Source organism: Streptomyces sp. NPDC051207, assembly GCF_040682395.1.
Taxonomy (GTDB): domain Bacteria; phylum Actinomycetota; class Actinomycetes; order Streptomycetales; family Streptomycetaceae; genus Streptomyces.
On sequence record NZ_JBFBAX010000003.1, the window covers coordinates 112,199 to 168,112 of the forward strand.

51 protein-coding genes and 2 pseudogenes (2 of these 53 only partly in view) are annotated in these 55,914 nt (G+C 71.5%); 23 read left to right on the forward strand and 30 right to left on the reverse strand.

The window, feature by feature from the left end; translation table 11 throughout:
- A protein-coding gene (locus tag AB0M97_RS04050) for an MFS transporter (RefSeq protein WP_365959143.1) crosses the window boundary here: on the forward strand, window positions 1-322 show its end. The gene continues 1,241 nt to the left of window position 1, outside the view; the window shows 322 of its 1,563 coding nt (coding positions 1,242-1,563); its start codon lies off the left edge, out of view; the stop codon is at window positions 320-322.
- A gap of 106 nt (window positions 323-428) precedes the next feature.
- Here AB0M97_RS04050 and AB0M97_RS04055 read toward each other — a convergent pair whose 3' ends face one another.
- Together AB0M97_RS04055 and AB0M97_RS04060 are read right to left on the reverse strand one after the other, a co-directional pair.
- Window positions 429-1,592 carry a hypothetical protein gene (locus AB0M97_RS04055; protein ID WP_365959144.1) on the reverse strand — a complete coding sequence of 388 codons (1,164 nt, stop codon included), beginning with the start codon at window positions 1,590-1,592 and terminating at the stop codon, window positions 429-431.
- On the reverse strand, window positions 1,589-2,530 hold the full coding sequence (locus AB0M97_RS04060; protein WP_365959145.1) for a 5-dehydro-4-deoxyglucarate dehydratase: 942 nt from the start codon (window positions 2,528-2,530) through the stop codon (window positions 1,589-1,591). The genes AB0M97_RS04055 and AB0M97_RS04060 overlap by 4 nt, the downstream gene beginning before the upstream one ends.
- A gap of 221 nt (window positions 2,531-2,751) precedes the next feature.
- On the opposite strand from AB0M97_RS04060, the gene AB0M97_RS04065 reads away from it, so the two are divergent.
- From AB0M97_RS04065 to AB0M97_RS04100, 8 genes are all read left to right on the forward strand, one after another.
- On the forward strand, window positions 2,752-3,561 hold the full coding sequence (locus tag AB0M97_RS04065; RefSeq protein ID WP_365959146.1) for an NAD(P)-dependent oxidoreductase: 810 nt from the start codon (window positions 2,752-2,754) through the stop codon (window positions 3,559-3,561).
- A gap of 298 nt (window positions 3,562-3,859) precedes the next feature.
- Entirely contained in the window at window positions 3,860-4,630 is a 771-nt protein-coding gene (locus AB0M97_RS04070) for a DeoR/GlpR family DNA-binding transcription regulator (protein WP_365959147.1), read from the forward strand.
- Window positions 4,631-4,726: 96 nt separating this feature from the next.
- The gene (locus AB0M97_RS04075; RefSeq protein ID WP_365959148.1) at window positions 4,727-6,097 is read left to right on the forward strand and encodes a sugar ABC transporter substrate-binding protein; all 1,371 of its coding nucleotides are present in this window, start codon (window positions 4,727-4,729) and stop codon (window positions 6,095-6,097) included.
- Window positions 6,094-7,035, forward strand: coding sequence for a sugar ABC transporter permease (locus AB0M97_RS04080; RefSeq protein ID WP_365959149.1), 942 nt, complete (start codon window positions 6,094-6,096; stop codon window positions 7,033-7,035). Before AB0M97_RS04075 ends, AB0M97_RS04080 begins: the two co-directional genes overlap by 4 nt.
- Window positions 7,032-7,874: a carbohydrate ABC transporter permease gene (locus tag AB0M97_RS04085; RefSeq protein ID WP_365959150.1), complete on the forward strand. Its 843-nt coding sequence runs from the start codon at window positions 7,032-7,034 to the stop codon at window positions 7,872-7,874. The genes AB0M97_RS04080 and AB0M97_RS04085 overlap by 4 nt, the downstream gene beginning before the upstream one ends.
- On the forward strand, window positions 7,871-8,860 hold the full coding sequence (locus AB0M97_RS04090; protein ID WP_365959151.1) for a zinc-dependent alcohol dehydrogenase family protein: 990 nt from the start codon (window positions 7,871-7,873) through the stop codon (window positions 8,858-8,860). Before AB0M97_RS04085 ends, AB0M97_RS04090 begins: the two co-directional genes overlap by 4 nt.
- Before the next feature lie 122 nt (window positions 8,861-8,982).
- A complete protein-coding gene (locus AB0M97_RS04095) occupies window positions 8,983-10,227 on the forward strand; it encodes an MFS transporter (protein WP_365959152.1) in 1,245 nt (414 codons plus the stop codon).
- Between the two features lie 64 nt (window positions 10,228-10,291).
- Complete coding sequence (locus AB0M97_RS04100) at window positions 10,292-11,491, forward strand: TerD family protein (protein ID WP_365959355.1); 1,200 nt, start codon at window positions 10,292-10,294, stop codon at window positions 11,489-11,491.
- A gap of 73 nt (window positions 11,492-11,564) precedes the next feature.
- On the opposite strand, the gene AB0M97_RS04105 is transcribed toward AB0M97_RS04100, so the two are convergent.
- Window positions 11,565-11,813, reverse strand: coding sequence for a DUF397 domain-containing protein (locus AB0M97_RS04105; protein ID WP_365959153.1), 249 nt, complete (start codon window positions 11,811-11,813; stop codon window positions 11,565-11,567).
- Window positions 11,810-12,616: a helix-turn-helix transcriptional regulator gene (locus AB0M97_RS04110; RefSeq protein WP_365959154.1), complete on the reverse strand. Its 807-nt coding sequence runs from the start codon at window positions 12,614-12,616 to the stop codon at window positions 11,810-11,812. The genes AB0M97_RS04105 and AB0M97_RS04110 overlap by 4 nt, the downstream gene beginning before the upstream one ends.
- Window positions 12,617-12,864: 248 nt before the next feature.
- On the opposite strand from AB0M97_RS04110, the gene AB0M97_RS04115 reads away from it, so the two are divergent.
- On the forward strand, window positions 12,865-14,373 hold the full coding sequence (locus tag AB0M97_RS04115) for a DUF4246 domain-containing protein (protein ID WP_365959155.1): 1,509 nt from the start codon (window positions 12,865-12,867) through the stop codon (window positions 14,371-14,373).
- Window positions 14,374-14,446: 73 nt separating this feature from the next.
- Here AB0M97_RS04115 and AB0M97_RS04120 read toward each other — a convergent pair whose 3' ends face one another.
- The 3 genes from AB0M97_RS04120 to AB0M97_RS04130 form a co-directional block, all read right to left on the reverse strand.
- Window positions 14,447-16,030 (reverse strand): TROVE domain-containing protein, encoded by a 1,584-nt coding sequence (locus tag AB0M97_RS04120; protein WP_365959156.1) that lies wholly within the window; start codon window positions 16,028-16,030, stop codon window positions 14,447-14,449.
- 356 nt (window positions 16,031-16,386) lie between these two features.
- The gene (locus AB0M97_RS04125) at window positions 16,387-17,838 is read right to left on the reverse strand and encodes an alkaline phosphatase PhoX (protein WP_365959157.1); all 1,452 of its coding nucleotides are present in this window, start codon (window positions 17,836-17,838) and stop codon (window positions 16,387-16,389) included.
- A 374-nt stretch (window positions 17,839-18,212) separates the two neighbouring features.
- Window positions 18,213-19,640, reverse strand: coding sequence for a hypothetical protein (locus AB0M97_RS04130; RefSeq protein ID WP_365959159.1), 1,428 nt, complete (start codon window positions 19,638-19,640; stop codon window positions 18,213-18,215).
- A 363-nt stretch (window positions 19,641-20,003) separates the two neighbouring features.
- Here AB0M97_RS04130 and AB0M97_RS04135 point away from each other — a divergent pair, with 363 nt between their 5' ends.
- Window positions 20,004-21,818 carry an endonuclease/exonuclease/phosphatase family protein gene (locus AB0M97_RS04135; RefSeq protein ID WP_365959160.1) on the forward strand — a complete coding sequence of 605 codons (1,815 nt, stop codon included), beginning with the start codon at window positions 20,004-20,006 and terminating at the stop codon, window positions 21,816-21,818.
- A 147-nt stretch (window positions 21,819-21,965) separates the two neighbouring features.
- On the opposite strand, the gene AB0M97_RS04140 is transcribed toward AB0M97_RS04135, so the two are convergent.
- From AB0M97_RS04140 to AB0M97_RS04160, 5 genes and pseudogenes are all read right to left on the reverse strand, one after another.
- Window positions 21,966-22,745, reverse strand: coding sequence for an antibiotic biosynthesis monooxygenase (locus AB0M97_RS04140; RefSeq protein WP_365959161.1), 780 nt, complete (start codon window positions 22,743-22,745; stop codon window positions 21,966-21,968).
- 165 nt (window positions 22,746-22,910) lie between these two features.
- On the reverse strand, window positions 22,911-23,423 hold the full coding sequence (locus tag AB0M97_RS04145; RefSeq protein ID WP_365959162.1) for a DUF3618 domain-containing protein: 513 nt from the start codon (window positions 23,421-23,423) through the stop codon (window positions 22,911-22,913).
- On the reverse strand, window positions 23,420-23,839 hold the full coding sequence (locus tag AB0M97_RS04150; RefSeq protein WP_365959163.1) for a phage holin family protein: 420 nt from the start codon (window positions 23,837-23,839) through the stop codon (window positions 23,420-23,422). Before AB0M97_RS04150 ends, AB0M97_RS04145 begins: the two co-directional genes overlap by 4 nt.
- Before the next feature lie 591 nt (window positions 23,840-24,430).
- A pseudogene (locus AB0M97_RS04155) lies at window positions 24,431-24,952 on the reverse strand (hypothetical protein); the annotation flags it as partial.
- Entirely contained in the window at window positions 24,949-25,116 is a 168-nt protein-coding gene (locus tag AB0M97_RS04160) for a hypothetical protein (protein WP_365959164.1), read from the reverse strand. The gene AB0M97_RS04160 and the pseudogene AB0M97_RS04155, both read right to left, overlap by 4 nt.
- Window positions 25,117-25,270: 154 nt before the next feature.
- On the opposite strand from AB0M97_RS04160, the gene dapA reads away from it, so the two are divergent.
- Window positions 25,271-26,179: a 4-hydroxy-tetrahydrodipicolinate synthase gene (gene dapA, locus AB0M97_RS04165; RefSeq protein ID WP_365959165.1), complete on the forward strand. Its 909-nt coding sequence runs from the start codon at window positions 25,271-25,273 to the stop codon at window positions 26,177-26,179.
- Between the two features lie 251 nt (window positions 26,180-26,430).
- On the opposite strand, the gene AB0M97_RS04170 is transcribed toward dapA, so the two are convergent.
- Window positions 26,431-26,655 carry a hypothetical protein gene (locus AB0M97_RS04170; protein ID WP_365959166.1) on the reverse strand — a complete coding sequence of 75 codons (225 nt, stop codon included), beginning with the start codon at window positions 26,653-26,655 and terminating at the stop codon, window positions 26,431-26,433.
- A 197-nt stretch (window positions 26,656-26,852) separates the two neighbouring features.
- Here AB0M97_RS04170 and AB0M97_RS04175 point away from each other — a divergent pair.
- Together AB0M97_RS04175 and AB0M97_RS04180 are read left to right on the forward strand one after the other, a co-directional pair.
- Window positions 26,853-26,963, forward strand: a pseudogene (locus AB0M97_RS04175) (4a-hydroxytetrahydrobiopterin dehydratase); the annotation flags it as partial.
- Between the two features lie 137 nt (window positions 26,964-27,100).
- Window positions 27,101-27,322: a hypothetical protein gene (locus tag AB0M97_RS04180; RefSeq protein ID WP_365959167.1), complete on the forward strand. Its 222-nt coding sequence runs from the start codon at window positions 27,101-27,103 to the stop codon at window positions 27,320-27,322.
- A gap of 427 nt (window positions 27,323-27,749) precedes the next feature.
- Here the strand turns inward: AB0M97_RS04180 and dapD are convergent, their stop codons facing one another.
- The 9 genes from dapD to AB0M97_RS04225 form a co-directional block, all read right to left on the reverse strand.
- On the reverse strand, window positions 27,750-28,739 hold the full coding sequence (gene dapD, locus AB0M97_RS04185) for a 2,3,4,5-tetrahydropyridine-2,6-dicarboxylate N-succinyltransferase (RefSeq protein WP_365959168.1): 990 nt from the start codon (window positions 28,737-28,739) through the stop codon (window positions 27,750-27,752).
- 342 nt (window positions 28,740-29,081) lie between these two features.
- Entirely contained in the window at window positions 29,082-29,426 is a 345-nt protein-coding gene (locus AB0M97_RS04190) for a metal-sulfur cluster assembly factor (RefSeq protein ID WP_365959169.1), read from the reverse strand.
- Window positions 29,423-29,890: a Fe-S cluster assembly sulfur transfer protein SufU gene (sufU, locus tag AB0M97_RS04195; RefSeq protein ID WP_365959170.1), complete on the reverse strand. Its 468-nt coding sequence runs from the start codon at window positions 29,888-29,890 to the stop codon at window positions 29,423-29,425. The genes AB0M97_RS04190 and sufU overlap by 4 nt, the downstream gene beginning before the upstream one ends.
- A gap of 16 nt (window positions 29,891-29,906) precedes the next feature.
- On the reverse strand, window positions 29,907-31,163 hold the full coding sequence (locus AB0M97_RS04200) for a cysteine desulfurase (protein WP_365959171.1): 1,257 nt from the start codon (window positions 31,161-31,163) through the stop codon (window positions 29,907-29,909).
- On the reverse strand, window positions 31,160-31,945 hold the full coding sequence (gene sufC, locus AB0M97_RS04205; protein ID WP_365959172.1) for a Fe-S cluster assembly ATPase SufC: 786 nt from the start codon (window positions 31,943-31,945) through the stop codon (window positions 31,160-31,162). Before sufC ends, AB0M97_RS04200 begins: the two co-directional genes overlap by 4 nt.
- 7 nt (window positions 31,946-31,952) lie before the next feature.
- On the reverse strand, window positions 31,953-32,270 hold the full coding sequence (locus AB0M97_RS04210) for a non-heme iron oxygenase ferredoxin subunit (RefSeq protein ID WP_365959173.1): 318 nt from the start codon (window positions 32,268-32,270) through the stop codon (window positions 31,953-31,955).
- The gene (gene sufD, locus AB0M97_RS04215) at window positions 32,267-33,451 is read right to left on the reverse strand and encodes a Fe-S cluster assembly protein SufD (protein WP_365959174.1); all 1,185 of its coding nucleotides are present in this window, start codon (window positions 33,449-33,451) and stop codon (window positions 32,267-32,269) included. The genes AB0M97_RS04210 and sufD overlap by 4 nt, the downstream gene beginning before the upstream one ends.
- Before the next feature lie 56 nt (window positions 33,452-33,507).
- Window positions 33,508-34,929, reverse strand: a complete 1,422-nt coding sequence (gene sufB / locus AB0M97_RS04220; RefSeq protein WP_365959175.1) for a Fe-S cluster assembly protein SufB — start codon at window positions 34,927-34,929, stop codon at window positions 33,508-33,510.
- Window positions 34,926-35,660 carry an ArsR family transcriptional regulator gene (locus AB0M97_RS04225; RefSeq protein WP_365959176.1) on the reverse strand — a complete coding sequence of 245 codons (735 nt, stop codon included), beginning with the start codon at window positions 35,658-35,660 and terminating at the stop codon, window positions 34,926-34,928. Before AB0M97_RS04225 ends, sufB begins: the two co-directional genes overlap by 4 nt.
- 236 nt (window positions 35,661-35,896) lie before the next feature.
- On the opposite strand from AB0M97_RS04225, the gene AB0M97_RS04230 reads away from it, so the two are divergent.
- The 3 genes from AB0M97_RS04230 to AB0M97_RS04240 all read left to right on the forward strand — a co-directional run bounded on the left by AB0M97_RS04230 (window position 35,897) and on the right by AB0M97_RS04240 (window position 38,742).
- A complete protein-coding gene (locus AB0M97_RS04230; protein ID WP_365959177.1) occupies window positions 35,897-36,820 on the forward strand; it encodes an ABC transporter ATP-binding protein in 924 nt (307 codons plus the stop codon).
- 142 nt (window positions 36,821-36,962) lie between these two features.
- Window positions 36,963-37,679, forward strand: a complete 717-nt coding sequence (locus tag AB0M97_RS04235) for an ABC transporter permease (RefSeq protein ID WP_365959356.1) — start codon at window positions 36,963-36,965, stop codon at window positions 37,677-37,679.
- Window positions 37,680-37,734: 55 nt separating this feature from the next.
- Window positions 37,735-38,742 (forward strand): COX15/CtaA family protein, encoded by a 1,008-nt coding sequence (locus AB0M97_RS04240; protein WP_365959178.1) that lies wholly within the window; start codon window positions 37,735-37,737, stop codon window positions 38,740-38,742.
- A 93-nt stretch (window positions 38,743-38,835) separates the two neighbouring features.
- Here the strand turns inward: AB0M97_RS04240 and AB0M97_RS04245 are convergent, their stop codons facing one another.
- The 3 genes from AB0M97_RS04245 to AB0M97_RS04255 all read right to left on the reverse strand — a co-directional run bounded on the left by AB0M97_RS04245 (window position 38,836) and on the right by AB0M97_RS04255 (window position 41,414).
- Entirely contained in the window at window positions 38,836-39,942 is a 1,107-nt protein-coding gene (locus tag AB0M97_RS04245) for an amidohydrolase family protein (protein WP_365959179.1), read from the reverse strand.
- 66 nt (window positions 39,943-40,008) lie between these two features.
- Window positions 40,009-40,365 carry a hypothetical protein gene (locus AB0M97_RS04250; RefSeq protein ID WP_365959180.1) on the reverse strand — a complete coding sequence of 119 codons (357 nt, stop codon included), beginning with the start codon at window positions 40,363-40,365 and terminating at the stop codon, window positions 40,009-40,011.
- Window positions 40,366-40,460: 95 nt separating this feature from the next.
- The gene (locus AB0M97_RS04255) at window positions 40,461-41,414 is read right to left on the reverse strand and encodes a heme o synthase (protein WP_365959181.1); all 954 of its coding nucleotides are present in this window, start codon (window positions 41,412-41,414) and stop codon (window positions 40,461-40,463) included.
- 409 nt (window positions 41,415-41,823) lie between these two features.
- Here AB0M97_RS04255 and tkt point away from each other — a divergent pair, with 409 nt between their 5' ends.
- Genes tkt through pgl form a run of 5 tightly spaced genes read left to right on the forward strand, consistent with a single transcriptional unit; the run spans window position 41,824 to window position 48,585 of the window.
- Complete coding sequence (gene tkt / locus AB0M97_RS04260; protein ID WP_365959182.1) at window positions 41,824-43,911, forward strand: transketolase; 2,088 nt, start codon at window positions 41,824-41,826, stop codon at window positions 43,909-43,911.
- A 34-nt stretch (window positions 43,912-43,945) separates the two neighbouring features.
- Window positions 43,946-45,064 carry a transaldolase gene (tal, locus tag AB0M97_RS04265; protein ID WP_365959183.1) on the forward strand — a complete coding sequence of 373 codons (1,119 nt, stop codon included), beginning with the start codon at window positions 43,946-43,948 and terminating at the stop codon, window positions 45,062-45,064.
- Between the two features lie 4 nt (window positions 45,065-45,068).
- The gene (gene zwf, locus AB0M97_RS04270; RefSeq protein WP_365959184.1) at window positions 45,069-46,592 is read left to right on the forward strand and encodes a glucose-6-phosphate dehydrogenase; all 1,524 of its coding nucleotides are present in this window, start codon (window positions 45,069-45,071) and stop codon (window positions 46,590-46,592) included.
- Complete coding sequence (opcA, locus tag AB0M97_RS04275) at window positions 46,589-47,803, forward strand: glucose-6-phosphate dehydrogenase assembly protein OpcA (RefSeq protein ID WP_365959185.1); 1,215 nt, start codon at window positions 46,589-46,591, stop codon at window positions 47,801-47,803. Before zwf ends, opcA begins: the two co-directional genes overlap by 4 nt.
- Window positions 47,800-48,585, forward strand: coding sequence for a 6-phosphogluconolactonase (pgl, locus tag AB0M97_RS04280; protein WP_365959186.1), 786 nt, complete (start codon window positions 47,800-47,802; stop codon window positions 48,583-48,585). Before opcA ends, pgl begins: the two co-directional genes overlap by 4 nt.
- 68 nt (window positions 48,586-48,653) lie before the next feature.
- On the opposite strand, the gene AB0M97_RS04285 is transcribed toward pgl, so the two are convergent.
- The 5 genes from AB0M97_RS04285 to AB0M97_RS04305 all read right to left on the reverse strand — a co-directional run bounded on the left by AB0M97_RS04285 (window position 48,654) and on the right by AB0M97_RS04305 (window position 55,338).
- Complete coding sequence (locus AB0M97_RS04285) at window positions 48,654-49,493, reverse strand: carbohydrate ABC transporter permease (protein ID WP_365959357.1); 840 nt, start codon at window positions 49,491-49,493, stop codon at window positions 48,654-48,656.
- 8 nt (window positions 49,494-49,501) lie between these two features.
- Window positions 49,502-50,863 carry an ABC transporter permease subunit gene (locus tag AB0M97_RS04290; RefSeq protein ID WP_365959187.1) on the reverse strand — a complete coding sequence of 454 codons (1,362 nt, stop codon included), beginning with the start codon at window positions 50,861-50,863 and terminating at the stop codon, window positions 49,502-49,504.
- A gap of 6 nt (window positions 50,864-50,869) precedes the next feature.
- Entirely contained in the window at window positions 50,870-52,195 is a 1,326-nt protein-coding gene (locus AB0M97_RS04295; protein WP_365959188.1) for an ABC transporter substrate-binding protein, read from the reverse strand.
- Window positions 52,196-52,242: 47 nt separating this feature from the next.
- Window positions 52,243-53,862, reverse strand: a complete 1,620-nt coding sequence (locus AB0M97_RS04300; protein WP_365959358.1) for a glycoside hydrolase family 13 protein — start codon at window positions 53,860-53,862, stop codon at window positions 52,243-52,245.
- Window positions 53,863-54,066: 204 nt separating this feature from the next.
- Entirely contained in the window at window positions 54,067-55,338 is a 1,272-nt protein-coding gene (locus AB0M97_RS04305; protein WP_365959189.1) for an ABC transporter substrate-binding protein, read from the reverse strand.
- A gap of 122 nt (window positions 55,339-55,460) precedes the next feature.
- Between AB0M97_RS04305 and AB0M97_RS04310 the strand changes: the two genes are divergently transcribed.
- Window positions 55,461-55,914, forward strand: partial view of a PadR family transcriptional regulator gene (locus AB0M97_RS04310; protein ID WP_365959190.1) — the 5' portion only. The gene runs 62 nt beyond the window's last position; only the first 454 of its 516 coding nucleotides appear in the window; it begins with the start codon at window positions 55,461-55,463; the stop codon falls past the right edge of the window.

The window sequence follows — 55,914 nt, forward strand, 5'->3', positions numbered from 1 at the left end:
GCCGTCCGACGCGGTGGCCGTGGTGTGCAGCGTGGCGATCGGGGCGGGGCTGCCCGCGGTGCTGATCGCCGCGCTGACCGCGGTGCAGCGCGAGACGCCGGGCGCGCTGCTGGGCCGGGTCACGGCCACCGCGAACACCGTGGTGTTCACGCCGAACGTGCTGGGGCTGGCGGCCGGTGCGGCCCTGGTCGAACTGGCCGACCACCGGCTGCTGCTGGCCGCCCTGGGCGCGGCGCTGCTCGTGACGGCAACGGCGCTCCGCCGAAGCCCGGCAGGCACTTCCCGCACCACTGGCCCACCGTCCGACACCGACCGCAGGTGACCCTCACTGCCGACGCCGCCGGCTTCACAGCCCCACCGGCGCCCCCGCCCCGCCCTCCCGCTCAACGCCAACCGCACGCGACCCGCCGCGGCCGACGCCCCCGGCATCACAACCCCGCCAGCACCCCCCGCACCACCCCCAGATCCCGGTCCGACGCCAACCCCGCGTGATACAACCGCAGTTCCGTCGCACCGAGGCGGCGGGCCCGTGCGGCGTCCGCCGCGAGGGTGGTGGGGCTGCCGCCCATGCCGGAGACCACCGTGAAGTTGGCGGCGAGGACCGTGTCCTCGCGCGCCGCGCGGGCGAACGGGGTGAGCGGCGCCGGGCTCCCCGTGCAGGGCACGACCACGCCGTCCGCGACGGACAGGATGTGCGCCGGGTCGACGCCGGCGTTGGCGCCGCAGTGGTACGACACCGGGTCGGCGTGCAGCAGTACCTGGAAACCGTCGGGCGCGGCGGCGCGTACCGCGGCGACCGCCTCCTCCTGGAGCGTGCGGGCCGTCGCGTCGCGCCACGCGCGCGTGACGTTGGCGGGGGTCTCCCCGAGCAGCTTCTCCACCCCGGCCCAGCCCTCGTCCGAGGGCGCCCCCTGCCACACGGGCTCCAGCGCGGTGCGCACGGCGGCGGCCAGTTCGTCGGCGTCCAGGCCGTGCCCGCCGTAGCCGTCCCGGCAGGCGGGGCAGAAGCACAGCGACATCAGGTACTGCCCGGCGTCCCCGAGGCCGACACCGCCGGTCTTGTCGTGGGCGTGCAGGTGCGCGAGGCCGTACCAGCCGAGGGACTCCAGTTCCGTGCCCCGCGCCCCGGGCCGTACCGCCGCCTCGGCGGCCAGGTCGACGAGGTACGCGCGCGTGGCGGGCTGCGCGATGCAGGGCGCCCACGGGTAGCGGTCGCCGTAGGCGTTGACGACGGACGTCTCCGGGTGCTCGGCGCCCAGGCGGGAGTTGTGCGCGAGGACGACCCAGGTGTGCACCTCCAGACCGGCGGACGCGAGCGCGTCGGCGGCTTCGCCGTAGGCGTCGCCGGCCGCCCAGTCGCCGGACGGGTAGGGGCGCAGGACGCGCCCGTGCCATCTGTCGCCCGGCGGGTACAGCACGGCGGCGTGCTCGGCGGTGACGATCCGGTGCCGGGGGTGGCGGGGCGTCAGCGCGCGCGTGGAGTGGTAGGCGGCGGCGAGTGTGGCCTGCCGTACGCCGAGGCCGGCCACGGACTCCGCCGCCCGCGGATCGCCGTTGACGTCCCAGGGGTAGAGGAATGCCGACGCCTTCATTCGCCCTCCTGGAGCAGCGCCTCGCCGCGCTCGATCAGCGCGGCGAGCTGCTTGACATGGTCCTCGCCCGGTTCGTGCAGCGGCGGGCGGACCTCCCCGACGTCGAGGCCGCGCAGCCGCACCCCGGCCTTGACCAGGGAGACGGCATAGCCGCGGCCCTGGGCGCGCAGTTCGACGAGCGGCCGGTAGAAGCCGTCCAGCAGGCGGTGGGCGGTGGTGTCGTCGCCGGTGCGCAGCGCGCGGTGGAAGGCGACGGCGATCTCGGGGGCGAAGCAGAACACCGCGGACGAGTAGAGGGTGATGCCGAGGCCGCGGTAGGCGAGCTGGGTCTGCTCGGCGGTGGGCAGGCCGTTGAAGTAGAGGAAGTCGCCGGGTGCCTCGGCGCGCACGGCGCTGACGATCCGCTGCATGAGGTCGAGGTCGCCGAGCCCGTCCTTGAAGCCGACGATGCCGTCGGTGCGGGCCAGTGCGACGGCCGTCTCCGGGGTGAACACGGCGTTGTCGCGCTGGTAGACGATGACGGGCAGGTCGGTCGCCGCGGCCACTTCCCGGTAGTGCCGCAGGAGTCCTTCCTGGCCGGCGGCCACCAGGTACGGCGGCATGGCGAGCAGCCCGTCGGCCCCGGCCTCGGCGGCCAGGCGGGCGTAGCGGACGGCGAGGGCGGTGCCGTAGCCGGTGCCCGCGACGACGGGTACGCGTCCGGCGGTCTCCTCGACGGCGGCGGCGACGCACGTCTGGAACTCCTCGGGGGTGAGCGCGTGGAACTCGCCGGTGCCGCAGCAGGCGAACACGGCGGCGGCGCCCGCCTCGACGCCGCGTCGTACGTGCGCGCGGAAGGTGCCGGGGTCGACCTGGCCGTCCGGGCCGTACGCCGTGACGGGGAAGAACAGCGGGCCGCTGGGGATGGCGAGCCGAGCGGCGAGGGGGGCTGGCGTCACGGGCACTCCCGGTTCCATATTCATGATCTGCGTCTATATTTCTGAACAGGTTCACGCTAAAGCGCTCCCTGGAGGGCGGTCAAGCGCGCCAAGGGGTGACACGACACCGGATTTCCGGCTTCCACGGCCCACTTGACGCCCCACGTCCGCGCTCCCTAGCGTGTCCACGCATATGAATGGCATGCGTGCATGTGCACGGCCGTGATCCAAGGAGACCGAGGATGCCCGCTCCCCGCACCGTTCTGCTCACCGGCGCCGCCGGCGGCCTCGGCACCCTGATGCGGGACCTGCTCCCCGACTACGGCTACGAGCTGCGCCTGCTCGACGTGCGCCCCGTCGAGGGCGAGCCGGACGCGATCACCGCCGACCTGGCCGACCAGGACGCGGTGCGCGAGGCCGTACGCGGCGTCGATGCGATCATCCACCTCGCGGGCATCTCCCTGGAAGCCCCCTTCGAGAAGATCCTCTCGGCGAACATCCAGGGCACCTACCACCTCTACGAGGCCGCCCGCGAGGAGGGCGTCGGACGCGTCGTCTTCGCCTCCTCCAACCACGCCGTCGGCTACACCCCGCGCCCGCGGGGCGACGACCCGCTCATCCCGGTCGACACCCCGCGCCGCCCGGACACCTTCTACGGCCTGTCCAAGTCCTTCGGCGAGGACCTCGCCCAGCTCTACTGGGACAAGCACGGCCTGGAGACCGTCTCCGTGCGCATCGGCTCCTGCTTCCCGGAGCCCACCAGCGTGCGCATGCTGTCGGTGTGGATGAGCCCCGCCGACTGCGCCCGCCTCTTCCACGCGGCGCTGACCGCCGAGGACGTCGGGCACACCGTCGTGTACGGCTCCTCCGCCAACACCCGCCTGTGGTGGGACCTCGGCACCGCGCGGGCGCTCGGCTACGCACCGCAGGACGACTCCGAGGCGTTCGCCGGGAAGCTGGTCGCCGAGCAGGGCGAGCTGGATCCGGACGATCCGGCGCACGCCTGCCTGGGCGGCCACTTCGTGACCGACCCACCGATCTGGCCGTACTGACCCTCCGGGGCGGGGCACACCGAGGCGCCGGCACGTCTCACAACCATCGGCCGCGACAGCGGGCGGGCACCGAACGGGCCCGCCCGCTGTCGCATTCGGGCATCCGTGCTGCCCGTTTCCCCCGCCCGCCCGGCGCCGCCGCAGGTCCGAGGCGGGCACGCCGCTGCCCGAGCCGGGCGCAAGCGGGCAGCATCGCATCGGCAACAGGCCTGGTCAGGCCCGCACGCCCGCTGTAGAACTTCCCCCATGGGCCCCACCGGGCCCGAACGGGCAACGACGCACGGAGGCGGTGACGGCCGTGGAGGCGAGATCGTCGGAAGAACGCCGGCACGAGATCGTGCGGGTCGCCCGCGCCACCGGCTCGGTCGACGTCACCACGCTCGCCGCCCGGCTGGGCGTGGCCAAGGAGACCGTACGGCGGGACCTGCGGGCCCTGGAGGACCACGGCCTGGTCCGCCGCACCCACGGCGGTGCCTACCCCGTGGAGAGCGCCGGCTTCGAGACGACCCTCGCCTTCCGCGCCACCAGCCACGTGCCCGAGAAACGCCGGATCGCGGCAGCCGCGGCCGACCTGCTCGGGGACGCCGAGACGGTCTTCGTCGACGAGGGCTTCACCCCGCAGCTCATCGCCGAGGCGCTGCCCCGTGACCGGCAGCTGACCGTCGTCACGGCGTCCCTGCCGGTCGCGGGCGCGCTCGCCGGGGCCGACAACGTTTCCGTCCTGCTGCTGGGTGGCCGGGTCCGCTCCGGCACGCTGGCCACCGTCGACCACTGGACGACGAAGATGCTGGCCGGCTTCGTCCTCGACCTGGCGTACATCGGCGCCAACGGCATCTCCCGCGAACACGGCCTGACCACGCCCGACCCGGCGGTCGGCGAGGTCAAGGCGCAGGCGATGCGGGCCGCGCGCCGCACGGTGTTCGCGGGCGTGCACACCAAGTTCGGCGCGGTCAGCTTCTGCCGGTTCGCCGAGGTCGGCGCGCTGGAGGCGGTCGTGACGAGCACCCTGCTGCCCGCGTCCGAGGCCCACCGCTACGCGCTGCTCGGGCCGCAAGTGATCCGCGTCTGAACACCCGCGCACCCCTGCACCCCCTCCCCCCCCGTGGGGCACCCCCTTGCCCACCGGCGCCCCTTGTCCCCCGATATGTACGTCCAGGAGCGATCCATGCGAACCCAGAGCCGACGGAGGCCGCGAGCCACACTCGCCGCGGCCGCCGCAGGGACGCTGCTCGCCCCGCTGCTCTCCGGCTGCTGGGTCGGAGCGGGCGGGGCCGGATCCGGCGGCGATTCCCTCAACGTCCTGATGGTCAACAACCCCCAGATGACCGAGCTGCAGAAGCTGACCGCCGCGCACTTCACCCAGGAGACCGGCATCAAGGTCAACTTCACCGCCCTGCCCGAGAACGACGTCCGCGACAAGATCAGCCAGGACTTCGCCAACCAGGCGGGCCAGTACGACGTCGCCACGCTGTCCAACTACGAGATCCCGATCTACGCCCGCAACGGCTGGCTGCGCGAGATGGACTCCTACGTCGCCAAGGACCCGGCGTACGACGAGCAGGACGTCCTCAAGCCGATGCGCGACTCCCTCACCGGCGACGACGGCAAGCTCTACGGGCAGCCCTTCTACGGCGAGTCGTCCTTCCTGATGTACCGCAAGGACGTCTTCGCCGAGGCGGGCCTGACGATGCCCGAGCGCCCCACCTGGACCCAGGTCGCCGAACTGGCCGCCCGGGCCGACGGGGCCGAGCCGGGCATGAAGGGCATCTGCCTGCGCGGCCTGCCGGGCTGGGGCGAGGTCATGGCGCCGCTGACGACCGTGGTGAACACCTTCGGCGGCACCTGGTTCGACAAGGACTGGCGGGCGCGCCTGGACTCCCCCGAGTTCACGAAGGCGACGAAGTTCTATGTCGACCTGGTGCGCGAGCACGGCGAGTCCGGCGCCTCCCAGGCCGGCTTCGCCGAGTGCCTGAACAACATGACCCAGGGCAAGGTCGCCATGTGGTACGACGCCACCTCCGCGGCCGGTTCCCTGGAGTCCGCGAACTCCCCCGTCAAGGGCAAGGTCGGCTACGCGCCCGCACCGGTCGAGAAGACCGAGTCCTCCGGCTGGCTCTACACCTGGGCCTGGGGCATCCAGAACGCCTCCCGCAACCCCGACAACGCCTGGAAGTTCGTCTCCTGGGCGTCCGGCAAGGAGTACGAGCAGCTGGTCGGCGACGAGATCGGCTGGTCCAGCGTCCCGGCGGGCAAGCGCGCCTCGACGTACGCCCGCCCCGCCTACCGCAAGGAGGCCGCCGCCTTCCAGGAGATGACCAGGAAGGCCATCGAGGGCGCCCGGCCCACCGACCCCGGGGTGCAGCCGCGGCCCGCGCCCGGCATCCAGTTCGTCGGCATCCCCGAGTTCACCGACCTCGGCACCAAGGTCTCCCAGGAGATCAGCGCGGCCATCGCCGGACGCCAGTCCGTCGACGCGGCCCTGAGGAAGGCGCAGGCACTCGCCGAGAAGATCTCCGAGGAGTACGAGGGACGATGACCGCGACCACACCGGCCCCCGTGGCCGCACCCCCGCTCCCCGCCCCCGTGCACCGGCCCTCCCCCCGGCTGCGCGCCTGGGCCACGCGGGCCCCGCTGATGCCCGCCCTGGTCTTCATGATCCTGGTGACCCAGCTGCCGTTCGTGGCGACGCTGGTGATCTCCTTCTTCGACTGGAACGCGCTCTACCCGGACGCCCGGCACTTCACCGGCTTCGACAACTACCGGGAGGTGCTGACCGATCCGGACCTGCGCCACTCGGTGTGGACGACGGTCCTGCTGACCGTGGGCGTCGTGCTCGCCTGCCTGGTGCTGGGCCTGCTGCTCGCCCTGCTGCTGGACCGCAGGTTCCGCGGCCGGGGCCTGGTGCGCACCCTGCTCATCGCCCCGTTCCTGGTGGTCCCGGTGGCGGCGGCCCTGCTGTGGAAGCACGTCCTCTACAACCCGGAGTACGGCCTGCTCAACGGCCTGCTGCACTACGTGGGCGGCCCGCAGCCGGACTGGATCGCCAACACCCCGCTGCTCGCCGTCCAAGTCTCGCTGGTGTGGCAGTGGACGCCGTTCATGATGCTCATCCTGCTGGCGGGCCTGCAGAGCCGCGACCACCAGCAGATCGAGGCAGCCCGCGTCGACGGCGCGAGCGACTGGCAGATCTTCCGCCACCTCACGCTGCCGCACCTGCGCCGCTACCTCGAACTGGGCGCGCTGCTCGGCTCCATCTACATCGTGCAGAACTTCGACGCGGTCTTCACGATCACCTCCGGCGGCCTCGGCACCGCCAACCTGCCCTACACCGTCTACCAGAGCTTCTACCAGGCCCACGAGAACGGCCTCGCCTCGGCCGCGGGCGTCCTGGTCGTCCTCAGCTCGATCGTCATCGCGACCTTCGCGCTGCGCGTGGTGTCGTCCCTGTTCCGCGAGGAGGTGTCCCGCGCATGAGCGCCGTGGCCGTACGAGTGAGCCGCAAGGGAGCGGGTCTTGGCCTGGTGGCCTGGCTGGCCGGGATCGTGTTCTTCCTGCCGATCGCCTGGATGGCGCTCACCTCCTTCCACTCGGAGGAGGACGCGGCGACCAACCCGCCGTCGTTCACCGCCGCCCTCACCCTGGACGGCTACCGCGAGTTCTTCGGCACGGGCGGCGGCGCGAGCCCCTGGCCCGCGCTGGTCAACTCCACGGTGGCGTCGGTCGTCTCCACGCTGTGCGTGCTGCTGCTGGCGCTGCCCGCCGCGTACGCCCTGTCCGTCCGGCCGGTGAAGAAGTGGACGGACGTGCTGTTCTTCTTCCTGTCCACCAAGATGCTGCCGGCCGTGGCGGGCCTGCTGCCGATCTACCTGTTCGCGAAGAACACCGGGATGCTCGACAACATCTGGCTGCTCGTCATCCTCTACACGTCCATGAACCTGCCGATCGCGGTGTGGATGATGCAGTCCTTCCTCGCCGAGATCCCGGTCGCGGTGATCGAGGCGGCGCAGCTCGACGGCGCCCGGCTGCCGACCGTCCTCACGCGCGTGGTCGCCCCGATCGCCCTGCCCGGCATGGCGGCCACGGCCCTGATCTGCTTCATCTTCAGCTGGAACGAGCTGCTGTTCGCCCGGGTCCTGACGGGCGTGGTCGCCGAGACCGCCCCCGTCTTCCTGACCGGCTTCATCACCAGCCAGGGCCTGTTCCTGGCGAAGGTGTGCGCCGCGTCGCTCGTCGTCTCCCTGCCGGTGCTCGCCGCGGGGTTCGCCGCCCAGGACAAACTCGTCCAGGGCCTGTCGTTGGGAGCCGTGAAATGAAGGCCGCCGTCATCGAGTCCGTGGGCCGCGCCGTCGTCTCCGAGGTCCCGGACCCGACGCCCGGGCCGCGCGACGTCGTCGTCGAGGTCGCCGCGTGCGGGCTGTGCGGCACCGACCTGCACATCCTCCAGGGCGAGTTCGCGCCGAAGCTGCCGATCGTGCCGGGCCACGAGTTCGCCGGCGTGGTCGCCGAGGTCGGCTCACAGGTCACCGAGGTGTCGGTCGGCGACCGGGTGGCCGTGGACCCCTCGCTGCACTGCCACGAGTGCCGCTACTGCCGTACCGGCCACAACAACCTGTGCGAGCGGTGGGCCGCGATCGGCGTGACCGTCCCGGGCGGTGCCGCGCAGTACGCGCTGGCGCCCGTGGCGAACTGCGTCAAGCTGCCCGAGCACGTCCGCACCGAGGACGCGGCCCTCATCGAGCCGCTGTCCTGCGCGGTGCGCGGCTACGACGTCCTCAACTCCCGGCTCGGCGCGCACGTGCTGATCTACGGCTCCGGCACGATGGGCCTGATGATGCTGGAACTCGCCAAGCGCACGGGCGCGGCCAGCGTGGACATGGTGGACGTGAACCCGGCGCGCCTGGAGACCGCCCGTCAGCTCGGCGTGTCCGCCGCCGCGGCGGGCGCCGGCGAACTGGACCGTCCGCAGGGCTGGGACGTCGTGATCGACGCGACCGGCAACGCCGCGGCGATCCAGGACGGACTGGACCGGGTCGCCAAGTCCGGCACCTTCCTGCAGTTCGGTGTCGCCGACTACGCGACACGTGTCACGATCGACCCGTACCGGATCTACAACCAGGAGATCACGATCACCGGCTCGATGGCCGTGCTGCACAGCTTCGAGCGGGCGGCCGAACTGTTCGCGAACGGGGTGCTGGACCCGGGCGTGTTCATCAGCGACCGCGTGCCGCTGGAGCGCTACCCGCAGGCGCTGGAGCAGTTCGCGGCGGGCGTCGGCCGGAAGATCGTGGTGGTGCCGTAACGGCACCCTCCCCCAGACCGCGCGGCTCCCGGTGCCTCCCCCGCCCCGGGAGCCGCGCGCTGCCCACCGGAGACCGGCGGTACGTTGTCCGGGCCGGTGGGACGAGGCGGGGGTGGTCGTCGGTGGCGGGCGGGACGTCGCTGGGGCGGGACTTCGGGTGGCTGTGGGCGGCGTACACCGTCAGCACGTTCGGGACGTGGCTCGCCTTCGACGCGTTCCCGCTGATCGCCGTCATGGCGCTCGGCGCCGGCCCGACGGAGGTGTCGCTGCTGGCCGCAGCGGGCCTCGCGGCCGGCGCGCTGGTGGCCGTACCGCTCGGGCCGTGGGTGGAGTTCCGCCGCAAGCGCCCCGTGATGATCGGCACCGACCTGATCCGCTGCGCCGCCCTGCTCACCGTCCCCGCCGCCTACGCGCTCGGCATGCTGACCTTCGCCCAGCTCCTGCTGGTGTCGGTCGTCGTCGCGGCGGCCGGCATCACGTTCACCGCGGCGAGCGGAGCCTGCCTCAAGGCGCTCGTACGGCGGCAGGACCTGCTGGCCGCGAACGGCCGGTTCGAGGCGACGATGTGGACGGCGACCATGCTGGGCCCCCCGCTCGGCGGCGCCGCCGTCGGGCTGCTCGGCCCGGTCACGACCGTGCTGGCCGACGCGGTGAGCTTCCTGCTGTCGGCGCTCGGCATCCGGGCGATGGGCGGCAAGGATCCGCACCCCGCGAAGTCCGCGCCTCCCGACCGGATCCGCCCGCGCGACCTGACGGACGGCTGGCGACACATCCTCGCCCACCCGACGCTGCGCCCGCTCTTTGTGAACACGGCCCTGAACAACGGCCTGATCATGGCGGTGTCCCCGCTGCTCCTGGTCCTCATGGTCGGCGACCTGGGCTTCGCTCCCTGGCAGTACGGCCTGGCCTTCGCGGTGCCGTGCCTGGGCGGACTGATCGGCTCGCGCCTGGCACGCCGGCTGGTGGCGCGGTACGGATCGCACCGGGTGCTGGTCACGGCCGGGACGGTGCGGGCGTGCTGGCCGGTGGGCCTGGCGTTCGTGGGACCGGGCGCGGCGGGCCTGGCCCTCGTGATGTGCGTCGAGTTCGGGCTGATCCTCAGCTCGGCCGTGTTCAACCCGGTGCTGGCGACGGTCCGGCTCGACCACACCGACACCGGCCGGGTCGCCCGCACCCTGTCGGCCTGGTCGGTGACCGGCAAGCTCACGGTGGCGGCCCTGACGGCCCTGTGGGGCCTGCTCGCGGGAGTCGCCGGCGTCCGTACGGCCATCGCGCTGGCCGGCGTACTCCTGCTGGCGACGCCGCTGCTGCTGCCGCGCCGGGAGGAGGCGCGGGCCCCGGCCGAGCGCGCCGGGGACGCGTCCTGACCCATTTGGGCGTCGGGTAAGGGAACGGTAAAACGGGTTCGCTCGTTCATGGGGCATGACAGCTATGACCCCCGGCTCGAACATCCCTCTCTCCGCCGCGCGCGTGACGGTGGACGTCGCCGCCCCGGTGCGGCTCGACGTATCGGGCCTGCTGCTCACCGCCGACGGCAAGGTGCGCTCCGACGACGACTTCATCTTCTACAACCAGCCCACTGGCCCCGGCGTGACCCACCGCTCGGGCGGCGGCACCGCCCCGGACGCGATCACCATCGACACCACCGCGGTGCCGCCGGGCATCGAGAAGATCGTCATCACCGCCAGCCCGGACAGCGAGGGCCAGACCTTCCAGGGCGTCGAACCGACGGCCACCCTCCGCAACGCGGACGACGGCTCCGTACTGGCCACGTTCACGCCGCCGCAGCTCGGCGCGGAGACGGCCCTGGTGGTCGTGGAGGTCTACCTGCGCGGCGGCGCGTGGAAGGCCCGCGCGGTCGGCCAGGGCTACGCGAACGGCCTGGCGGGCATCGCCACGGACTTCGGCGTCTCGGTGGAGGAACCGGCTCCGGCCCCGGCCCCGGTGCACACCCCGGTGACACCGCCCGCCCCGCCGACGCCGGCGCCCCAGGCACCCGCGGCGCCCGCCGCTCCCCCGGCCCCGCCCGCCGCTCCGCCCGCCCCCGGCGCCGGGAAGATCAACCTGGACAAGGGCCGCGTCAGCCTCCAGAAGAACCAGACGGTGTCCCTGGTCAAGGGCGGCCGGCCGCTGCTCAGCCAGGTCAAGATGGGCCTCGGCTGGGAACCGGCGTACCGCGGCAAGGACATCGACCTGGACGCGTCGGTCATCGCCTACGGCCCGCAGCGCAACCACATCGACAGCTGCTACTTCGGCAAGCTCCAGATCCTGCACGGCGCGATCAAGCACTCCGGGGACAACCTCACGGGTGAGGGCGGCGGCGACGACGAGGTGATCGCGGTCGACCTCGGCCGCCTCCCGCAGGAGGTCACGGGCCTGGTCTTCACGGTCAACTCCTTCTCGGGCCAGAAGTTCACGGAGGTCGCCAAGGCCTACTGCCGCCTCATTGACGCCGCGAGCGGCGAGGAGCTGGTCCGCTTCGACCTCACCAGCGCCGAGTCGCAGACGGGCGTGATGATGGCGAAGCTCATCAAGCAGTTCTCGGGCGAGTGGGAGATGACGGCGATGGGCGACTTCGTGAAGTCGCGCACGGTTCGGGGAATGGTGAAGCCGGCGGCGCAGGCGCTGTAGCGGGCCGCGGGGGTTTGGCGGTACGAGGCCGGGGGCGCCCTCTGTCAGGGGGTGCCCCCGGCGCCCTCAGCCGTCAGCCACGAGCGGCGTGCGAGAGGAACCGCGTCCAGGCGTCGGCCCCGAGGGCGAGCCGGGCGCCGTCCTTGTCCTTGGAGTCGCGGACGTGCACGAGGTGGGTACAGGCGGCGACCTCGACGCAGTCGCCCTCACTCCCACTGCTGTGGCTGGACTTGCGCCAGGACAGCGCGACCTCGACGCAGTCGTCACCTTCCGAGCCGCTGTAACTGCTCTTGGACCAGGCCAGATCGGTGGTGGGGGTCATAGGGCTCCTCGCATCCGCTCCAGCAGGCTCCGGGAATCACCGGGGGTGAGAGCCTGCGAACGCAGTTTCGCATACCGCTGCTGGAGGACGCTGATCTCTTTCAGGTCAGCGATGAGCCGCCCATTCTTCTGCCCTTCCGAGTAAGCGAACCACCGATGCTCAGGGGTCTCCAACAGCTGCATGGGCCCGTCGATCGCCGCATGCTGCGGAGCCCGCAGGGGCATGACCTGAAGCACCACATTCCAGTGCCGCGCGGTGACGTCCAGCAGATGATCGAGGAGTTCACGCGTGACGTCCTCCCCGCCGGTGTACCGCTCCAGCACCGCCTGCTCGATGATGAAGCTGAAGTTGCCGGGGGGTTCGCGCCGCGTCGTGAGCATCTCCTGCCGGGCCAGCCGAGCGGCGATCCGCTGCTGCAACTGCTCCTCGCCGGGAACGGGCGGCACACTGAGCGACACGGCACGCGCGTACGACTCGGTCTGCAACAGCCCCGGCACGACCCGGCACTCGTACGTGTACAGGCTGATGGCGAGCCCTTCGAGCCGCGCCCACTGCCGGAACCAGGCGGCGATGCCGGGCTGCCGCGAAAGATAGGGCGCCGAGCGCCGCAGGGCGCCGGTGTTCCCCAGCACCTCGTCGCCCTTGTCGACCATGCTGGGATCGGGCATGCGCCGCCCCAGCTCGACGGAGGCGACGGTGTGCTTGGAGTACCCGACGAGTTCGGCGAACTCCTCCCGGGTCAACCCCGCATGCTCCCGCAACGCCTGCAGGACAGCTCCGAACATCCGCAGACTGTCGGACATCTCGGGCTCTCCCCCTCCGGACTCCACCGACCCATCACCCGCCACAGGGCACCCTCCCGCGCACAGAACGTACTCCCCCATGGTCACGTACGGTAATGAACCGTGTCCAGCTGGTGAGCGCGTACGCTGCGCGGGCGTACGCGGACCGGGCCGGCCGGACGTCACTCGTCTCGCCCGGCTCGCCTGCGGTGTCAGTGTGCTGACATATCCTTCCCGCCACCGCACACCGACTCGGAGGAACAGAAGAGTTGACCGGCCTGGCTGCCTTCCCGCTGCCCTTTCACGCTTCTCGTTCCATATCGTTCGCCACACCCCGAACGCTGCGGGAACTTCAGATGATGCAGTGCAGCGCCCACATCCGGGCGAAGCCCGGGTGGTTCGACAAGATGAACGACCCCGAGATCGTCGCCAGGTGGAGGCAGGAGGCGGTCGCCCAGGGCCTCACCGAGGCTCAGGTGAGTTACGTCCTCGCCGAACTCGCGCATTACGCGGCGCTGCGGGACGAGGAAACCGGCATCGAGGTGTCCGCCGTCGACGGGGTGTGGCAGTCGGACACACTGATCGACGACCGGCTCAGAACCCGGCTGCGCGAAGGGGTCCGGGTCCTGGAAGAGGTCCCCGACGCAGAGAAGGACTGGCACCCCGGATCCGACGGACAGGTACTGGACTTGGTCCATCCCTCACTTTTCTGCCTGGTGAGAGAGGTGAGCGGCGCCCCCGAGTGGGCTTGGCAGAACCCGACGGACCGCTGTTCGACGTACGAGTTCTCGGAGAGATTCCAGTGGCTGCCCACGGACGTCGACGTGAGTGACGACGGTGAGGTCGCCTTCCGCTCGTACATCAACAACGTCCACCCCGAGACTCACCGCGAACTGGCCTCCGTACTGCCGCGCTTGTTCGCACGCATGCGCCCGCTGCTGGAGAACGTACTCACCGACCTGCGCCATCCGCGACCGCTGCGGATCGAGGCGGACCCTTACGGCTGGTACGACTCGGAGCCGGAGTACCCGGACACATCCTCCTACAGCGATGACGAGGCCTACCAGGAAGCCCTCCGCGCATGGGAAATGGCCCAGGACGACTGGTGGGAGAACCGCTGCCCGGTCGTCCCGGACGCCCCGGCCTTCGTCCCGCCCGGGGTGCCCGACGCCTCCGCCCGGGTCGACCTGCGGGGCCGCCGCCTCCAGGTCATCGTCAAGCTCGCCACCATCCATCTCACCCCGGACAAGCCCGAGTACCCCGGCGGTTCCTGGCACGTCGAGGGAATGCTGAACGAGCGGATCGTCTCGACCGGCATCTTCTACTGGGACAGCGACAACGTCACCGAGAGCCGGCTGAGTTTCCGGACGGCACTGGACGACCCGGACTACGAGCAGAACGACGACAACGGCCTGCGCGAGGTCTACGGCCTGGAGGACGAAGACGCCCTGAACCAAACCCTTGGCTCGGCATCGACCCCGGCGGGCCGCTGCCTGGCGTTCCCGAACATCCTGCAGCACCGAGTCGGCCCGTTCCGCCTCACGGACCCGACCCGCCCGGGACACCGCAAAATTCTCGCGTTCTTCCTGGTCGACCCGTCAACAAAGATCGTCTCGACATCCGATGTCCCCCCGCAACAGCCATGGGCAACCACCTCGACCATGACACTTGAGCAGGCCAGGACGTACCGCGAACAACTCATGCGGGAACGCAAGTTCTTCGTCGACGAACACAACGAGCAGCTCTACGAACGGGAATTCTCCCTCTGCGAGCACTGACCCTCTTCCGCCCTGAAGGGACCCGCGTCCCCCGGTGGGCGAATTCCAGGGGCGCGGGCCGCGTTGCCCGGGTTCAGGCCGTCCATGGCCAGTCCGCGTCCCGCGCCGCTTCCAGCAGCGGGACCATGCGGAAGGCCGCGTCCGAGAGGCCGCCGAACGTGTGGCGGTTGCCCGTGCCCGACGGGCCGTGACCCGCCCGGTGGCCCGCCAGGTTCCACGTGTAGACCGGGACGTCGGCCGGGACCTGCTCGGTCGGGTCGCCGAGGCGGTGGTGCGTGTACTGCTCGTCGGTGACGATCAGCACCCGGTGGTGGCGGCGGTAGTGCTTGCGGACCGCCTCCGTCGTGTTCGTGCCGCCGAGGTCGCCGAAGCGGCCGAGGATCTTCAGCACCGACTCGCCCCGCTGGAACCGCACCCGGTTGCTGCGGGTGCCGAACTCCACGAGGTCCGCGTCCGCCGCCCGCAGCGCGAGCGCCGTGCCGAAGATCGCCGCCGCGTCGGCCCGGTTGAGCTGCGAGCGGTCCGACAGCCGCGAGCAGAACATCGAGCCCGAGCGGTCCACCAGCACCAGCGTCCGGCCGGGCAGGGCGGGTACGTTGGCCAGCGAGTGCCCGAGCGCCCGCTCCAGCGCGTACGACCAGCGCAGCGACGGCGCGTGCTGGTACGCGGCGAGGTACCGGAACGGGAACTGCCGCGAGCGTGCGACCTCCACCGGGTCGGCGATCCTCGCCGCGACCTGCTCGGCCACCTCGTCCGAGACGCCCGCCTCGTCGAAGTTCCGCAGGTTGCGGACCAGCGCCATGGTGCCCATGGACGGGATGACGGCCTCCCAGGCCGCCTTGTCCATCGGGCCCTGCAGCCACCCGGCCAGCGCCTCCCACGTCATCCCGGCCGCCGCCAGCCGCTCGGCGCCGCCGGGCGACGTGACGACCGCGCGCCGCTCCCCGGCCGGCAGCGCCATCAGCTCGCGGTGCGCGGTCAGGACCGGGACCGTCGCGGGCGGCACGGCGGTGTCCGGGTGGTGCCGGCGGTCCAGCGCGTACCGGAACAGCTCGCCCTGCCACGGCTTACCAGGGTCCGGCGCCGCGTGCACCAGGTTCAGGATGTCGCCGAAGCGGTAGCCCTTGGACGCCGTGTCGTACTTCAGCAGCGCCCTGCCGTCGTAGAGCCTGCGGACGGCGTCGGCGATGCCGCGCTTGACCGGCTTCGGGACGGCGCGGCCGTACCGGGAGGTCCAGTAGGCGAGCAGTTCGCCGGGCTCGTCGGGGCGGCGCAGCACGGAGTCCACGACCTGCCGGTTCGAGGGGCCGTCGGTGGCGCTCGCGTCGAGGCGCGCCTTCACGTACTCGGCGGCGCCCACGATCGACGCGGTACGCAGGTTGCCCTCGCCGCGCAGCCAGCCGAGCAGGCCCGCGGTCCACGCCGGGTCGGTGACGGCGAGCTCGCGCACGAGCCGCGTGAACCGGTCGTCGCGGTCGGCGCCGCTCTCGTAGAAGGTCTGCTGCGAGACGAAGTGGGAGACGGCGAGCAGGAAGAGCTCGGAGCGGGTGTCGCGCTCCCGGCCCCGGCCGCCCTCGAAGGTGCGCAGGATCCGGCCGGTCGAGGTCACCCGCGACACCGGCTGCGGCCGCGCGGACCGGGTGTTGAATCGCGCCATGCTGAATTCCCCCGAATTCACAGTGGTTTCGGAGAGAGACGCGGCAAAAGGAAGGTGTCCGAGATCGGATGCGGCGACGGGCTTTTAGTCGGATGCTCTACCCGATTGAGCTACACCGACCCGAAGTCGGTGACGGGACTCGAACCCGCAACCCTCTGATCAATGAAGTATCCGCTGCCTGCGCACCGGACACCCGCCTTGAGCTGCGCCTCCCGAGATCAAGTCGGCGGCGGCATGGATTCTGTGGAAGAGAAGTAGCCGCCGCCATCGCACCGGGAGGTGCGTGACGTTCTGATCACCACTGTAGGAGGCGCAGCTCGGGCGGGGCGACACAATTAACGGGCGCCTGCCGGGACTCAGCGCCGCCGCTGCCGCTTCCAGGGGCCCGTGATGGCGAGCAGGATGCCCGGGTCCTGGATGCCGGCGAACAGGGTGCGGCCGTCGGGCGAGAAGGTGACGCCGGCGAATTCGCTGTACTCCGGCTCCTCCTCGGTGCCGACGTTCAGCTCGTTGCGGGCGATGGGGTAGGTGCGGCCACTGTCGGTGGCGCCGAAGAGGTGCGAGACGCCCTCGCCGTCCTCGGCGAGGATCAGTCCGCCGTACGGCGAGACGGTGATGTTGTCCGGGCCGTCGAAGGCGCCGTCGCCCGACGGGTCGGGGTTCACGCCGAGCAGCACCTTGAGGGTGAGCGTGCGGCGCCGGGGGTCGTAGAACCAGACCTGGCCGTCGTGCGCGGTGCCGGGGCTCTCCGCGCGGGCGTAGGAGGACACCATGTAGGCGCCGCCGTCGCCCCACCACATGCCCTCCAGCTTGCGGGCGCGGGTGATCTCACCGGCGGCGAACTGCTTGCGGACGGGGACGGTACGGGCGTCGCGGTCGGGGACGTCCACCCAGTCGACGCCGTACACGGTGCCGATCCGCGTGGCGCGGGACAGGTCGTCCACGAACCGGCCGCCGGAGTCGTAGCACCGGGGGGCCTGGAGGCGGCCGGCGTCGTCGGCGAGTTCGCGGAACCTGCCGGGGCCGTACGCGAAGTCCTCCGGCGGGGTCCAGCGGAAGAAGAGGCCGTTGGGGTTGGAGGCGTCCTCGGTGAGGTAGGCGTGGCCGCGCTTGGGGTCGATGACGACGGCCTCGTGGTCGTAGCGGCCGAAGAACTTCAGCGGCTTGGGGTCGCGGTTGGCGCGCCGGTCCACGGGGTCGACCTCGAAGACGTAGCCGTGGTCCTTGGTCATGCCGTTGACGCCGGCCTTGTCGGAGTTCTCCTCGCAGGTCAGCCAGGTGCCCCAGGGGGTGCTGCCGCCCGCGCAGTTGGTGGAGGTGCCGGCTATGCCGACCCACTCGGCGACGCGTCCGTCGGGGCACACCTCGACCACGGTGCAGCCGCCGGACGCGGCCGGGTCGTAGACGAGGCCCTCGGTGAGCGGCACGGGGTGGTCCCACTTGGCGCGCGGGCCCTTCAGCTCGTGGTTGTTGACGAGGAGCGTCGTGCCGCGCGGTCCGGGGAAGGCGGCGGTGCCGTCGTGGTTGGACGGGGTGAACTCGCCGGACTCCAGCCGGGTGCGACCGCTGTACGTCAGGATGCGGTAGGTGAACCCGGCGGGCAGCGCGAGGATGCCGTCGGGGTCGGGGATCAGCGGCCCGTAGCCGACCCCGCCGTGCGGGTCCGCCGACGCGTGGCCGGCGCTCTCGGTGTCCGTGGCGGCGAGGGCGCCCGGGGCGGAGGCGAGGGCACCGACACTGCCCGCGAGCGCGACACCGGCGCCGGTGATCGCGGAGGATCTGGCGAAGTCCCTGCGGGTGAGCGACATGGAGTCTCCTGTGACAGTGGGTGTACGTGCCCTGGAGGGCGGCGGGCCTCGTTCCGCGCCACGCTCCCGCCCGCCTCTGAACACCGCTTGAACAACGGGGGGCGCCGTCGGGGCCCGTTCGGTGAACCGGGCGGTGGGCGCCGCCACTGGTACCTGATCGGTGAACCGGGCGGTGGGGGCGCCACCGGTACCTGATCGGTGAACCGGACGACGGGGAGCGCCACCGGTACCTGGTCGCTGAACCGGACGACGGGAGGGCGCATCGCCCCCATATCACCGGGGCGGCGCCCCCGGCGAGGGTCACCCGCGCCCCCGGCGGCGATCACCCGCGCCCCCGGCGGCGATCCCCCCGCCGCCGACCCGTCACCCCCCGCTCATCCTCCCTGCTGCGACCGCGCCTTGAAGGCCGCCTTGCGGGCCTCCTTCGCGATGCGCTTGTCGGGGTGGAGGCGGCCCATCGCCTCCAGGACGTCCGCCGTGGCCGGGTGGTCCACCCGCCAGGCCGCCTCGAAGAAGCCGCCGTGCTGCTGGGCGAGCCCCTGGACGAGGTCCCGCAGTTCCTCGGAGTTGCCCTCGGCGGCGAGCTGCGCGGCGATGGTGTCGACGGTCAGCCAGAAGATCATCGCCTCGGACGGCGGCGGCACGTCCGCCGCGCCGTGCTCGGTCAGCCACACCCGGGCGAGCCCGCCCAGCTCGGCGTCGTCGAGGACCTCCCGCAGCGCCGGTTCGGCCGTGCCGCCCACCAGCGACAGCGCCTGCTGGCAGCGCAGCCGGCGCAGCGGCGCCCCGGCGTCCGAGCCGCGCGCCGCCGCCAGCAACTCCCTTGCGGCGGCGAGCGGTTCGCGGCGCGTCAGCCACTGCTCCGTCTCGGCCTGCGCCGCCGTCGGCCCGAACCCCGACGTCCCGTCGAGCAGCGCGTCGGCGCCCTTGTCGGCGAGTTCCCCGACGGCCGGCGCCTCGAAGCCGGCCTCCAGGAGCCGCGCCCGCAGCCCGTACCGCCCGAGTGGCGTGAGGCGCACCATGCCGTATCGGGCGACGTCGGTGTCGTCCAGGGGCGCGGCCGGTTCCTCGTCGGTGTCGGTCATGAGCGCCTCGTCCACCGGCCGGTACTCCACCAGCCCGACCGGCTCCAGCATCCGGAACTGGTCGTCCAGCCGCATCATCGCGTCGGACACCTGCTGCAGCACGTCGTTGGACGGCTCCGTCATGTCGCCGGGCACGATCACCGAGGCGGCCAGCGCGGGCAGCGGCACCGGGGTGTCACCGGGGCCGTCCTCGCTGACGCTCATCAGGTACAGGTTGCCGAGCACCCCGTCGAGGAATTCCGCCTCGGCCTCCGGGTCCCAGCCGAGGGCCGCCAGGTCGGCCTCGCCGCCCCGGCCGACGGCCTCGGCCGGCCCGTCGAGGTCGGGCACGCTCGCGTCGGCGAGCACCGTCTCCAGCGCGCCGAGCCACACCTCGAGCACGTCGTGCGGGGAGCCGTCGGTGAGCAGCGCCAGGTCCTCCCCGGGTCCGGCGGTGCCCTCGTCCCCGTCGGTGATCTCCACCAGCCCGGTGTCCACGGCGATGCGCCACGCCTCGCTCGCGTCGGCCGCCGCGTCGTCCCCGCTCAGCCCGAGCGCCTCGGCCGCCGCCGGAAGCTGCTCGTCCACGAGTCCGCCCCCGGCGTCGACCCGGGTGTCCGGCCCGGCCCAGCGGGCGATCCGTGCCGCCCTCGACAGCAGGGGCGTGGACAGCGCGTCGCGCGCCAGCTCCGCTTCGGGGTGCAGCCGCACCGGCGGGAGGGGGGAACTGTCTGACATCGGCGGATTCTCCTAGACGCATGGAAGGCCGTACGACCCGTGCGGGTGCCGTACGAGACGGGCCCGGGGGCGGTGCCGTACGGCGCGGGTGCCGTACGACGGGCCCGCGGGGGTGTCGTACGGCTCAGCCGCTCAGCCTAGACGGATTTCGACCCATGCCGCCCGGTTCATCTCTTCGTCGGCCGCCGTACATGGCTGAAACCTTGACAAGGTGTGCGAACAGGCTGGAGATTGACGCGCGTAGAAGTCGGGGACGGCTGTTCACTGACCGCTACCCGCGTCGCGCCGCTCCGCCGGTCGCGTCCCCTGCGTTTTCCGTCCGCCCTCGTCCCGGCGCACTGTCACGTCCCCGGAGGGATTCCGTTGCCGAGCAAGTCGTCCGCGCGCCTCGCCGCGCTCACCGTCGCCGCCGTCTGTTCCGCGGCGTCCACCGTCGTCCTGATCTCCCCCGCGCACGCCGACACCGTGCGCGTCCACGACATCCAGGGCAGCACCCGGATATCCGCCTACGCCGGCAAGCAGGTCACCGGCGTGACCGGAATCGTCACCGGCGTACGCACCTACGGCTCGTCCCGGGGCTTTTGGATGCAGGACCCGAACCCGGACGCCGACCCGGCCACCAGTGAGGGTCTGTTCGTCTTCACCAGCTCCGCCCCGAAGGTGGCCGTCGGCGACGCGGTCTCCGTCTCCGGCACCGTCTCGGAGTTCGTCCCGGGCGGCACCTCGTCCGGCAACCAGTCGCTGACGCAGCTCAGCCGCGCCACCGTCACCGTCGTGTCCAGCGGCAACGCGCTGCCCGCCCCGGCTGTCGTGGACGCCGACTCGGTGCCGGACGCGTACGCCCCGCAGCCGAACGGATCGATCAACGCGCTGCCGCTGGAGCCCGGCACGTACGCCCTGGACTACTACGAGTCCCTGGAGGGCATGAACATCCGGGTCTCCGACACCCGCGTGGTGGGCGCCACCGACCCGTACACCGAGCTGTGGGTGACGGTGAAGCCGGAGGAGAACGCCAGCCGTCGCGGCGGCACGGTGTACGGCTCCTACGGCTCCCAGAACACCGGCCGCCTCCAGATCCAGTCCCTCGGCCGCGCCGCCGACTTCCCGGACGCGAACGTGGGCGACACCCTCGCCGGTGCCACCACGGGCCCGCTGGACTACAACCAGTACGGCGGCTACACCCTGGTCGCCAATGAGCTCGGCACCCTCAAGAGCGGTGGCCTGGAGCGCGAGACCACCCGCGAGCAGCGCAACGGCGAGCTGGCGGTGGCGACGTACAACGTCGAGAACCTCGACCCGTCCGACGACACCTTCGACGCCCACGCGTCCGCGATCGTGAACAACCTGGCGTCCCCCGACATCGTGTCCCTGGAGGAGATCCAGGACAACAACGGCGCCACGAACGACGGCACGGTGGCCGCCGACCGTACGGTGACGAAGCTGATCGACGCGATCGTCGCGGCGGGCGGCCCGCGCTACGACTGGCGCGGCATCGACCCGGCCAACGGCACGGACGGCGGCGAGCCGGGCGGCAACATCCGCCAGGTCTTCCTGTTCAACCCGGACCGCGTCTCCTTCAAGGACCGCGCGGGCGGCGACGCCACGACGGCCGTCGGCGTCACCGAGGAGCGCGGTCGGGCGGCCCTGACGGTCTCCCCCGGCCGCATCGCCCCGGCCGACGCCGCCTGGCGGAACAGCCGCAAGCCGCTGGCCGGCGAGTTCGTCTTCCGCGGCCGTACGGTCATCCTGATCGCCAACCACTTCAACTCCAAGGGCGGCGACCAGAGCCTGACCTCGCAGTACCAGCCGCCGGCGCGCAACTCGGAGACCCAGCGCCACCTCCAGGCGGCGGCCGTCAACGCCTTCGTCAAGGACGTCCTGGACGTCCAGAAGAACGCGGCCGTGATCGTCCTCGGCGACATCAACGACTTCGAGTTCTCCGAGACGACGAACATCCTCGAGCGGGACGGCGCGCTGTGGTCGGCGATCAAGTCGCTGCCCCGGAGCGAGCGGTACAGCTACACGTACCAGGGCAACAGCCAGGTGCTCGACCAGATCCTGATCAGCCCGGCGATCCGGCGCGGTTACGACTTCGAGTACGACAGCGTGCACGTCAACGCCGAGTTCCACGACCAGATCAGCGACCACGACCCGCAGGTGCTGCGCTTCCACCCGTGACAGCAGGTGCCCCGGGGCCGCCGCCGGCCCCGGGGCACACCCTTGCCGCGTCCAGCCCTTGCCGGTTTGTGCCGGTCCTTGCCGGGTCGTTGCTGGTCCTTGTCGGCCGTTGTCGGCCGTTGCCGGCCGTTGCCGGCCGTTGCCGGTTCAGTCCGGCACGAGGCCGAGGGCGTGGTCGTACCGCGTGACCGTGCTGCTCCTGAGCCCCGGCCAGTTCTGCACCCGCCGCCACTGCTCGGTCGCGGCACCGATCCCCTCCCCGGGCGCGGCCAGCGCCTCCGCGTGCGCCTCGGCGCTCTCCCACTCGGCGTAGTTGAGGACACGGGTGCCGTCGGTACTGACGTGGAAGTGGGCGGCGATGCCCCCGGGATGCCGGCGGGGCTCGCTGTCCAGCGCTTCCAGGACGGCGTCGACCCAGGCGCGCTGCCGCTCCGGGTCGGGCCCGTCGAACTCGATGTCGACGATCACGACGCAGCCGGGCACGACACGTCCGTCCCGGCCCAGGGCACCGGCACCGGCACCGGCACTGCGGTAGTGCCGGAAGCGGCCGAGGCCCAGGCGTTCGATGCCGGGCACGGCGGTGTCGATCTCGTCGTTGCGTTCCTGTCGGTGGGTCTTCACGAAGCTCTCGTACGCCTGCTCGCTGCGCCACTGCGAGTAGTGCATCAGCGTGGAGCCGTCGTGGCCGGCGTAGAGGTGGTAGCCGAGCAGATCGGCGCTCGGCCAGGGTCGGCGCTCCCAGGTGGCGGCCACCGCCTCGACGGTCTGCCGCTGCCGCTCGGGCGTGCCGAGGCGCCAGGTGCTGAAGAAGGGGGCGCCGACACGGGGGTCGGTGAGGTCGGGGTGCGTGCGGATTCGGCGGGTGCGGGTTCCGTGCGTGTGCGTCCCGTGCGTGCGGGTTCCGTGCGTATGGGTTCGGCGAGTCATGCCAATACGGTCGGTCCTCAAGTGGGGTTGAGGTCAAGCAGCGGGGTGGGGCGGGTCGGTGGCGTGCCCGGACATGAGGGAGCCCCGGCCGAGTGGTCTCGACCGGGGTGTGTGTCGTTCGGCGTCGGGCCCGTCCGGCGGCCGTTGAGACGCCAGTGGGTCCGCTCAGCGGCGACCGTTGGAGCGTCGCATCAGGAATCCGGCCACGATCAGCGCGCCGGCCACCGCCGCCCCGGCCATCAGCATCGACCGGGGGTTGCGCCGCCCGGCGTCCACGACCTGGCGGACGGGACCGGGTGCCTGCTCGGCGGCGTGCTTGGCACGCATGGACCCGCCACGCACCGCGTGCCCGGCCTCCGCGGCCTTGCCCTGCACGGCGTGACCGGCCTTGGCGGCCTTGCCCTGTACCACGTGGCCCGCCCCGGCGACCCGGCCCTGCACGGCGTGACCGGCCTTGGCCGCTTTGCCCTGCACGGCGTGGCCCGCCTGCGCGGCGGAGCTGCGCAGTTGCACGGTCATCGCGCCGGCCTTGTCCCGCAGGTCTGCGGCCCGGGCCCGGGCACGGCCCTTGACGTCCGTCTTGCCCGCCAACTCCTCGATGGTGTTGCCGAGTTGGGTACGCGTACGTTCGATCTGCTGCCTCAGCTCGTCTGGGCCCTTGGCCCCGGCAGGCGTCATCGGTGTGCCCTTTCCCTGATCTCCTCCACGTCGGCCCTGACACTGCCGAGGGCCGCCTCGGGCGTGGGCGGTGTGGCCCGGCGCAACTGGGCTCGGCCCAGCGCGGCCAGGACGCCCGCGATCACGAACAGCACTGCCGTCACGATGAGCGCCGCCGCCCAGACCGGCAGTACCAGCGCGAGCGCGGCGGCGCCCGTCGCGGCGAGACCGAGCAGCCCGGCGTAGGCGAAGGCTCCCGCGCCGCCGAGCATGCCGCCGCCCTTGCCGGCGCGTTTGCCCTTCTCGGCCAGCTCCATCTTGGCGAGGGCCATCTCCTGCCGGACGAGCCGGGAGAGCTGTTCGGTGGCCTGTCCGACGAGTTCGCCCACGGAGTGCTCGTCACGCACGGGGCGTGAGGTGTCCATGGTCCCGGTCACGTTCCGCCTCCTCTCAGTTCCGGACGCCACGGGTACCCCGCCCGGTCCCCGCTACCCCTGCCGCCCGCCACCCGCCCCGTGCCCGCGGCCGAGCCTGGCCAGCTGGGTCTGGAACCAGTCGAGCCGGGCCTGCAGGAGAGCCGCCTCGGCGACCAGTTCCGGCACGCCGAGCCCACCGGCCTCCGCCCCGCCCGACGACACCCCCCCGCCCGCCGGCACCACCCCGTCCGACGGCACCGCCCCGCCCGACGACACCCCCCCGTCCGCCGGCACCACCCCGTCCGACGGCACCGCCCCGTCCGACGGCATGGCGCCGTCCGCCGGACCGCCACCAGCCAGCGGACCACTGCCGGTCAGCGGACCACTGCCGGTGCCACGGCCGGTGCCCGGTCCGCCGCCGGCCACCGAACCGCTGCCGGTAACCGGACCGCCGACGACCGGACCACCGCCAGCCACCGGACCGCCGCCAACGACCGGACCACCACCACCACCCACCACCGGACCGCCGCCGACGACCGGACCACCACCCACCACCGAACGACCGCCGACGACCGGGCCCGCGCCGGCGACCGGGGCAGGCCCGGTGGCCGACACCCGCAACCCCTCCCCCGCCAGCCGCGCGAACACCGCGGGCGTGACGGACGTACGCCCGCGCACGCACCCCGCGCAGGCAGGCGCCAGCACGCGCCACCCGGGTCTCCCCCAGCCGGCGTCGGCGAGCGCGCGGGCGGCGGCGCCGCAGGCACACGGGCCGATCGTCGCCGTCCGCACCCGCTGACGGGCGTAGCGGAAGCCGCGTTCGAAGCGGATGTAGGCGCCGAGGACGGAGACCTCCAGCAGCGCCGCCGCCCGGTGCTCGGCCGTGCACAGCAGCCCCTCGGCCACCGACCGGTCGTGCACGCAGTGGAAGCCGCAGTCACAGCGCCGGTGCGGCGGCCGGTGCCGCAGGCCGTACACGCAGGACGCGTCGGCCAGGACTCCGTACGGCAGCGCGCCGCCGATCGACACACCGGTGAACCCGGCCCGGGTGCCGTCCTGGGACAGCACCGGGTGGGCGATCTTGTATCCGGTCGGCGGCTCCGTCGGGCGTTCCTCCGGAAGCCGCAGCCTCATCGGGCCGCCGGGACCTCTTCGGCCGCGGGCGCCTGGAGGCCCTGGAGTTCTCCGCGGAACTCTTCACGGAGCTCTGGGTGCCGTTCGGGACCGTCCTCGTGGACGACGCGATCCTCCGGCCGCTCCTCCGCGACGCCGGTGGCGAGTGCCTTGCCGAGCTTCATGACGCCTCCCATGACCCGTGGCCGATGTCCCTCCCGCCATGGTGACCCACGAGACCCCGCATTGGACATAGGGCCTCACCCCTAAGAAACCCTGAGAGATACCCCTTAGAAGAATTAAGTAGAGCTTCACCGTTGACGTGCCGAGACTGTCCCCATGACGACCTCACCACCCGCCGCCCCACCCTTCGGCCGCCTCCTGTGCGCCATGATCACGCCGTTCACGGAGTCCGGGGCGCTGGATCTCGACGGCGCCCAGCGGCTCGCCGTACGGCTGGTGGCCGAGGGCTGCGACGGGCTCGTGCTGTCCGGCACGACGGGAGAGTCGCCGACCACGACGGACGCCGAGAAGGCGGCACTGGTCGGGGCGGTCCGCGCCGCGGTGGGCGACCGGGCGCACATCGTCGCGGGCGTGGGCACCGCCGACACCCGGCACACCGTGGAGCTGGCCCGGGACGCCGAGAAGGCGGGCGCGGACGCGGTGCTGGTGGTCACCCCGTACTACAGCCGCCCGCCGCAGGATGCCGTGGAGGCGCATTTCCGGGAGGTCGCGGACGAGTCCGGGCTGCCGCTGATGCTGTACGACATCCCCGGCCGCACCGGCACCCGCATCGAGCCGGAGACGATGATCCGGCTCGCGGACCATCCGCGGATCGTGGCGGTCAAGGACTGCGCGTACGACCTGCTGGGCACGCAGAAGGTGCTGTCCCGCACGGAGTTGGCGTACTACACGGGCTGCGACGAGTACACGCTCGCCCTGTACGCCAACGGCGCCGCGGGCTGCGTCAGTACGGTGGCCAATGTGACGCCACGCCATCTCTGCACCGTCCTCGACGCGTTCGACGCGGGGCGCACGGCCGAGGCGGCCCGGCTCCAGCAGCGGCTCTGCGAGCTCGTGGAGGCGATGATGGCCGGGGGCCTGCCCGGCACGGTCACCGCGAAGGCCCTGCTCACCACGCTGGGCCTGCCGGCCGGCCCGCCCCGCCCGCCGCTCAGACCCGCCGACCGGGAGACGACCGACGGGCTGCGGGCGACGTACGAACGCCTGGTCGAGACCACGGTCTGACGGACAGTCGGCGAGCAACAGACGACCAGGGATCAACGCTCCGCGAACACGGGCTCCCACCCACGCCGGCTCATGTCCTCGTCCTGCTCACGGACCCCGGAATGCGGGTACGCCCGGACCGGGGCTCGCGCACCATGGTCCGGCCGGACGGGGCCCGACCCCGCCCGCCCCGGCGACGCGGAAGACACCGAGCGGGGCGGGGCAGGGCGCGGCACGTCACGTCACATCACGGCGGAGAGGACCCGGGAGGATCAACTCCAGGTGTGATGGCCCCCCACCAGCAGCACGTGCTCCAGCACGTCCTCCATCGGGTCGTCCACCTGCCCGGTGTTGACCAGCCCGAACCGGTGCCCGTTGTGGGACCCGGTGTTGGTCTCGTCGGCATGCGCCGTCCCGCCCGGCAGCCAGCACACCGCCACCAGAGCCAACACCCCGGCCGGCCGCCGCAGCGCGGCCCACGTCCACTCGTTCGTCATCCTTCGACCCCTGTCCCCTCATTCGGGCCCGATTCGACTTCTGATCGGACCAGCGTCACCGTTTTCATCAGCGGAACCCTCCCGGAGGTCACGCGAGGTAACCCATACGTGACCCGGAAACGCTTGCCGACAGGGACATAAGTCGACTCCTGTCACTCGGACCACCTGCGTGTCGCCGACCGGACTGTGTGCCGCCCGGCACCACGACGCACGACGCCGGCCGCAAGCTCACGACCGCCGACTTCGACCTGGCCCAACGCATCGACGCCGTCGCCCGGGCGCACGGGGCGGAACCGCTCGACGGCTGACGCGGGTTGCCGGCCGCCCCGCGAGGAGGCCCGACGGCTCGATGCCCGGCCCGCGAGGCGGTCACCGACCGGTCTGTGGCCAAGCCGACGCCAAACTGCCGCAGCGAATCGGTCGTCCGCGGCGCATACTGGGGGCAATGACTAGGACCGCTGCACCCAAGCGCCATCTGCCCACCAGCCCCTTCAAGGCCCGGGCCACGCCAGCTCCCAAGAACTTCGCCGTCGGTGACCAGGTCACTCACGACATGTACGGCCTCGGCCGGGTGATCGGCGTCGAGGGCGGGATCGCGGTACTCGTGGATTTCGGCTCGGCACAAGAGCGAATCCTGAGCCCGTACGCCAAGATGACCAAGCTGTAGGACCCGTGCCCCATCGCGGCACGCCAGGTCCCTCCGGGGACCCGCAACGAACAGGGAGACCTCTCATCGATCTGACCTCGCCGTTCTCCGCCCCGGAAGGGGCACCCCGCTGCTCCGGCACAGCATCACCGCCTCCGACGACCAACCCCTTCCAGGCCCCGGCCTTCGGGGAGGACGAGGCCGCCGTATGCGAAACAGGCACGGACACGCCTCAGGTGTGAGTGCGGCGTGACCGTTCGGTCAGCCGTGGATGTCAGAAGCCTGCTGATCCGTGGCCCTGGGCCCGGATCGAACGCCTCGTACTGTGCTCACGAATGAACGCCCTTCCGGACCGGCCGTTTCCGGACCGCGGAAGGGCGCTCAGGGCGGTCGGCAGCAACCAGCGCCGACCAGCTCGGCGGCGACCGCACGTCACCGCCCGCGGCGATCAGTTGTGGCTGTGCAGCACCTCGTTCAGCCCGCCCCACACCGCATTGTTCGGCCGGGCCTCCACCGCGCCCGTGACCGAGTTGCGGCGGAAGAGGATGTTGGACGCGCCCGAGAGTTCGCGGGCCTTGACGATCTGGCCGTCGGGCATCGTGACGCGGGTGCCGGCGGTGACGTACAGGCCGGCCTCCACCACGCACTCGTCACCGAGGGCGATGCCGACGCCCGCCTCGGCGCCGATCAGGCAGCGCTCGCCGATCGAGATGATGACGTTGCCGCCGCCGGACAGGGTGCCCATGGTGGAGGCGCCGCCGCCGATGTCCGAGCCGTCGCCGATGACGACGCCCGCGGAGATACGGCCCTCGACCATCGACGTGCCGAGCGTGCCGGCGTTGAAGTTCACGAAGCCCTCGTGCATGACCGTGGTGCCCTCGGCGAGGTGCGCCCCCAGCCGGACCCGGTCGGCGTCGGCGATGCGGACGCCCTTCGGGGCCACGTAGTCCGTCATGCGCGGGAACTTGTCCACCGAGGTCACCTGGAGGTGCAGGCCCTCGGCGCGGGCGTTCAGGCGCACCCGCTCCAGATCGTCCACGGCGACCGGGCCGAGCGAGGTCCAGGCCACGTTGGCGAGGTGGCCGAAGATGCCGTCCAGGCTCAGGCCGTGCGGCTTGACCAGGCGGTGCGACAGCAGGTGCAGCCGCAGGTAGACGTCGTGGGCGTCGACCGGCTTCTCCGCGAGCGAGGAGACGACCGTGCGGACCGCGACCACCTCGACGCCGCGGCGGGCGTCCGGGCCGATCGCCTGGGCGGCGCCGGCGCCGAGCAGTTCCACGGCACGCTCGGCCGACAGCCGCTCGGTGCCGGCCGGACCGGCCTCCTCGGCGAGCTCGGGCGCGGGGAACCAGGTGTCGAGAACGGTGCCGTCGGCGGCGATCGTGGCAAGGCCGGCGGCAACGGCGCCGGTGGTGCGAGGTGCAGTCGTGTCGGTCATGGGGGAAACCTAACGTGACGGCCGTCGGAGGTGCGAACCGGTGCCCCGCCCGTCTCACGCTCCGGTCCACTCCTCAGCCGAGCCCGCGTCCCGTCTCTGCCCGGCTGCCGCACCCCCTGGGCACGGCACCTCTCAGCCCAAGCCACGCCCCACCCCACCACCAGGAGCCGGAAAACACGCGGTGGTGATCGCCGCCGTGCCCACGCCGGCGTAGGCCGTGCCGACGGAGACGCGGGTCCGGCCGGGCGGGTGCGCCGGGCCGCCTCGGAACACAGGGACAGCACGAAAGCCCCGGCTCTCCAGCCGGGGCCTCCTGGCGTACGCCGTATCCGGGCGGAGGGCTCAGACGTTGAACCCCAGCGCCCGCAGCTGGTCGCGGCCCTCGTCCGTGATCTTGTCGGGGCCCCACGGCGGCATCCAGACCCAGTTGATCCGCAGCTCGCCCACCAGGCCCTCGGTGGCCGACTTGGCCTGGTCCTCGATGACGTCCGTCAGCGGGCAGGCCGCCGAGGTCAGGGTCATGTCGATGGTGGCGACATTGGCCTCGGCGTCGATGTGGATGCCGTAGATGAGGCCGAGGTTGACGACGTCGATGCCCAGTTCGGGGTCGACCACGTCCATCAGGGCCTCGCGGAGTTCCTCCTCCGAGACCGGCTTCATCTCCACGGTGTCGGTCGTGTCGCTCATGCCGTCTTCCTTTCGGCGTCGGCTCCGCCCAGCACCTGGGCCGTCGCGTCCTTCCACGCCATCCAGCTCAGGAGGGCGCACTTCACCCGGGCCGGGTACTTGGAGACCCCGGCGAACGCGACCGCGTCCTCCAGGACCTCCTCCATCGCGTCGTCCGGCTCGATCCTGCCCTTGGACTGCATCAGCTCCAGGAAGGTCTCCTGGATCCGCCGGGCGTCGGCCAGGTCCTTGCCGACCAGCAGGTCGTTCAGCACGGACGCGCTCGCCTGGCTGATCGAACAGCCCTGGCCCTCGTACGAGACGTCCTTGACGGTCCTGCCGTCGTACTTCACGCGCAGCGTGATCTCGTCGCCGCACGTCGGGTTGGTGTGATGCACCTCGGCGTCGCCGTCCCGCAAGCCCCGTCCGTGCGGGTTCTTGTAGTGGTCCAGGATGACTTCCTGGTACATCGAATCCAGCTTCACGATTCCAGCCAGCCCCTCAGCCGAAGAAGTTCCGTACGTGCTCCAGCCCGTCGACCAGCGCGTCGATCTCCGCCGGCGTGGAGTACAGATAGAACGACGCTCGCGTGGTCGCAGGAATTCCGTACCGCAGGCAGACGGGGCGGGCGCAGTGGTGGCCGACCCGGACCGCGATGCCCTGCTCGTCCAGGACCTGGCCCACGTCGTGCGGGTGGATGTCGCCGAGCGTGAAGGAGATCGCGGCGCCCCGCTCCTCGGCCGTGGTGGGGCCGATGATGCGCAGGTCGGGAACCTCGGTCAGCCGCTTCACCGCGTACTCGGTGAGCGCCTGCTCGTGGGCGAGGATCTTGTCCATGCCGATCGAGTTGAGGTAGTCGATCGCCGCGCCCAGGCCGACCGCCTGCGCGATCGGCGGGGTGCCCGCCTCGAACTTGTGCGGGGCGGGGGCGTACGTCGAGGAGTGCATCGACACGGTCTCGATCATCTCGCCGCCGCCGAGGAACGGAGGCAGGTCCTCCAGCAGTTCCTGGCGGCCCCACAGCACGCCGATGCCGGTCGGACCGCACATCTTGTGGCCGGTGAAGGCCACGAAGTCGGCCTGGAGGGCCTGGACGTCCAGCGGCATGTGCGGTGCGGCCTGGGAGGCGTCGACGCAGACCAGCGCGCCGACCTCCTGGGCGCGGCGCACGATGGCCTCGACGGGGTTGTGCGTGCCGAGGATGTTGGACACCAGCACGAAGGAGACGATCTTCGTCTTCTCGGTGATGACCTCGTCGATGTTGGACAGGTCGAGCCGGCCGTCGTCGGTGAGTCCGAACCACCGCAGCTTCGCGCCCGTGCGCTGCGCGAGCAGCTGCCACGGCACGATGTTGGAGTGGTGCTCCATCTCGGTGATGACGATCTCGGTCTCGGCGTCCACGCGGTAGGGCTCGTCGGCCCAGCCCAGCATGTTCGCCACGAGGTTGAGGGACTCCGAGGCGTTCTTGGTGAAGATCACCTCGTCGCGGGAGGGCGCGTTGACGAACTCGACGACCTTGTCGCGCGCGCCCTCGTACAGCGCCGTGGCCTCCTCGGCGAGCACATGCACACCGCGGTGGACGTTGGCGTTGTAGCGCTCGTAGTACTCGCTGAGTGCGTCCAGTACCTGCCGCGGCTTCTGGCTGGTCGCCGCGTTGTCCAGGTACACGAGCTTCTGGCCGTCGTGGACCTGGCGGTCCAGGATGGGGAAGTCCTTGCGGATCGCCTCGGTGTCGAGGAGGCCCGGCAGCTGTGTCACGCGGATGCGCCGCCCTTCGTGTCGACTCCGTCGAGCTTCGTGTAGACCTCGTAACCCTCTTCCTCCAGCTTGTCGGCGAGTTCGGCGCCGCCGGACTCGACGATGCGGCCGCCGGAGAAGACGTGCACGTGGTCGGGCTTGATGTAGCGCAGGATGCGCGTGTAGTGCGTGATCAGCAGGGTGCCCACCTCGCCGGTCCCGCGGACGCGGTTGACGCCCTCGGAGACGACGCGCAGGGCGTCGACGTCCAGGCCGGAGTCGGTCTCGTCCAGGATCGCGATCTTCGGCTTGAGCAGCTCCAGCTGGAGGATCTCGTGGCGCTTCTTCTCACCGCCGGAGAAGCCCTCGTTGACGTTGCGCTCGGCGAAGGACGGGTCCATGTTGAGGCGCTCCATGGCCTCCTTGACCTCCTTCACCCAGGTGCGCAGCTTGGGGGCCTCGCCGCGGATGGCGGTGGCGGAGGTGCGCAGGAAGTTGGAGACCGAGACGCCGGGGACCTCGACCGGGTACTGCATGGCGAGGAACAGGCCGGCGCGGGCGCGCTCGTCCACGGACATCTCCAGGACGTCCTCGCCGTCGAGGGTGACGGTGCCGCCGGTGATCGTGTACTTGGGGTGACCCGCGAGCGAGTAGGCGAGGGTCGACTTGCCGGAGCCGTTGGGGCCCATGATGGCGTGCGTCTCGCCCTGCTTCACGGTGAGGTCGACACCCTTGAGGATTTCCTTCGTGCCGTTCTCGACCTCGACGGTGACGTGCAGGTCTCGGATTTCAAGCGTTGCCATGGGTGCCTCAGGACTCCTGGGTGAGGGAGACGAGCACGTCGTCCCCTTCGATCTTTACGGGGTAAACGGGGACGGGGCGCGTCGCCGGAAGGCTGTCGGGCTTGCCGGAGCGCAGGTCGAAGCGCGAGCCGTGCAGCCAGCACTCGATGTGGCAGTCGTCGACCTCGCCCTCGGAGAGCGACACGTTCGCGTGCGAGCAGATGTCGTGGATCGCGAACACCTCGCCCTCGGTCTGCACGATGGACACGGGCGTGCCGTCGAGCTCCACCCGCTTCGGGGTGTCCTCCTCCAGCTCGCCGAGTCCGCAGGCGCGTACGAAGCTCATGCGACGGACGCCTCCAGCTCCTCCTCGATCTTGCCGAGCAGGCGCTCCTCGATGTCCGGGACACCGATCTGCTGGACCAGCTCGGCGAAGAAGCCGCGCACCACCAGTCGGCGGGCGTCGTGCTCCTTGATGCCGCGGGCCATCAGGTAGAACAGCTGCTCGTCGTCGAAGCGGCCGGTCGCGGAGGCGTGTCCGGCGCCGACGATCTCGCCGGTCTCGATCTCCAGGTTGGGCACGGAGTCGACGCGGGCGCCGTCGGTCAGCACGAGGTTGCGGTTCATCTCGTACGTGTCGGTGCCCTCGGCGGCGGCCTCGATGAGGACGTCGCCGATCCACACGGCGTGGGCCTCGTCGCCCTGGAGGGCGCCCTTGTACACGACGTGGGACTTGCAGTGCGGGACGTTGTGGTCGACCAGGAGGCGGTGCTCCTGGTGCTGGCCGCGGTCGGTGAAGTACAGGCCGAACAGCTCGGCCTCGCCGCCGGGGCCGGCGTACGTCACGCGCGGGTGCAGCCGGACCACGTCGCCGCCGAAGGTCACGACGACCGACTTGAAGGTGGCGTCGCGGCCGATCAGGGTGTTGTGCTGGCCCACGTGCACGGCCTTGTCGTCCCAGTCCTGGACGGAGACGACGGTCAGTTTGGCGCCGTCGCCGAGGACGTAGTCGACGTTGGCGGCGAGCACGGCGTCGCCGGTGTGGTCGATGACGACCACGGCCTCGGCGAAGGCGCCCAGCTCGACGACCTGGTGGCCGTAGGCGACGCCGCCCTCGCCGTGCACCGCGATGCGGATCGGCTCGGTGAGGACGGTCTCCTTGGGCACGGTGACGACCGAGGCCTTCTCGAAGGCGGAGTACGCCTGGGCGGCGACGCGGTCCACGGGGGTGCCCGCCCTGCCAAGCCGCGCGTCGTCGCGGCCGACGGTCTCGACGGTGACGCCCTCGGGGGCCTGGATGTCGACCTTCACGCCGGTGCCGGTGGCGACGGCGGTGCCGTCGTGCAGGCCGCGCAGCCGCGCCAGCGGGGTGAACCGCCACTCCTCCTCGCGGCCGTGCGGGACCGGGAAGTCCGCCACGTCGAAGGAGGGGGGCGCGCTCATGCGCGTGGCGACGGTCGACTCGGCGGCCACCGCGATGGATCCGGCGGTGGTGGACCCCACCGGGAGATTCTGAGCCTCAGCCATGGCTGTCGTAGTGCTCGCTTTCCGTTACGTAAGTGGCTTGCGGACGGCGCCGGCGCTCAGCCGACCGCGCCTTCCATCTGCAGCTCGATCAGCCGGTTGAGCTCCAGGGCGTACTCCATGGGCAGTTCCTTGGCGATCGGCTCGACGAAGCCGCGCACGATCATCGCCATCGCCTCGTCCTCGGACAGGCCGCGGCTCATCAGGTAGAACAGCTGGTCCTCGGAGACCTTGGAGACGGTGGCCTCGTGGCCCATGGACACGTCGTCCTCGCGGACGTCCACGTACGGGTACGTGTCGGAGCGGGAGATGGTGTCGACCAGCAGCGCGTCGCACAGCACGTTCGACTTGGAGCCGGGGGCGCCCTCGCCGATCTCGATCAGGCCGCGGTACGAGGTGCGCCCGCCGCCGCGCGCCACGGACTTGGAGACGATGTTGGACGACGTGTTCGGCGCCATGTGGACCATCTTGGCGCCGGCGTCCTGGTGCTGGCCCTCGCCGGCGAAGGCGATGGACAGGGTCTCGCCCTTGGCGTGCTCGCCCATCAGGTAGACGGCCGGGTACTTCATCGTCACCTTGGAGCCGATGTTGCCGTCGATCCACTCCATGGTCGCGCCCTCGTACGCCACGGCGCGCTTGGTGACCAGGTTGTAGACGTTGTTCGACCAGTTCTGGATGGTCGTGTAGCGGCAGCGGGCGTTCTTCTTGACGATGATCTCGACCACGGCGCTGTGCAGCGAGTCCGACTTGTAGATCGGGGCCGTACAGCCTTCGACGTAGTGCACGTAGGCGCCCTCGTCGACGATGATCAGGGTCCGCTCGAACTGGCCCATGTTCTCCGTGTTGATGCGGAAGTAGGCCTGGAGCGGGATCTCCACGTGCACGCCCTTCGGCACGTAGATGAAGGAGCCGCCCGACCACACGGCGGTGTTCAGCGCCGCGAACTTGTTGTCACCGGCGGGGATGACGGTCCCGAAGTACTCCTTGAAGAGCTCCGGGTGCTGCTTCAGCGCGGTGTCGGTGTCCAGGAAGATGACGCCCTGCTCCTCCAGGTCCTCGCGGATCTGGTGGTAGACGACCTCGGACTCGTACTGGGCGGCGACACCGGCGACGAGGCGCTGCTTCTCCGCCTCCGGGATGCCGAGCTTGTCGTACGTGTTCTTGATGTCCTCGGGCAGTTCCTCCCAGGAAGCGGCCTGCTTCTCGGTGGAGCGCACGAAGTACTTGATGTTGTCGAAGTCGATGCCCGACAGGTCGGAGCCCCAGTTCGGCATGGGCTTCTTCTCGAAGAGCTTCAGGCCCTTGAGGCGGAGCTTGGTCATCCACTCCGGTTCGGACTTCTTGCCGGAGATGTCCCGGACCACGTCCTCGTTCAGGCCGCGGCGCGCCGACGCGCCGGCCACGTCCCGGTCGGCCCAGCCGTATTCGTACTTGCCCAGACCTTCGAGCTCGGGGTGGGCAGTCTCCGTGGGGAGAGTCATGCGGGGTTCCTCCCGGCCGTGCTTGCAGATGCGTTAGCGGAAATCTTGGGGATGAACGTCGTGCAGACGCCGTCGCCGTGCGCGATGGTCGCCAGTCGCTGTACGTGTGTACCGAGCAGCTCGGCGAAAAATTCCGTCTCGGCCTCGCACAGCTGCGGGAACTGTTCGGCGACGTGGGCGACCGGGCAGTGGTGCTGGCACAGCTGCTCTCCCACGGGCGCCTTGCGCGCGGTTGCAGCGTACCCGTCGGCACTCAGGGCCTTGGCCAGCGCTTCGGTGCGCTTGTCCGGGTCGGCGTTCTGCACGGCCGCGCGGTAGGCGCTCGCCTGGGCGGCGATCCGGGCCCGGGCGAAGGCGGCGACCGCCTCCTGCCCGCCCTCGCGCTCGGCGATCCAGCGCAGCGCGTCCGCGGCCAGCGTGTCGTACGACTGGTCGAAGGCGTCGCGGCCGCAGTCGGTCAGCGCGAACACCTTGGCCGGCCGGCCGCGCGTGCGCGCCCCGTAGACCCGCTGCTCGCGCGCCTCTACGACGTCGTCGGCGGCCAGCGCGTCCAGATGGCGCCGCACGGCCGCCTGGGTGAGTCCCAGCCGTCCCGCGAGTTCGGCGACGGTGGAGGGGCCGTGGTCCAGGATGGACCGCGCGACGCGGTTGCGCGTCGAGCGCTCCCCGGTCGCGAGTTCCTCCTGCGGGGTCCCCGTGGGGGTCTCCCGAGCCTCACCGACGTTTTTCACAACGCCATTGTTGCGTAATTCAGGAGAACCTGACAAGCCGCGCCCGAACCGGCCGGTGGTGCCCTGCGTCACTTAGGTAAACCTAAGATGACCTGCGGAAAGGATCTTTGATCGATCGGATCCCGGGGGCGGCCCGTCGCCCGCAAGCCGCTGCTCGCGCGTGCGCCGGCCCCGTGAGGAGGAACTCCTCCACCCGCCGCTCCGAGGGCCCGGCCGCGTCCCTAGACTCGGGAACCATGCGAAGCGAGCCCGTGGTCCAGGTCCAGGCCCTGGTGAAGCGGTACGGCACGAAGACCGCGGTGAACGGCCTCGACCTGGTGGCCCGCACGGGCGTCACCGCCGTGCTCGGCCCCAACGGGGCGGGCAAGACCACCACGGTCGAGACCTGCGAGGGCTACCGCAGACCGGACGCCGGCACCGTGCGCGTCCTGGGCCTCGACCCGGTCGGACAGGCCGCCGAGCTGCGGCCCCGCGTCGGCGTGATGCTCCAGTCCGGCGGCGTCTACTCCGGTGCCCGGGCCGACGAGATGCTGCGGCACGTCGCCAGGCTGCACGCGCACCCCCTCGACGTGGACGCGCTGATCGAGCGCCTCGGGCTCGGCTCCTGCGGCCGGACCGCCTACCGGCGCCTGTCCGGCGGCCAGCAGCAGCGGCTCGCCCTCGCCATGGCCGTCGTGGGCCGCCCCGAGCTGGTGTTCCTGGACGAGCCGACCGCGGGCCTCGACCCGCAGGCCCGCCGCGCCACCTGGGACCTCGTGAGGGACCTGCGCGCCGACGGCGTCTCGGTGATCCTCACCACGCACTTCATGGACGAGGCCGAGCAGCTCGCCGACGACATGGCGATCATCGACGCCGGCCGGGTCGTCGCCCAGGGCTCACCCGAGGAGCTGTGCCGCGGCGGCGCCGAGAACACCCTGCGCTTCACCGGCCGGCCCGGCCTGGACGTCGGCTCCCTGCTCAAGGCGCTGCCCGCCGACGCCGCCGCCGCCGAGCTGACGCCGGGCTCGTACCGGGTCACCGGCAAGATCGACCCGCAGCTGCTGGCGACGGTCACCTCGTGGTGCGCCCAGCACGGCGTGATGCCGGACCGCATCTCGGTCGAACGGCACACCCTCGAAGACGTGTTTCTGGAGCTGACCGGCAAGGAGTTGCGTTCATGAGTGCCGCCCGCACGGGGATCGGCCGGGAGTCCGGGGGCTGTCCCCCGGGACGGCACAGCTGGGAACCCACCGGCAAGGAGTCGCGCTCGTGACCGCCACCGGTCGGTACGCCCCGCGTCCCGGCGCGGCCCCGCTCCCCCGGATGATCGCCGCGCAGGCCGCGCTGGAGACGCGGATGCTGCTGCGCAACGGCGAGCAGTTGCTGCTGACCGTCGTGATCCCCACGCTGCTGCTGGTGCTGTTCAGCACCGTCGACATCGTCGACACGGGCTCCGGGCAGGCCGTCGACTTCCTCACCCCCGGCGTCCTCGCGCTCGCGGTGATGTCGACGGCGTTCACCGGCCAGGCCATCGCCACGGGCTTCGAGCGCCGCTACGGCGTGCTGAAGCGGCTCGCGGCCTCCCCCCTGCCCCGCTGGGGCCTGATGGCCGCCAAGACGGTGTCGGTACTGGTCACCGAGGTGCTGCAAGTCGTGCTGCTGACGGTGATCGCCTTCGCGCTGGGCTGGTCGCCGCACGGCAGCCCCTTCGCCGTGCTGCTGCTCCTGGTGCTCGGCACCGCGGCGTTCTCCGGCCTCGGCCTGCTGATGGCGGGCACGCTCAAGGCCGAGGCGACGCTGGCCGCCGCCAACCTGGTGTTCCTGCTGCTGCTGGTCGGCGGCGGGGTGATCGTGCCGCTGGACAGGTTCCCGCCCGGCGCGCAGGACGTCCTGGGCCTGCTGCCGATCTCGGCGCTGTCCGACGGACTGCGGGACGTGCTCCAGCACGGCGCGGGCATGCCCTGGGGCGACCTCGCGATCCTGGCGGCATGGGCGGTCGCGGGTCTCGCCGCCGCCGGGAGGTTCTTCCGCTGGGAGTAGGCCGGGCGCCCGGACACCCACCCTCGTGAAAGCGTGCACAAGCGCGCGGCCTACCATGGTGCCCGTGCCGAACGTGACCCGCGCCGACGCCCTGGCAACCCTGCGCAACCCCCTCGCCTTCATCGCCGCACGCTGGACCCCGGAGCCCCGGACGGTCCGGCGGGCCGCCCTGTCCGCGCTCGTCATGTCGGTGGTGATCGTGGTCACCGGCGGCGCCGTACGGCTGACCGGCTCGGGCCTCGGCTGCCCGACCTGGCCGAAGTGCACCGCCGACTCGCTCACCGCGACCAGCGCGATGGGCGTCCACGGCGCCATCGAGTTCGGCAACCGCATGCTGACGTACGTGCTGTGCGCCGCCGTCGGCTGGGCCATCATCGCCGCGCGTGCCGAGAAGCCCCGGCGCGACGGCCTGACCCGGCTGGGCTGGGCGCAGTTCTGGATCGTGATGAGCAACGCGGTGCTCGGCGGCATCGTGGTGCTGGTCGGCCTGAACCCGTACACGGTCGCGGCGCACTTCGTGGCGACGTCGGCGCTGATCGCGGTCGCCACGGTGATGTGGCAGCGCACCCGGGAGGGCGACGCGCCGCCGCGCCCGCTGGTCGGCCGGTCCGTCCAGCAGCTGGTGTGGGCGCTGGTGGCGGTGACCGTGCTGCTGATCCTGGTCGGCACGGTCGTCACCGGAGCGGGTCCGCACGCGGGCGACTCCAGCGAGGTCGAGCGGATGCCGGTCGACTGGGAGACGGTGACCAAGGTGCACGCGGTGCTGGCGTGGATCGTGGTGGCGCTGACGTTCGCCCTGTGGTTCGTCCTCAAGGCGGTCGACGCGCCGCGCGGCCCGCTGGCCAGGACACGGGAGTTGTTCCTGGTGCTGCTGTGCCAGGGCGGCCTGGGCTACGTCCAGTACTTCACGGATCTGCCCGAGGTGCTGGTCGGCCTGCACATGTTCGGCTCGGCGGTGACGTGGATCGCGGTGCTCCGGGTGCTGCTGTCGCTGCGCGAGCGTCCGTGGGCGGACGCCCAGGTGCCGAACCCGTCGGCCGGGGCGACCCTCACGAGGGCCTGAACGCGACCCCGGCGACGGCCTGAGCCCGCTCGGAGACCGCCCCGACGACAGCCTCGGCACCCCTCAGAAGCCACCCGCGACGGCCAGCCCGGCTCAGTCCAGCCCGTACACCCGCCGCGCGTTCCCCGACGCGATCATGCCCGCCACCCGCTCCGCGTCCGCCAGGGACCACGCGCCGTCGGCGACCCAGCCGCCCAGCACGCGTCCGAGGGCCTCGCGGAACAGGCGGGCGCCCACCACGTGCAGCTCGGGCAGCCCGTGGGCGCCGCTGGAGAACAGGATCTTGCCGAACGGGGCCAGCTCCAGGATCTCCGCGAGGACGGTCGCGGCCCGCGCCCCGGTGCGCACCAGCGCGGCGCCCGAGTCGGCGTAGACGTGCGGGAAGACCCCGGCGAGATGGGCGGCGTGCCGGTGGTACGGGTAGCCGTGCAGCAGCACCAGGTCGGTGCCGAGCCCGGCCGTCGCCCGCACGAAGTCGGTGAGCAGCACCGGGTCGGTGCGGTCGATGCGCGCGCCCGGCTCGCCGAGCCCGGCGTGCAGCTGGAGGGGCCGCCCGGAGGCGACCGCGATCCACAGCAGGTGGCGCAGCAGCACCGGGTCGCTCAGCTCGCCGCCGACCCGGCGTCCGGCCAGCCAGCGCGCGGCGGCGCCCCGCACCTCCCCGGGCCCCGGCGGCTCCGGCGCGACCGCCAGCCCGTGCCGTACGCCCGCGACGGACGTGAAGGCGACGGCGTGCGCCGCCGCGCCGTGCACCGACTCGGCGAGGTTGGCGAGGAAGGACTCGACGGTGCCGGAGGTGTCGGCGACCTGCTCGGCCAGCTGCTCCAGGCGCACGATCTCGTGGGCCTCGGCGGCGCCCGCCGAGGCCATCTCGCCGGGTCCGGTGAGGTCGTCGGGCAGCCCGGTGTCGACCAGGTAGGTGGTGATGCCGCTGCCGCGCAGCAGCCGGCGGCCCGCCTCCAGGACGCCGAGTTCGCGGCGCCGGGCCAGGTAGCGGGCGGGCGGGCAGTGCGGTTCCAGGCCGAGCAGCGGCGGGCACCAGCGGCGCACCGCGAACCCGGTCTGGGTGTCGAACAGGGTGGTGCCCGGCGCGGGCGGTCCCTCGGTGCGGGCCAGCCGGGCCTCGAAGGTGCCGAGGCCCAGCTCGGTGCGGACCACGCCGTGGCAGTACTGGTCCACGAGGGACGGCGTGTCGATCATCCGGGCTCCCCGTGGCTGGACCGGGCCGCGAACGGCTTCCTACGGTCCTAACGGGTGAACCCGGTCTCAGGTGTTGCGTGGCCCGCCCACCTGGATGCCCGCCATGCGGGACCACTCGTACGGGCCGGTTTTCACCTTGGCCGCGAACTCGCCGTCGAACGTCTCGTGGACGGTGATGCCGGCCTTCTCGACGGCCTTCTCGGCGATGGTGCAGCTGGGCGCCACGAGGTCGCCCCAGCCGCCGTCCGCGCCGACGAGCACGATCCGGGCGCCGCACTGGCCGAGGTACGCCACCTGGCCCTCGGCGCCGCCGTGCGCCTTGGCGAAGGCGTCGATCCGCTTGGCCAGCCTGGCCACCCGGCGCTGCTCCCTGGCGTCCTGCCGTACGCCGCTGGCCTCGTCAACCTGCTTGGTGTCTGCCATGACCAGGATGCTACCCACGGGTAGATCGAACGGCGACGGGCGGGGTGCGTGGCTTTGGCCACGCACCCCGCCCGGCACCAGGTGGACGCGGCGGGTCAGCGCAGGAAGGGGTCGACCGCGATCGCCAGGAAGAGGATCGACACGTAGGTGATGGACCAGTGGAACAGCCGCATCTCCTTCAGCTTCGCGCCGGTCACCTCGGCCTTGGCGCGGCTCTGCAGCCCGTGCGCCTCCCACAGCCAGAAACCGCCGGCCAGCAGGGCGACCGCGGTGTAGAACCAGCCGGTGTAGCCGAGCGGCGTCAGCAGCAGCGACACGCCGACCATCACCCAGCTGTAGAGGACGATCTGGCGGGCGACGACCTTGTTGGAGGCGACGACCGGGAGCATCGGCACGCCCACGCGCGCGTAGTCGTCCCTGACCTTCATGGACAGCGGCCAGTAGTGCGGCGGCGTCCAGAAGAACATCACCAGGAAGAGGACGACCGGCGCCCACGACATGGAGTTCGTGACGGACGACCAGCCGATCAGCACCGGCATGCAGCCCGCGATGCCGCCCCAGACGATGTTCTGCGAGGTGCGGCGCTTGAGGATCATCGTGTAGACGACGACGTAGAACAGCAGGGCGCCGAGGGAGAGCCAGGCCGACAGCCAGTTGACGGTGAGGCCGAACAGCAGGGTGGAGACCACCGCGAGGGCGATGCCGAAGGCGAGGGCCTCACCGGGGCTGACCATGCCGGTGACGATCGGGCGCTGGGAGGTGCGGTCCATCAGCGCGTCGATGTCACGGTCGATGTACATGTTCAGCGCGTTGGCGCCGCCCGCGGAGAGGTAGCCGCCCAGGCAGGTGAGCAGCACGAGGCCGAGGTCGGGCACGCCCCGCTGCGCCAGGAACATCACCGGAACGGTGGTGATGAGCAGCAGCTCGATGATCCGCGGCTTGGTGAGAGCCACGAACCCCTTGACACGGGCCCCGAACGGCCGATGGGCCGGGCTATGGCTCGTCCCGATTACCCCCGCTGGACGGGATTCAACGGCCGTCACGCACACCCCTACAGAGACATCCCAGCAAGCCTCCCCGTGTGAAGTCGCGGTAAAGGCTCGCGCGTACCACGCCACTGTAGACGTTGCCCATACCCGGATCTTCGCGGGGGTCGGTCGTGTTGGCGCACCCCCTGCGAGGGGGGCGGCAGGCCCTGGTCCGGGGCCCCTCCGACGGGCGTTCCCGGGCTCGATTGAGCACTCGTTTGACCAGCCCCGTATTCAGATGTCGAGCATCGATCAGGCCTGGTCGGGAGGCGCATCGCCAGGAAGCCCGCCAGTCGGCAACGGACCGGAAAAGCGCACGCGCTTCGGGGGTAGGCTCGGCTGCGGCCGGCCGATGTTTTGGCAATGCGCCGGCAGCCGGTGGGCTCATGCGCACCGGCATCCGACATGTGGAGAGGAGCCCTGACTCAGGGTGAGCACCAAGCCGACCACCACAGACCTCGACTGGACCGAGCTGGACCAGCGGGCCGTCGACACCGCGCGCGTCCTGGCCGCCGATGCCGTACAGAAGGTCGGCAACGGCCATCCCGGTACGGCGATGAGCCTGGCGCCCGCCGCCTACACCCTCTTCCAGAAGGTGATGCGGCACGACCCGGCGGACGCCGACTGGGTCGGACGCGACCGCTTCGTGCTGTCCGCCGGCCACTCGTCCCTGACCCTCTACACCCAGCTGTACCTGGCCGGTTTCGGCCTCGAACTGGACGACCTGAAGGCCTTCAGGACCTGGGGCTCGAAGACCCCGGGCCACCCGGAGTACGGCCACACCACGGGCGTGGAGACCACCACCGGCCCGCTGGGCCAGGGTGTCGCCAACGCGGTGGGCATGGCGATGGCCGCCCGCTACGAGCGCGGCCTGTTCGACCCGGAGGCGGCCGAGGGCACCTCCCCCTTCGACCACTTCGTCTACTGCATCGCCGGTGACGGCTGCCTCCAGGAGGGCATCTCCGCCGAGGCGTCCTCGCTGGCCGGGCACCAGAAGCTCGGCAACCTGATCCTGCTGTGGGACGACAACCACATCTCGATCGAGGGCGACACCGAGACGGCCGTCTCCGAGGACACCGTCAAGCGCTACGAGGCCTACGGCTGGCACGTGCAGCGCGTCGAGCCGCAGGAGAACGGCGACCTGGACCCGGCGGCGATCTACGCGGCGATCCAGGAGGCCAAGGCGGTCACCGACCGGCCGTCGTTCATCGCGATGCGCTCGATCATCGCCTGGCCCGCCCCGAACGCGCAGAACACCGAGGCCGCGCACGGCTCGGCGCTCGGCGCCGACGAGGTCGCCGCCACCAAGCGCGTCCTGGGCTTCGACCCGGAGCGGACCTTCGAGGTGTCCGACGAGGTCATCGCCCACACCCGCAAGGCACTGGAGCGCGGCCAGGCCGCGCGTGCCGTGTGGGAGAAGGCCTTCCAGCAGTGGCGGGACAACAACCCGCAGCGCGCCGCGGAGTACGACCGCATCGCCGCCGGTGAGCTGCCCGAGGGCTGGGAGGACAAACTCCCGGTGTTCGAGGCGGGCAAGGCGGTCGCCACGCGCGCCGCGTCCGGCAAGGTCCTCCAGGCGCTCGGCGCGGTGATCCCGGAGCTGTGGGGCGGCTCGGCCGACCTGGCCGGCTCCAACAACACCACCATCGACAAGACCAGCTCCTTCCTGCCGGCGGACAACCCGCTGCCGGAGGCGAACCCGTACGGCCGCACGATCCACTTCGGCATCCGCGAGCACGCCATGGCCGCGGAGATGAACGGCATCGCGCTGCACGGCAACACCCGCGTCTACGGCGGCACCTTCCTGGTGTTCTCCGACTACATGCGCAACGCCGTGCGCCTGTCCGCGCTGATGCACCTGCCGGTGACCTACGTGTGGACGCACGACTCCATCGGCCTCGGCGAGGACGGCCCGACCCACCAGCCGGTCGAGCACCTGGCCTCGCTGCGCGCCATCCCGGGCCTGAACGTCGTGCGCCCGGCCGACGCGAACGAGACGGCCATCGCCTGGCGGGAGATCCTGCGCCGCTGGACGAAGGAGTTCGGCAAGGGCGCCCCGCACGGCCTGGCGCTGACCCGGCAGGGCGTGCCGACGTACCAGTCGAACGAGGACGCGGCCAGGGGCGGCTACGTGCTGTTCGACGCCGACGGAGGCGAGCCCGAGGTCGTCCTGATCGCCACCGGCTCCGAGGTGCACGTGGCGGTGGAGGCGCGTGAGCAGCTCCAGGCGGCGGGCGTGCCGACGCGCGTGGTGTCGATGCCGTCCGTGGAATGGTTCGAGGAGCAGGACCAGGGGTACCGGGACAGCGTCCTGCCGCCGTCCGTGAAGGCACGTGTCGCGGTGGAGGCCGGTATCGGTCTCACCTGGCACAAGTACGTGGGAGACGCCGGCCGCATCGTCTCCCTGGAGCACTTCGGTGCGTCCGCCGACGGCAAGGTGCTTTTCCGCGAGTTCGGTTTCACTGCCGAGAACGTGGCCGCCGCCGCCCGGGAATCCCTCGCCGCGGCCCGGCGCTGACGCTCACATACGACACGTAGGAGAAGGAATTCCCATGACAGACGCACTGAAGCGCCTTTCCGAGGAGGGCGTGGCGATCTGGCTGGACGACCTGTCGCGCAAGCGGATCACGTCCGGCAACCTCGCCGAGCTGATCGACCAGCAGCACGTCGTGGGCGTCACCACCAACCCGTCGATCTTCCAGAAGGCGATCTCGGAGGGCCACGGCTACGACCAGCAGCTCGCCGACCTCGCCGCGCGCAAGGTCACGGTCGAAGAGGCCATCCGCATGATCACGACGGCGGACGTCCGTGACGCCGCCGACATCCTGCGCCCGGTGTTCGACGCCACCGGCGGCCAGGACGGCCGGGTCTCCATCGAGGTCGACCCGCGCCTGGCGCACGACACGCGGGCGACGGTCGCCGAGGCCAAGCAGCTGGCGTGGCTGGTGGACCGGCCGAACACGCTCATCAAGATCCCGGCCACCAAGGCGGGCCTCCCGGCGATCACCGAGGTGATCGGCGCGGGCATCAGCGTCAACGTCACGCTGATCTTCTCGCTGGAGCGCTACCGCGAGGTCATGGAGGCCTACCTCGCCGGCCTGGAGCAGGCCAAGGAGCGCGGCCTGGACCTGTCGGAGATCCACTCCGTGGCGTCGTTCTTCGTGTCGCGGGTGGACACCGAGATCGACAAGCGGATCGACGCGCTCGGCACCGACGCCGCCAAGGCGCTGCGCGGCAAGGCCGCCCTGGCCAACGCGCGGCTGGCCTACCAGGCGTACGAGGAGGTCTTCTCCTCCGACCGCTGGTCCGCGCTGGAGAACGCGGGCGCCAACCGGCAGCGTCCGCTGTGGGCGTCCACGGGCGTGAAGGACCCGGCGTACAAGGACACCATGTACGTCACCGAGCTGGTGGCGCCGAACACGGTGAACACCATGCCGGAGGCCACCCTGGAGGCCACCGAGGACCACGGCGAGATCACCGGCAACACCATCGTCGGCACCTACGAGCAGGCGCGTGCCGACCTCGACGCGGTGGAGGAGCTCGGCATCGCGTACGACGACGTGGTGCGGCTCCTCGAGGAGGAGGGCGTCGAGAAGTTCGAGGCGTCCTGGAACGACCTGCTGAAGTCGACCGAGGCCGAACTCGAGCGCCTCGCGCCTTCGGAGGGCTGACGCCTTGTCGAGCAGCAACCCGCTGCGTGACCCCGCAGACCGACGGCTCCCGCGTATCGCGGGGCCGTCGGGCCTGGTCATTTTCGGCGTCACGGGCGATTTGTCCCGCAAGAAGCTCATGCCCGCGGTGTACGACCTCGCCAACCGGGGTCTGCTGCCACCGGGCTTCTCGCTGGTCGGGTTCGCGCGCCGCGAGTGGCAGAACGAGGACTTCGCGCAGGAGGTCCACGACGCCGTCAAGGAGCACGCCCGCACGCCCTTCCGTGAGGAGGTCTGGCAGCAGCTCATCCAGGGCATGCGCTTCGTGCAGGGCACGTTCGACGACGACGAGGCCTTCGAGCGGCTGCGGGCCACGATCGACGAGCTGGACAAGGCGCAGGGCACGGGCGGCAACTTCGCCTTCTACCTGTCGGTGCCGCCGCGGTCCTTCCCGGTGGTCATCCAGCAGCTGAAGAAGCACGGCCTCGCCGACCAGACGGGCGGCTCCTGGCGGCGCGCGGTCATCGAGAAGCCGTTCGGGCACGACCTGAAGTCGGCCGAGGAGCTGAACAAGGTCGTCCACGAGGTCTTCGCCCCGGACCAGGTCTTCCGCATCGACCACTACCTCGGCAAGGAGACCGTCCAGAACATCCTGGCGCTGCGGTTCGCCAACACCATGTTCGAGCCGATCTGGAACCGGTCCTTCGTGGACCACGTGCAGATCACCATGGCCGAGGACATCGGCATCGGCGGCCGGGCCGGCTACTACGACGGCATCGGCGCCGCCCGTGACGTCATCCAGAACCACCTGCTCCAGCTGCTCGCGCTGACCGCGATGGAGGAGCCCGCCTCCTTCGACGCGGACGCGCTGGCCGCGGAGAAGACCAAGGTGCTGGGCGCCGTGCGGCTGCCGAAGGACCTGGGGCGCGACACCGTGCGCGGCCAGTACTCGGCGGGCTGGCAGGGCGGCGCGAAGGTGATCGGCTATCTCGACGAGGAGGGCATCGACCCGTCGTCGAAGACCGACACGTACGCGGCGATCAAGCTGGGCATCGACAACCGGCGCTGGGCGGGCGTCCCGTTCTACCTGCGCACCGGCAAGCGGCTCGGCCGCCGCGTCACGGAGATCGCGGTCGTCTTCCAGCGCGCCCCGCACTCCCCCTTCGACTCGACGGCCACCGAGGAGCTGGGCTCCAACGCGATCGTGATCCGCGTCCAGCCCGACGAGGGCGTCACCGTCCGCTTCGGCTCCAAGGTGCCGGGCACCTCGATGGAGATCCGGGACGTGTCCATGGACTTCGCCTACGGCGAGTCGTTCACGGAGTCCAGCCCGGAGGCGTACGAGCGGCTCATCCTGGACGTCCTGCTCGGCGACGCGAACCTCTTCCCGCGCACCGAGGAGGTCGAGCTGTCCTGGAAGATCCTCGACCCGATCGAGGAGTACTGGGACACCAACGGCAAGCCCGCCCAGTATCCGGCCGGCACGTGGGGACCCGTCGAGGCGGACGACATGCTCGAGCGAGACGGACGGAGCTGGCGCCGGCCATGAAGATGGACCTCACGGACACCACGTCAAGCAAGATCAACAAGGCGCTGGTGCAGGGCCGCCGCGCGATCGGTACACCGGCCGTCGGCATGGTGCTCACGCTGGTCATCGTGACGGACGAGGAGAACGCGTACGACGCCCTGAAGGCCGCGAACGAGGCGTCCCGCGAGCACCCCTCGCGCACCCTCGTGGTCGTCAAGCGCGTCTCCCGCACCCCGCGCGACCGCACGCAGTCCCGGCTGGACGCCGAGGTGCGGGTCGGCGCGGACGCGGGCACCGGCGAGACGGTCGTGCTGCGGCTGTACGGCGACGTGGTCGGCCACGCGCAGTCGGTGGTGCTGCCGCTGCTGCTGCCGGACGCCCCGGTGGTGGTCTGGTGGCCGGTGAACGCCCCGCTGGACCCGGCCAGCGATCCGCTGGGCGCCCTGGCGCAGCGCCGGGTCACCGACAGCTATGCCGCGGAGCATCCGGTGCGCGAGCTGGCGGCGCGCGCGCAGTCGTACACGCCGGGCGACACCGACCTGTCGTGGACCCGCATCACGCCGTGGCGCTCGATGCTGGCGGCGGCCCTCGACCAGGTCGAGTGCGAGGTGCGGGGCGTCGAGGTGGAGGGCGAGGAGTTCAACCCGAGCTGCGAGCTGCTGGCGATGTGGCTCGCGGACCGGCTGGACGTGCCCGTGAAGCGCTCGTCGTCGGACGGGCCGGGGCTGACGGCGGTCCGGATGGACACCGACTGCGGCCCGATCGTGCTGGACCGGGCGGACGGCTCCCTGGCGACGCTGTCCATCGAGGGCCAGCCGGCCCGCGCGGTGGCGCTGAAGCGGCGCGAGACGGCCGAGCTGATCGCGGAGGAGCTGCGGCGGCTGGACCCGGACGACACGTATGCGTCGGCGTTGCGGTACGGGGTGGACCGGCTCAAGGCGGCCGACGGGGCCGAGGCGGCGGACGAAGCTGAGGCGGCCGACGGAGCTGAGGCGACCAGTGGGACCGACGCGGCCGGTGGGACCGCCGGGACCGCCGGGACCGGTGGGGCCGATGGGCCTGGTGGGACCGGTCGGGCCGCAGCCGCCGACCGGTCCCAGCCGGCCGGCAACCCCGAGGTGACCGACGACGCCCCCGTGGCCGTCGAGGCCCCCGTGGAGACCGCGGCCAAGGCGCCCGCCAAGCGCGCGGCGGCGCAGAAGGCGCCCGTGAAGAAGGCGGCGGCGAAATGAGTACGGCACCGCAGCTGGTCGTGCACCGCGACAAGGAGCTGATGGCGCAGGCCGCGGCGGCCCGGCTGATCACGAGGATCGTGGACGCGCAGGCCTCGCGGGGTGCGGCGTCCGTGGTGCTGACGGGCGGCCGCAACGGCAACGGCCTGCTGGCGGCGCTGTCCGCGGCGCCCGCCCGGGACGCGGTCGACTGGAGCCGGCTGGACCTGTGGTGGGGCGACGAGCGGTTCCTGCCGGAGGGCGACCCGGAGCGCAATGTCACGCAGGCCCGCGAGGCCCTGCTGGACTCGGTGCCGCTGGACCCGAAGCGGGTGCACGCGATGCCGGCGTCGGACGGCCCGCACGGCTCGGACGTGGACGCGGCGGCGGCGGCCTACGCGGAGGAGCTGGCCCGCGCGGCCGGACCCGAGAACCACGGGGCGGTGCCGGCGTTCGACGTGCTGATGCTGGGCGTCGGCCCGGACACGCACGTGGCGTCGCTGTTCCCGGAACTGCCGGCGGTCCGGGAGACGGAGCGGACGGTGGTCGGGGTGCACGGCGCGCCGAAGCCGCCGCCGACCCGGGTGACGCTCACGCTCCCGGCGATCCGCGCGGCCCGCGAGGTCTGGCTGCTGGCGGCCGGGGAGGACAAGGCGGAGGCCGCGGCCATCGCCCTGTCGGGCGCCGGTGAGATCCAGGCCCCGGCGGCGGGCGCGTACGGCCGGGCCCGCACCCTGTGGCTGCTGGACGCGGCGGCTGCCTCGCTGCTGCCGAGGGCGCTGTACCCGTCGGCGACAGCCTGACGGAAGCCGGAAGAGCCGGCCCTCCGCTTCCCGCCGGAAGCGGAGGGCCGGCGCACAGGGGCCGGGCGTTACTTGACCGATCCGGCCATGACGCCCTGCACGAAGTGCCGCTGGAAGGCGAAGAACACCACCAGGGGCACGATCAGGGAGACGAACGCGCCCGGTGCCAGCACGTCCACGTTGCTGCCGAACTGGCGGATCTGCGACTGCAGTTCCACGGTCAGCGGCTGCGAGGAGCTGTCCGCGAACAGCAGCGCGACCAGCATGTCGTTCCACACCCACAGGAACTGGAAGATGGCCAGCGAGGCGATGGCCGGGCGGCCCACCGGCAGCACGAGCTGGATGAAGATCCGCCACTCGCTGCCGCCGTCCATGCGGGCGGCCTCCAGCATCTCCTTGGGCATCTCGGCGAAGTAGTTCCGCAGCAGGAACACCGCGAACGGCAGTCCGTAGGCGACGTGGAACAGCACCACGCCCGGGATCGTGCCGAACAGGCCGAGCTGGCCGAAGAGTTTGGCGACCGGCAGCAGGCCGATCTGCACCGGGACCACCAGCAGGGCGACCACCAGCAGGAACACCGCGTCGCGGCCGGGGAAGTCCAGCCAGGCGAAGGCGTATCCGGCGAGCGCCGCGAGGACGACGACCAGGACGGTCGTCGGCACCGAGATCAGCACGGTGTTCCAGAAGGCCTGCGTGATGCCCGAGTTCTCCAGCAGCGCCGAGTAGTTGTCGAAGGACAGCTGCCCGGGGCTGGTGAACACCGTCCACCAGCCGCCCTGCGCGGTCTCCTCGGCGGAGCGCAGTGAGGACAGGAACAGTCCGGCCAGCGGCGTCAGCCACACGAAGCCGATCAGCACGAGGACGGCCTGGACGACGGCGCTGCTCAGCCCGCGGCGGATGGCGTTCATCGCCGAGTTCATCGCTGACTCCTTCGGAAGCGCCGGACGTTGAACACCATCGCGGGGATCACGAGCACCAGAAGCAGCACACCCAGCGCACTGCCGAGGCCCTGGTTGTTGCCCCCGCCGAACGACACGAGCCACATCTGTGTCGCGAGGACGGTGGCGTCCTCCTGCACCGGGCCGGGCGCGATGATGTACACCAGGTCGAAGACCTTCATGACGTTGATCACGAGCGTCACAAAGACGACCGTAAGCACGGGGGCGAGCAGCGGTACGGTGATGCGCCGGAAGATCTGCCACTCGTTGGCTCCGTCCATACGTGCCGCCTCGAGAGCGTCCCGGGGCAGCGTGGCGAGACCCGCACCGATCAGCACCATCGCGAAGCCGGTCCAGATCCACAGGTACGCCCCGATGATCGCCGGGGTGACGAGTGTCGGCCCGAGCCAGGAGATGCCGTCGTACGGGGGCGCGAAGTTCGTCGCGGGCAGCTTCACCTCGTAGGAGCCGTCCGCCAGGCCCGTGAAGCGGAAGGAGCCGTCGGATCCGGTCGTGGTGCTCGCCACGGTCTTCCCGTCGCGCACCGCCTCGACCTTCATCTCGGGCAGGCCGCTCTCGCGCCGGTCGACGCGGCCCTGCTCCCCTCCCCCTCCGGGCGTGAAGTCCAGGTAGACCACGCCGCTCAGCTCGTCCGCGCCGGCCTTGCGGGCGGCGGCGCCGTACGCCGGCTCGGCGCCGCCGGGCAGGTCGTCCGGCAGGACGCCGACCAGGCCCAGGTGGACCGTGTCGCCGGGCGAGACGGCGGTGCCGGTGCGGTACGAGCCGTCGGCGGCCTTGACGATGCCCTGACCGTCCCGGGCGCGGGCGGTCGGGTAGGACGCGGTGTCCTTGAAGCTGTCGTGGACGGTGACCAGGGCGGCGTTGAGGACGCCCTTGTCCGGGTCCTCGTCGTAGGCGAGCCGGAAGATGATGCCGGCGGCGAGGAAGGACACCGCCATCGGCATGAACAGCAGCAGCTTGAAGGCGGTCGCCCAGCGGACCTTCTCCACCAGCACGGCCAGGATCAGGCCGAGGCCGGTCAGCAGGGCCGGCGCCACCACCACCCAGATCGTGGTGTTCCGGATGGCCTTGAGCGTGGCCGGGTCCCGGAACATCTCGGCGTAGTTCTCGCCGCCGACGAAGGTGTCCCCCGAGGCGTCGAAGAAGCTCCGGCCGATGGAGAACAGCACCGGGTAGACGACCAGGGCGCCCAGCAGGAGCAGTGCGGGGAACACGAACAGCACGGCGATGACCCGGCCGCGGCGCCGGAGGCGGCGGGGCCCCGGCGCGGGGCCGGCCGCGGTGGGCGGCCCCGCTTCTTTCACCAAGGTGGCGGTCATGGCAGGTCAGCTCCCGTACGCCTTGGCCGCCGCCTTCTCCAGCTCGGCCGCGGTGGCCTCCGGGTTCGACGGGTTGCGCAGGAAGTCCTGGAGGATCTTCCACTCGCCGGCGCCCTTGGTGCCGCCGAAGGCCGCCGGGGCCTGGTCGGACATGTCGAAGCGCACGGAGTCACCGGCGTCGACGAGGGACTTGGCGGTCGCCCGCGTCACGTCGTCGCCGTAGGCGGCGAGGTCGAGCTTCTTGTTCGGGGAGAGGTAGCCGCCGATCTCGGCCCACACGGCGGAGGCCTCGGGGGTGGCCAGGTACTCCAGGAGCGCCATGCCGGCCTCGCTGTTCTTGCCGTCCTTCAGGACGACGGCCGCGTCGCCGCCGCTGACCACGGGGGCGTCACCGGAGCCGACCGGCGGGAAGGGGAAGAAGTTGGCGTCCTCGCCGATCTTCTTGCCGAACTGGTCCTTGGCGACACCGGCGACGAAGTCGCCCTCGTAGACCATGCCGGCCTGGGGCTTGGGGCCGAAGACCTTCTCCACCGAGCCGGGGAAGTCGGTGTTGAGGGCGCCCTTCTGGCCGCCGGCGATGAGCTGCTTGTCCTTGAACAGCTTGCCGAGCGTGGTGAGCGCGTCGACGACGCTCTGGTCGGTCCACTTCAGCTTGTGGGCGGCGAGCGCGTCGTACTTCTCCGGTCCGGCCTGGGAGAGGTAGATGTTCTCGAACCAGTCGGTGAGCGTCCAGCCGTCCTGGCCGGCGACCGAGAAGGCGGCGAGCCCGGAGTCGGAGATCGTCTTGCCGGCCTTGAGCATCTCGTCGTAGGTCTTCGGCGTCTCGACGCCGGCCTGGGCGAGGGCGTCGGGGCTGTACCAGACCGTCGACTTGTGGGCGGCCTTGAAGTAGAGGCCGTACAGGGTGCCGTCGACGCTGCCGTAGTCCTTCCAGACGGGCGCGAAGTTGGCGTCCACGGCCGTCTGCGTCTTCTTGGACAGCGGCTTGAGCCACTTGTTCTTGGCGAACTGCTGGAGCACGCCGACCTGCGGGACCATCACGACGTCGGGCGCGTTGCCACCCTCGATCTTGCTGCCGACGACGGTGGAGACGTTGTCGCCGGTGGACACGAACTGCGTCTTGGCGCCGGTCTTCTCGGTGAAGGCGTCCAGCACCTTCTGGAAGTTCTTCTGCTCGGTGCCGGACCAGACGCCGGCCACGGTGACGGTCTGGCCGCTGAGGGCCTTGTCGCCGCCGCCGGCGGAGACGTCGTCGCCGCCGCAGGCGGTCGCGCCGAACGCCATGGCTATGGCGGTGCAGCTCGCGAGGAGGGTGGTGCGTCGTCGCATCATCGTTGATGTCCCTTCGTGGATGGGGGGGTCGGGAAGAACCGGAGGGCTCAGTCGGTGAGCCACCAGGCGGCCGTGGAACCGGGGAGCACCCCGGCCGGGCAGGGGCCGCTGGACAGCAGGGGGGTGCCCGGGACCGGCGCCGGTGTGGGCGCGGTCCCGAAGTTCACGGCGCAGACCAGGCCGTCGCCGCGGTCGAAGGCCAGCACGCCGGGCGGGGAGTCCATCCAGTGCAGCGTGCCCTCGCCCAGCTGGGGCAGGGCGGCGCGCAGTTGGAGGCCGTCGCGGTACAGGTGCCAGAAGGAGCGGGTGTCGGCGAGCGCCCGGTCGGTGGCGTACTCGGCGAAGTACTCCGGCTGCGGCAGCCACGGCTTGGCGCTCTCCGCGCCGGAGGTGAAGCCGAACGGGGAGGCCTGGCCGGACCAGGGCAGCGGCACCCGGCAGCCGTCGCGTATCCGGGCGCGGCTGCCGGTGCGGCGGAAGATCGGGTCGGTGAGCACGTCGTCGGGCAGGTCGACGACCTCGGGCAGGCCCAGTTCCTCGCCCTGGTAGATGTACGCGGCACCGGGCAGCGCCAGCATGAGCAGCGCGGCGGCGCGGGCGCGGGCGGCGCCGAGGCCGCTGCCGTGCGGGGTGGGTTCGCCGTAGCGGGTGACGGTGCGGACCTGGTCGTGGTTGTTGAGCACCCAGGTGACCGTGGAGCCGGTGCCGGCGATGTCCTGCATGGCCTCGGAGATGACCTTGCGGAAGGCGTCGGCGTCCCAGGGCGCGCTGAGCAGGTCGAAGAAGAACGCCTGGTGGAGTTCGTCGGGGCGGACGTACTTGGCGTGTTCGCGGGCGCTGGGGACGGACACCTCGCCGACGAGCAGGCGGTCGTTGCCGTCGCGGGCGGTGTACTCCTCGCAGATGGCCCGCCAGCGGCGCCACACGTCGTGCACCTCGGGCTGGTTCCAGGCGAGCGGGTTGACCGAGTCGCGGGTGCGGGCGTCGGCCTCGGGGTCCGGGGAGTCGGGCAGGTCGGGGTGCTTGTAGAGGCCGGCGGCGACGTCGATGCGGAAGCCGTCGACGCCCCGGTCGAGCCAGAAGCGCAGGATGCGTTCGAACTCGGCGGGGATCTCGGGGTTGCGCCAGCTCCAGTCGGGCTGTTCCGGCGTGAACATGTGCAGGTACCACTGGCCGGGGCGGCCGTCCGGCTCGGTGACGCGGGTCCAGGCCGGGCCGCCGAACATGGCGTGCCAGTTGTTGGGCGGCTCGCTGCCGTCCGGGCCGCGGCCGTCGGCGAAGTGGAAGCGGGCGCGGGCCGGGCTGCCGGGCGGGGAGGCGAGGGCCTCGCGGAACCAGGGGTGCTCGCTGGAGCAGTGGTTCGGCACGATGTCGAGCAGTACGCGGATGCCGAGGCGGTGGGCCGCCGCCATCAGCCGGTCGAACTCGTCGAGGTCCCCGAAGACCGGGTCGACTCCGCAGTAGTCGGCGACGTCGTAGCCGTGGTCGTGCTGCGGGGAGGGGTAGAACGGGCTCAGCCAGATCCCGTCCACGCCGAGCTTCTTGAGGTACGGCAGTCCTGCCCGGACGCCGGCGAGGTCACCGATGCCGTCACCGGTGCTGTCCAGGAAGCTGCGGACGTACACCTGGTAGATCACTGCGTCGCGCCACCAGCGGTGGGTGTCGATGCGCTTGAGACTCACCCCGTCGACCTGTCTGTGCGTGCTTGTTCGTGCCTGACGTTATGCATGCATGTTAAGTAGCAGTGACGAGAGGGTGTCAATGAACTCGCGGATGCTACTGGTGAGTTGACCTGCCCATGTGGGGTCATATTCGGGCAAAATGAGCGCAGTTGAGATGTGCGCGTTACCTAACAGATAAGTACCGGGAGATTACCGAGAGACAGCGGACAGCTCGCGCGCCAGCCGCCGCACCGCGGCCTCGGGCGTGCCGCGTCCGGTCAGCGCGTCGTGCACGACCGCCTGCACCACCAGGGAGACCTGGTCGTAGCGCGGGCTCTTGGGGCGCGGCGCCGCCGCGAGCACGCTCTCGCGCAGCGTCGGCAGATACGGGAATGCGGCGATCAGCCCGGGGTCCTCGTAGAGGTCCGCCCGCACGGGCGGCAGCGCGCCGCGGATCAGCACCTGGCGCTGGACGCGTTCGCTGGTGAGGTACGCGATGAGCCGCGCCGCCGAGTCGGGGTGGCGCGCGTGGGAGCTGACGGCGAGGTTGGAGCCGCCGAGCACACTGGTGCCCGGCCCGTCGGGCCCCGGCAGCGGTACGGCGCCGACCTTGCCCGCCACCCGGGAGCCCGGGGCGGAGGCGCCGACGTACGCGTAGGGCCAGTTGCGCAGGAAGAGCAGCCGGCCGTCCTGGAAGGCCTGCTTGGACTCCTCCTCCTTGTACGTCAGGGCCCGCCGCGGTATCCAGCCCTCCCGGACGCCGCGCGCGAGGAAGCCGATGCCCTCGCGCGCGGCCTGCGAGTCGACGGTGACGCGCTCGCCCTCGTCGCCGAGGATCGTGCCGCCCGCCGAGTAGACGACCTCGGCCGCGTTGACGGTCAGGCCCTCGTACGGCAGCAACTGGCCCGCGTAGCCGTCGAGTCCGTGCTTCGGCGCGATCGTCTTCGCGGCGCGCTCCAGCTCCGCCCAGGTGCGCGGCGGCGGCACACCCTCCTCGGCGAGGACGTCCTTGCGGTACAGCAGCAGCCCGGCGTTGGTCACGTACGGCACGGCGTACAGCTTGCCGTCATAGGTGGCCGTGTCGACCACCGGTGGCAGGAAGGTGCCGAGCGGGAAACGCTCGCGCGGCAGCGGGCGGATCCAGCCGGCCGCCGCGAACTCCGGGGTCCAGTTGACGTCGATGTTGAGGACGTCGAACCGGCTGCGCTCACCGCCGCCCCGCAGATCGGTGGCCATCTGCGCGCGCGTCTCGTCGGCGGAGTCCGGCAGCTCGACGAGGGTGACCTTTTCGCCGGGGTGCGTACGGTTCCAGCCCTCCAGCAGCGGCCCCAGATAGCCGGTGAGGTCTCCGGCGGTGGCCAGCGTGAGCGGTCCGCGCCCGTCGCCGGACGCGGTTTCGGCCCGCGCCCCGGAGGCCACGTACCCGGTCAGGACCACTGCGAGGACCAGGAGGCACCTACCGGCGGCGTGCGTCCACCGCATAGGTTCCTCCCCGAGCACCGGCACCGGGCGTCTTCGCCCGCGGTCGAAGGCCATGTATACCTGTTAGGTAATGGGCGATACTAGGGCCTGGAGCACATTACGAGGACTGGAGGACAGCACGAGTGCGTCTGCCCCTCCTGGCACTCCTGGCACGCGGTCCGGCTCACGGCTACGAGCTCAAACAGGACCTTGAGCTCCTGCTGGGCTCCGCGTACCCTCAGCCGAACGTCGGCCAGATCTACGTGACCCTCGGCCGCCTCGAGAAGTCCGGACTGATCGAGGGCGAGGACGTCCACCAGTCCAGCCGGCCCAACAAGAAGGTCTACCACCTCACCGACGCCGGGCGCGAGGCGCTGCGCGCCTGGTTCGAGGAGCCCGAGGACGAGCCGCGGGTGCGGGACGAGTTCTTCATGAAGCTCGCGCTCGCCCCGCAGACCGGCCTCGCCGACCAGATCGCCCTCATCAACAAGCAGCGGCGCCAGTACCTGAACACCATGCGCAGTCTGTCCAAGCTGGCCACCGCCGAAGACCGGGACAACCGCATCGCACACCTGCTCATCGAGGGTGCGATGCTGC

Bases quoted from the DNA above. Each gene is read 5' to 3' on its own strand.
- AB0M97_RS04055 (WP_365959144.1), bottom strand. From the start codon at position 1,592: ATGAAGGCGTCGGCATTCCTCTACCCCTGGGACGTCAACGGCGATCCG.
- AB0M97_RS04065 (WP_365959146.1), top strand. From the start codon at position 2,752: ATGCCCGCTCCCCGCACCGTTCTGCTCACCGGCGCCGCCGGCGGCCTC.
- AB0M97_RS04075 (WP_365959148.1), top strand. From the start codon at position 4,727: ATGCGAACCCAGAGCCGACGGAGGCCGCGAGCCACACTCGCCGCGGCC.
- AB0M97_RS04080 (WP_365959149.1), top strand. From the start codon at position 6,094: ATGACCGCGACCACACCGGCCCCCGTGGCCGCACCCCCGCTCCCCGCC.
- AB0M97_RS04085 (WP_365959150.1), top strand. From the start codon at position 7,032: ATGAGCGCCGTGGCCGTACGAGTGAGCCGCAAGGGAGCGGGTCTTGGC.
- AB0M97_RS04090 (WP_365959151.1), top strand. From the start codon at position 7,871: ATGAAGGCCGCCGTCATCGAGTCCGTGGGCCGCGCCGTCGTCTCCGAG.
- AB0M97_RS04100 (WP_365959355.1), top strand. From the start codon at position 10,292: ATGACCCCCGGCTCGAACATCCCTCTCTCCGCCGCGCGCGTGACGGTG.
- AB0M97_RS04105 (WP_365959153.1), bottom strand. From the start codon at position 11,813: ATGACCCCCACCACCGATCTGGCCTGGTCCAAGAGCAGTTACAGCGGC.
- AB0M97_RS04110 (WP_365959154.1), bottom strand. From the start codon at position 12,616: ATGTCCGACAGTCTGCGGATGTTCGGAGCTGTCCTGCAGGCGTTGCGG.
- AB0M97_RS04120 (WP_365959156.1), bottom strand. From the start codon at position 16,030: ATGGCGCGATTCAACACCCGGTCCGCGCGGCCGCAGCCGGTGTCGCGG.
- AB0M97_RS04125 (WP_365959157.1), bottom strand. From the start codon at position 17,838: ATGTCGCTCACCCGCAGGGACTTCGCCAGATCCTCCGCGATCACCGGC.
- AB0M97_RS04130 (WP_365959159.1), bottom strand. From the start codon at position 19,640: ATGTCAGACAGTTCCCCCCTCCCGCCGGTGCGGCTGCACCCCGAAGCG.
- AB0M97_RS04140 (WP_365959161.1), bottom strand. From the start codon at position 22,745: ATGACTCGCCGAACCCATACGCACGGAACCCGCACGCACGGGACGCAC.
- AB0M97_RS04145 (WP_365959162.1), bottom strand. From the start codon at position 23,423: ATGACGCCTGCCGGGGCCAAGGGCCCAGACGAGCTGAGGCAGCAGATC.
- AB0M97_RS04160 (WP_365959164.1), bottom strand. From the start codon at position 25,116: ATGAAGCTCGGCAAGGCACTCGCCACCGGCGTCGCGGAGGAGCGGCCG.
- dapA (WP_365959165.1), top strand. From the start codon at position 25,271: ATGACGACCTCACCACCCGCCGCCCCACCCTTCGGCCGCCTCCTGTGC.
- AB0M97_RS04170 (WP_365959166.1), bottom strand. From the start codon at position 26,655: ATGACGAACGAGTGGACGTGGGCCGCGCTGCGGCGGCCGGCCGGGGTG.
- AB0M97_RS04180 (WP_365959167.1), top strand. From the start codon at position 27,101: ATGACTAGGACCGCTGCACCCAAGCGCCATCTGCCCACCAGCCCCTTC.
- dapD (WP_365959168.1), bottom strand. From the start codon at position 28,739: ATGACCGACACGACTGCACCTCGCACCACCGGCGCCGTTGCCGCCGGC.
- AB0M97_RS04190 (WP_365959169.1), bottom strand. From the start codon at position 29,426: ATGAGCGACACGACCGACACCGTGGAGATGAAGCCGGTCTCGGAGGAG.
- sufC (WP_365959172.1), bottom strand. From the start codon at position 31,945: ATGGCAACGCTTGAAATCCGAGACCTGCACGTCACCGTCGAGGTCGAG.
- AB0M97_RS04210 (WP_365959173.1), bottom strand. From the start codon at position 32,270: ATGAGCTTCGTACGCGCCTGCGGACTCGGCGAGCTGGAGGAGGACACC.
- sufD (WP_365959174.1), bottom strand. From the start codon at position 33,451: ATGGCTGAGGCTCAGAATCTCCCGGTGGGGTCCACCACCGCCGGATCC.
- sufB (WP_365959175.1), bottom strand. From the start codon at position 34,929: ATGACTCTCCCCACGGAGACTGCCCACCCCGAGCTCGAAGGTCTGGGC.
- AB0M97_RS04230 (WP_365959177.1), top strand. From the start codon at position 35,897: ATGCGAAGCGAGCCCGTGGTCCAGGTCCAGGCCCTGGTGAAGCGGTAC.
- AB0M97_RS04235 (WP_365959356.1), top strand. From the start codon at position 36,963: ATGATCGCCGCGCAGGCCGCGCTGGAGACGCGGATGCTGCTGCGCAAC.
- AB0M97_RS04240 (WP_365959178.1), top strand. From the start codon at position 37,735: ATGGTGCCCGTGCCGAACGTGACCCGCGCCGACGCCCTGGCAACCCTG.
- AB0M97_RS04245 (WP_365959179.1), bottom strand. From the start codon at position 39,942: ATGATCGACACGCCGTCCCTCGTGGACCAGTACTGCCACGGCGTGGTC.
- AB0M97_RS04250 (WP_365959180.1), bottom strand. From the start codon at position 40,365: ATGGCAGACACCAAGCAGGTTGACGAGGCCAGCGGCGTACGGCAGGAC.
- tal (WP_365959183.1), top strand. From the start codon at position 43,946: ATGACAGACGCACTGAAGCGCCTTTCCGAGGAGGGCGTGGCGATCTGG.
- opcA (WP_365959185.1), top strand. From the start codon at position 46,589: ATGAAGATGGACCTCACGGACACCACGTCAAGCAAGATCAACAAGGCG.
- pgl (WP_365959186.1), top strand. From the start codon at position 47,800: ATGAGTACGGCACCGCAGCTGGTCGTGCACCGCGACAAGGAGCTGATG.
- AB0M97_RS04285 (WP_365959357.1), bottom strand. From the start codon at position 49,493: ATGAACGCCATCCGCCGCGGGCTGAGCAGCGCCGTCGTCCAGGCCGTC.
- AB0M97_RS04290 (WP_365959187.1), bottom strand. From the start codon at position 50,863: ATGACCGCCACCTTGGTGAAAGAAGCGGGGCCGCCCACCGCGGCCGGC.
- AB0M97_RS04295 (WP_365959188.1), bottom strand. From the start codon at position 52,195: ATGATGCGACGACGCACCACCCTCCTCGCGAGCTGCACCGCCATAGCC.
- AB0M97_RS04305 (WP_365959189.1), bottom strand. From the start codon at position 55,338: ATGCGGTGGACGCACGCCGCCGGTAGGTGCCTCCTGGTCCTCGCAGTG.